49 protein-coding genes (1 of these 49 running past the window's edge) are annotated in these 56,721 nt (G+C 65.3%); 19 read left to right on the forward strand and 30 right to left on the reverse strand.

Going from position 1 to position 56,721, the window contains the following annotated elements:
* Positions 1-31: 31 nt before the first annotated feature.
* From ABIC09_RS26195 to ABIC09_RS26225, 7 genes are all read left to right on the forward strand, one after another.
* A complete protein-coding gene (locus tag ABIC09_RS26195) occupies positions 32-424 on the forward strand; it encodes a lipopolysaccharide assembly protein LapA domain-containing protein (protein WP_148749075.1) in 393 nt (130 codons plus the stop codon).
* Positions 425-489: 65 nt separating this feature from the next.
* The gene (locus ABIC09_RS26200; RefSeq protein ID WP_148749076.1) at positions 490-1,149 is read left to right on the forward strand and encodes a phosphoribosylanthranilate isomerase; all 660 of its coding nucleotides are present in this window, start codon (positions 490-492) and stop codon (positions 1,147-1,149) included.
* Positions 1,146-2,363 carry a tryptophan synthase subunit beta gene (gene trpB / locus ABIC09_RS26205; protein WP_354085081.1) on the forward strand — a complete coding sequence of 406 codons (1,218 nt, stop codon included), beginning with the start codon at positions 1,146-1,148 and terminating at the stop codon, positions 2,361-2,363. The genes ABIC09_RS26200 and trpB overlap by 4 nt, the downstream gene beginning before the upstream one ends.
* Entirely contained in the window at positions 2,360-3,196 is an 837-nt protein-coding gene (gene trpA, locus ABIC09_RS26210; RefSeq protein WP_148749078.1) for a tryptophan synthase subunit alpha, read from the forward strand. Before trpB ends, trpA begins: the two co-directional genes overlap by 4 nt.
* Before the next feature lie 110 nt (positions 3,197-3,306).
* The gene (gene accD, locus ABIC09_RS26215) at positions 3,307-4,248 is read left to right on the forward strand and encodes an acetyl-CoA carboxylase, carboxyltransferase subunit beta (RefSeq protein WP_148749079.1); all 942 of its coding nucleotides are present in this window, start codon (positions 3,307-3,309) and stop codon (positions 4,246-4,248) included.
* Positions 4,245-5,588: a bifunctional folylpolyglutamate synthase/dihydrofolate synthase gene (locus ABIC09_RS26220; protein ID WP_354111060.1), complete on the forward strand. Its 1,344-nt coding sequence runs from the start codon at positions 4,245-4,247 to the stop codon at positions 5,586-5,588. Before accD ends, ABIC09_RS26220 begins: the two co-directional genes overlap by 4 nt.
* 134 nt (positions 5,589-5,722) lie before the next feature.
* Positions 5,723-6,463 (forward strand): metallophosphoesterase family protein, encoded by a 741-nt coding sequence (locus ABIC09_RS26225; RefSeq protein WP_354111061.1) that lies wholly within the window; start codon positions 5,723-5,725, stop codon positions 6,461-6,463.
* 23 nt (positions 6,464-6,486) lie between these two features.
* Here the strand turns inward: ABIC09_RS26225 and ABIC09_RS26230 are convergent, their stop codons facing one another.
* Positions 6,487-7,500, reverse strand: a complete 1,014-nt coding sequence (locus tag ABIC09_RS26230) for an ATP-dependent DNA ligase (RefSeq protein ID WP_354111103.1) — start codon at positions 7,498-7,500, stop codon at positions 6,487-6,489.
* 177 nt (positions 7,501-7,677) lie between these two features.
* On the opposite strand from ABIC09_RS26230, the gene ABIC09_RS26235 reads away from it, so the two are divergent.
* Positions 7,678-8,106: an SRPBCC family protein gene (locus ABIC09_RS26235; RefSeq protein WP_354031298.1), complete on the forward strand. Its 429-nt coding sequence runs from the start codon at positions 7,678-7,680 to the stop codon at positions 8,104-8,106.
* 70 nt (positions 8,107-8,176) lie between these two features.
* Here ABIC09_RS26235 and trxA read toward each other — a convergent pair whose 3' ends face one another.
* The 11 genes from trxA to ubiE form a co-directional block, all read right to left on the reverse strand.
* Entirely contained in the window at positions 8,177-8,497 is a 321-nt protein-coding gene (trxA, locus tag ABIC09_RS26240) for a thioredoxin (RefSeq protein WP_148749083.1), read from the reverse strand.
* A gap of 69 nt (positions 8,498-8,566) precedes the next feature.
* Complete coding sequence (gene addA, locus ABIC09_RS26245; protein WP_354111062.1) at positions 8,567-12,076, reverse strand: double-strand break repair helicase AddA; 3,510 nt, start codon at positions 12,074-12,076, stop codon at positions 8,567-8,569.
* The gene (gene addB / locus ABIC09_RS26250) at positions 12,070-15,216 is read right to left on the reverse strand and encodes a double-strand break repair protein AddB (RefSeq protein ID WP_354111063.1); all 3,147 of its coding nucleotides are present in this window, start codon (positions 15,214-15,216) and stop codon (positions 12,070-12,072) included. Before addB ends, addA begins: the two co-directional genes overlap by 7 nt.
* A 224-nt stretch (positions 15,217-15,440) precedes the next feature.
* Complete coding sequence (locus tag ABIC09_RS26255; RefSeq protein WP_354111064.1) at positions 15,441-16,163, reverse strand: nucleotidyltransferase family protein; 723 nt, start codon at positions 16,161-16,163, stop codon at positions 15,441-15,443.
* A gap of 124 nt (positions 16,164-16,287) precedes the next feature.
* On the reverse strand, positions 16,288-16,605 hold the full coding sequence (locus ABIC09_RS26260) for a PilZ domain-containing protein (RefSeq protein WP_148750956.1): 318 nt from the start codon (positions 16,603-16,605) through the stop codon (positions 16,288-16,290).
* Between the two features lie 87 nt (positions 16,606-16,692).
* Positions 16,693-18,213: a tRNA (adenosine(37)-N6)-threonylcarbamoyltransferase complex ATPase subunit type 1 TsaE gene (gene tsaE, locus ABIC09_RS26265; RefSeq protein WP_354111065.1), complete on the reverse strand. Its 1,521-nt coding sequence runs from the start codon at positions 18,211-18,213 to the stop codon at positions 16,693-16,695.
* A complete protein-coding gene (locus ABIC09_RS26270) occupies positions 18,210-20,714 on the reverse strand; it encodes a sensor histidine kinase (protein ID WP_354085091.1) in 2,505 nt (834 codons plus the stop codon). Before ABIC09_RS26270 ends, tsaE begins: the two co-directional genes overlap by 4 nt.
* A gap of 191 nt (positions 20,715-20,905) precedes the next feature.
* Positions 20,906-21,364, reverse strand: a complete 459-nt coding sequence (gene dut / locus ABIC09_RS26275) for a dUTP diphosphatase (protein ID WP_148750953.1) — start codon at positions 21,362-21,364, stop codon at positions 20,906-20,908.
* The gene (gene coaBC / locus ABIC09_RS26280; protein WP_354111066.1) at positions 21,361-22,809 is read right to left on the reverse strand and encodes a bifunctional phosphopantothenoylcysteine decarboxylase/phosphopantothenate--cysteine ligase CoaBC; all 1,449 of its coding nucleotides are present in this window, start codon (positions 22,807-22,809) and stop codon (positions 21,361-21,363) included. The genes dut and coaBC overlap by 4 nt, the downstream gene beginning before the upstream one ends.
* 57 nt (positions 22,810-22,866) lie before the next feature.
* Complete coding sequence (ubiB, locus tag ABIC09_RS26285) at positions 22,867-24,441, reverse strand: 2-polyprenylphenol 6-hydroxylase (protein WP_354111067.1); 1,575 nt, start codon at positions 24,439-24,441, stop codon at positions 22,867-22,869.
* Positions 24,438-25,199: a bifunctional demethylmenaquinone methyltransferase/2-methoxy-6-polyprenyl-1,4-benzoquinol methylase UbiE gene (gene ubiE, locus ABIC09_RS26290; RefSeq protein WP_354111068.1), complete on the reverse strand. Its 762-nt coding sequence runs from the start codon at positions 25,197-25,199 to the stop codon at positions 24,438-24,440. The genes ubiB and ubiE overlap by 4 nt, the downstream gene beginning before the upstream one ends.
* Positions 25,200-25,280: 81 nt before the next feature.
* Between ubiE and mutM the strand changes: the two genes are divergently transcribed.
* The gene (gene mutM, locus ABIC09_RS26295) at positions 25,281-26,186 is read left to right on the forward strand and encodes a bifunctional DNA-formamidopyrimidine glycosylase/DNA-(apurinic or apyrimidinic site) lyase (RefSeq protein WP_148750949.1); all 906 of its coding nucleotides are present in this window, start codon (positions 25,281-25,283) and stop codon (positions 26,184-26,186) included.
* 275 nt (positions 26,187-26,461) lie between these two features.
* On the opposite strand, the gene ABIC09_RS26300 is transcribed toward mutM, so the two are convergent.
* Positions 26,462-27,202, reverse strand: a complete 741-nt coding sequence (locus ABIC09_RS26300) for a nucleotide-binding protein (RefSeq protein WP_148750948.1) — start codon at positions 27,200-27,202, stop codon at positions 26,462-26,464.
* Between the two features lie 242 nt (positions 27,203-27,444).
* On the opposite strand from ABIC09_RS26300, the gene ggt reads away from it, so the two are divergent.
* Positions 27,445-29,124 (forward strand): gamma-glutamyltransferase, encoded by a 1,680-nt coding sequence (gene ggt, locus ABIC09_RS26305; protein WP_354085097.1) that lies wholly within the window; start codon positions 27,445-27,447, stop codon positions 29,122-29,124.
* A 145-nt stretch (positions 29,125-29,269) separates the two neighbouring features.
* On the opposite strand, the gene ABIC09_RS26310 is transcribed toward ggt, so the two are convergent.
* Positions 29,270-30,631, reverse strand: coding sequence for a peptidoglycan-binding protein (locus ABIC09_RS26310; protein WP_354111069.1), 1,362 nt, complete (start codon positions 30,629-30,631; stop codon positions 29,270-29,272).
* Positions 30,632-30,722: 91 nt separating this feature from the next.
* On the opposite strand from ABIC09_RS26310, the gene ABIC09_RS26315 reads away from it, so the two are divergent.
* Entirely contained in the window at positions 30,723-31,526 is an 804-nt protein-coding gene (locus ABIC09_RS26315; protein WP_148750946.1) for a HesA/MoeB/ThiF family protein, read from the forward strand.
* Positions 31,527-31,534: 8 nt separating this feature from the next.
* Here the strand turns inward: ABIC09_RS26315 and ABIC09_RS26320 are convergent, their stop codons facing one another.
* Complete coding sequence (locus tag ABIC09_RS26320; protein WP_354111070.1) at positions 31,535-32,542, reverse strand: aldo/keto reductase; 1,008 nt, start codon at positions 32,540-32,542, stop codon at positions 31,535-31,537.
* A gap of 121 nt (positions 32,543-32,663) precedes the next feature.
* Between ABIC09_RS26320 and ABIC09_RS26325 the strand changes: the two genes are divergently transcribed.
* Entirely contained in the window at positions 32,664-33,575 is a 912-nt protein-coding gene (locus ABIC09_RS26325; RefSeq protein ID WP_354085100.1) for a LysR family transcriptional regulator, read from the forward strand.
* A gap of 3 nt (positions 33,576-33,578) precedes the next feature.
* Here the strand turns inward: ABIC09_RS26325 and ABIC09_RS26330 are convergent, their stop codons facing one another.
* Positions 33,579-34,580: a 2-hydroxyacid dehydrogenase gene (locus ABIC09_RS26330; protein WP_148750943.1), complete on the reverse strand. Its 1,002-nt coding sequence runs from the start codon at positions 34,578-34,580 to the stop codon at positions 33,579-33,581.
* Between the two features lie 324 nt (positions 34,581-34,904).
* On the opposite strand from ABIC09_RS26330, the gene ABIC09_RS26335 reads away from it, so the two are divergent.
* Complete coding sequence (locus ABIC09_RS26335) at positions 34,905-35,435, forward strand: SH3 domain-containing protein (RefSeq protein ID WP_354111071.1); 531 nt, start codon at positions 34,905-34,907, stop codon at positions 35,433-35,435.
* Between the two features lie 82 nt (positions 35,436-35,517).
* On the opposite strand, the gene irrA is transcribed toward ABIC09_RS26335, so the two are convergent.
* Positions 35,518-36,009: an iron response transcriptional regulator IrrA gene (gene irrA / locus ABIC09_RS26340; protein WP_045004900.1), complete on the reverse strand. Its 492-nt coding sequence runs from the start codon at positions 36,007-36,009 to the stop codon at positions 35,518-35,520.
* A gap of 353 nt (positions 36,010-36,362) precedes the next feature.
* On the opposite strand from irrA, the gene fabA reads away from it, so the two are divergent.
* The 3 genes from fabA (at position 36,363) to fabI (ending at position 39,087) form a co-directional block, all read left to right on the forward strand.
* Positions 36,363-36,884, forward strand: coding sequence for a bifunctional 3-hydroxydecanoyl-ACP dehydratase/trans-2-decenoyl-ACP isomerase (gene fabA, locus ABIC09_RS26345; protein ID WP_148750964.1), 522 nt, complete (start codon positions 36,363-36,365; stop codon positions 36,882-36,884).
* A 40-nt stretch (positions 36,885-36,924) separates the two neighbouring features.
* Entirely contained in the window at positions 36,925-38,148 is a 1,224-nt protein-coding gene (fabB, locus tag ABIC09_RS26350) for a beta-ketoacyl-ACP synthase I (protein WP_354111072.1), read from the forward strand.
* Positions 38,149-38,286: 138 nt separating this feature from the next.
* Positions 38,287-39,087, forward strand: a complete 801-nt coding sequence (gene fabI, locus ABIC09_RS26355; RefSeq protein WP_354111073.1) for an enoyl-ACP reductase FabI — start codon at positions 38,287-38,289, stop codon at positions 39,085-39,087.
* On the opposite strand, the gene ABIC09_RS26360 is transcribed toward fabI, so the two are convergent.
* From ABIC09_RS26360 to ABIC09_RS26370, 3 genes are read right to left on the reverse strand one after another with little or no spacing between them, the layout of a single operon-like run.
* The gene (locus ABIC09_RS26360; protein ID WP_354111074.1) at positions 39,084-39,680 is read right to left on the reverse strand and encodes a glutathione S-transferase family protein; all 597 of its coding nucleotides are present in this window, start codon (positions 39,678-39,680) and stop codon (positions 39,084-39,086) included. The two genes, fabI and ABIC09_RS26360, sit on opposite strands and share 4 nt — an antisense overlap.
* The gene (locus ABIC09_RS26365; RefSeq protein WP_354111075.1) at positions 39,677-40,141 is read right to left on the reverse strand and encodes a GNAT family N-acetyltransferase; all 465 of its coding nucleotides are present in this window, start codon (positions 40,139-40,141) and stop codon (positions 39,677-39,679) included. Before ABIC09_RS26365 ends, ABIC09_RS26360 begins: the two co-directional genes overlap by 4 nt.
* Position 40,142: 1 nt before the next feature.
* Positions 40,143-41,069, reverse strand: coding sequence for a hydrogen peroxide-inducible genes activator (locus ABIC09_RS26370; RefSeq protein WP_354031313.1), 927 nt, complete (start codon positions 41,067-41,069; stop codon positions 40,143-40,145).
* Between the two features lie 113 nt (positions 41,070-41,182).
* Here ABIC09_RS26370 and katG point away from each other — a divergent pair, with 113 nt between their 5' ends.
* A complete protein-coding gene (gene katG, locus ABIC09_RS26375) occupies positions 41,183-43,348 on the forward strand; it encodes a catalase/peroxidase HPI (protein ID WP_354111076.1) in 2,166 nt (721 codons plus the stop codon).
* A 113-nt stretch (positions 43,349-43,461) separates the two neighbouring features.
* Here katG and pnp read toward each other — a convergent pair whose 3' ends face one another.
* The 4 genes from pnp to rbfA all read right to left on the reverse strand — a co-directional run bounded on the left by pnp (position 43,462) and on the right by rbfA (position 47,753).
* Positions 43,462-45,618, reverse strand: coding sequence for a polyribonucleotide nucleotidyltransferase (gene pnp, locus ABIC09_RS26380; protein WP_148750935.1), 2,157 nt, complete (start codon positions 45,616-45,618; stop codon positions 43,462-43,464).
* 376 nt (positions 45,619-45,994) lie between these two features.
* Positions 45,995-46,264 carry a 30S ribosomal protein S15 gene (gene rpsO, locus ABIC09_RS26385; RefSeq protein ID WP_148750934.1) on the reverse strand — a complete coding sequence of 90 codons (270 nt, stop codon included), beginning with the start codon at positions 46,262-46,264 and terminating at the stop codon, positions 45,995-45,997.
* A gap of 2 nt (positions 46,265-46,266) precedes the next feature.
* The gene (truB, locus tag ABIC09_RS26390; protein ID WP_354085106.1) at positions 46,267-47,379 is read right to left on the reverse strand and encodes a tRNA pseudouridine(55) synthase TruB; all 1,113 of its coding nucleotides are present in this window, start codon (positions 47,377-47,379) and stop codon (positions 46,267-46,269) included.
* Positions 47,376-47,753, reverse strand: a complete 378-nt coding sequence (rbfA, locus tag ABIC09_RS26395; RefSeq protein ID WP_246229826.1) for a 30S ribosome-binding factor RbfA — start codon at positions 47,751-47,753, stop codon at positions 47,376-47,378. Before rbfA ends, truB begins: the two co-directional genes overlap by 4 nt.
* Here rbfA and ABIC09_RS26400 point away from each other — a divergent pair.
* Positions 47,670-47,954, forward strand: coding sequence for a hypothetical protein (locus ABIC09_RS26400; protein ID WP_354111105.1), 285 nt, complete (start codon positions 47,670-47,672; stop codon positions 47,952-47,954). The genes rbfA and ABIC09_RS26400 overlap by 84 nt on opposite strands.
* Positions 47,955-47,963: 9 nt before the next feature.
* Here the strand turns inward: ABIC09_RS26400 and infB are convergent, their stop codons facing one another.
* The 4 genes from infB to rimP form a co-directional block, all read right to left on the reverse strand.
* A complete protein-coding gene (gene infB, locus ABIC09_RS26405; RefSeq protein WP_148750931.1) occupies positions 47,964-50,642 on the reverse strand; it encodes a translation initiation factor IF-2 in 2,679 nt (892 codons plus the stop codon).
* Between the two features lie 70 nt (positions 50,643-50,712).
* Positions 50,713-51,396, reverse strand: coding sequence for an RNA-binding protein (locus ABIC09_RS26410; protein ID WP_354031317.1), 684 nt, complete (start codon positions 51,394-51,396; stop codon positions 50,713-50,715).
* 23 nt (positions 51,397-51,419) lie between these two features.
* Positions 51,420-53,030: a transcription termination factor NusA gene (nusA, locus tag ABIC09_RS26415; RefSeq protein WP_148750929.1), complete on the reverse strand. Its 1,611-nt coding sequence runs from the start codon at positions 53,028-53,030 to the stop codon at positions 51,420-51,422.
* A gap of 2 nt (positions 53,031-53,032) precedes the next feature.
* Positions 53,033-53,788, reverse strand: coding sequence for a ribosome maturation factor RimP (gene rimP, locus ABIC09_RS26420; RefSeq protein ID WP_148750928.1), 756 nt, complete (start codon positions 53,786-53,788; stop codon positions 53,033-53,035).
* Positions 53,789-54,156: 368 nt separating this feature from the next.
* On the opposite strand from rimP, the gene ABIC09_RS26425 reads away from it, so the two are divergent.
* Positions 54,157-55,239 (forward strand): DUF2336 domain-containing protein, encoded by a 1,083-nt coding sequence (locus ABIC09_RS26425; protein WP_148750927.1) that lies wholly within the window; start codon positions 54,157-54,159, stop codon positions 55,237-55,239.
* On the opposite strand, the gene trmB is transcribed toward ABIC09_RS26425, so the two are convergent.
* Both trmB and ABIC09_RS26435 read right to left on the reverse strand, forming a co-directional pair.
* Positions 55,236-55,946 (reverse strand): tRNA (guanosine(46)-N7)-methyltransferase TrmB, encoded by a 711-nt coding sequence (gene trmB, locus ABIC09_RS26430; protein WP_354111077.1) that lies wholly within the window; start codon positions 55,944-55,946, stop codon positions 55,236-55,238. The genes ABIC09_RS26425 and trmB overlap by 4 nt on opposite strands.
* Positions 55,943-56,721, reverse strand: partial view of a M20 family metallopeptidase gene (locus tag ABIC09_RS26435; RefSeq protein WP_354111104.1) — the 3' portion only. 379 nt of this gene lie beyond the right edge of the window; only the last 779 of its 1,158 coding nucleotides appear in the window; its start codon lies off the right edge, out of view; its stop codon occupies positions 55,943-55,945. Before ABIC09_RS26435 ends, trmB begins: the two co-directional genes overlap by 4 nt.

Here is a 56,721-nt window from a genome sequence, read left to right on the forward strand (position 1 = left end):
CAGCAAGCTTGATTCAAGACGAGCGCTCGCGATGCGAAAGTTCCTGACCGCGCTGATCGTGATTCCGCTGGCCCTCATCCTGTTGACCTTTGCGGTCGCCAACCGGCATTTCGTCACCGTCTCGTTCGATCCCTTTATGGCGGCCGATCCGGCCCTGTCGGTCACGCTGCCTCTGTTCCTGCTGCTGATCCTGGTCGCTGCTTTGGGCGTGATCGCCGGCGGCTGCGCGGTCTGGTTCGGCCAACGGCACTGGCGGCGCGCCGCACGCCGGCATGAGGCGGATGCACGGGCCGCCCGGGGCGAGCTGGCCGATCTGCGGGCCCAGACGGCCCCGGCCAAGCCCGAGTCCCGGCACCTCCCGGTGCCATCAGGGGTAGGCCTTTACGGGGCCATCGGGCGAGACAAGCAGCGCGCGACGTTGTAGAAGCGGCCCGGACTGAAAAACCCGTTTTCCGGCCGCCGCTTGCGGCCTCCACCCGCTTTGAGATCATGTCCCTGCTCGTCAAAATCTGCGGCCTGTCCACACGCGAGACGCTCGAAACGGCGCTCGACGCGGGCGCGGACATGGTGGGGTTCGTGTTCTTCCCGCCGTCGCCGCGGCATGTCTCGCTGGAGACGGGGCGCGACCTCGGCCGCCAGGTGAAGGGGCGTGCGCTCAAGGTCGCGCTCACCGTCGATGCCGACGACGCCACGTTCGACAACATCGTGGATGCGCTGTCGCCCGACATATTGCAGCTCCACGGCCAAGAGAGCGCCGCGCGGCTGCGCGACATCAAGCAGAAGTTCGGCCGCCCGGTGATGAAAGCGGTGCCGGTCGCAACATCAGCCGATCTCGCCGTGCTGCCCGGCTATGCCGCGGTCGCCGACCGCATCCTGTTCGACGCGCGCGCGCCAAAGGATGCGACGCGCCCCGGCGGCCTGGGCGCAGCCTTCGATTGGCACCTGCTGGAACATCTCGATCTCAAATTGCCTTACATGGTCTCGGGCGGGCTTGACGCCGACAACGTCGCCGAAGCCCTCCGCGTCACGGGCGCCGGTGGCGCCGACGTGTCCTCTGGTGTCGAGAGCGCGCCTGGCGTCAAGGACCCCGAGCTGATCAAGGCCTTCATTCGCGCCGCGCGCGCCACGCAAGAGTTGAGCGTCCGATGAACATCGCCAAGCCAAATTCCTACCGCAGCGGCCCCGACGAGCGCGGCCATTTCGGCATTTTCGGCGGACGCTTCGTCGCCGAAACCTTGATGCCGCTGATCCTCGATCTGGAGAAGGCCTACACCGCGGCCAAGGCCGATCCGGCCTTCCAGGCCGAGATGAACGGCTATCTCAAGAACTATGTCGGCCGGCCCTCGCCACTTTATTTCGCCGAGCGCCTCACCGAGCATCTCGGCGGCGCCAAGATTTACCTCAAGCGCGAAGAGCTCAACCACACCGGTTCGCACAAGGTGAACAACGTGCTCGGCCAGATCATGCTGGCGCGGCGCATGGGCAAGAAGCGCATCATCGCCGAGACCGGCGCCGGCCAGCACGGTGTCGCCACGGCGACGCTGTGCGCGCGCTTCGGCCTCGAATGCGTGGTCTATATGGGCGCCGTCGATGTCGAACGGCAGCAGCCCAACGTCATCCGCATGGAGATGCTGGGCGCAACGGTGCATCCGGTGCAGTCCGGCACGCGCACGCTGAAGGACGCCATGAACGAGGCGCTGCGCGACTGGGTCACCAACGTGCACAACACATTCTACTGCATCGGCACCGTCGCGGGCCCGCATCCCTATCCGACGCTGGTGCGCGACTTCCAGTCCATCATCGGCAACGAGACCAAGGTGCAGATGCAGGAGGTCGAAGGCCGGCTGCCGGACTCGCTGGTCGCCTGCATCGGCGGCGGCTCGAACGCGATGGGCCTGTTCCATCCGTTCCTCGACGATTCCACCGTCGAGATTTTTGGCGTCGAAGCCGCGGGCCATGGGCTGACGCAGCTGCACGCTGCATCCATCGCGGGCGGCCGTCCCGGCGTGCTGCACGGCAACCGCACTTATCTCCTGATGGACGCGGACGGCCAGATCCAGGACGCGCATTCGATCTCGGCCGGCCTCGACTATCCCGGCATCGGCCCGGAGCATTCCTGGCTGCACGAGATCGGCCGCGTCAATTATCTCTCCGCGACCGATGACGAGGCGCTTGCCGCGTTCCAGCTGCTCTCGAAGCTCGAAGGCATCATCCCGGCGCTCGAGCCCGCGCACGCCATCGCCAAGGTGATGGAGCTCGCGCCGAAACGGCCAAGAGATCACCTGATGGTCGTCAATCTCTCCGGCCGCGGCGACAAGGACGTCCCGCAGGTCGGCGACATCCTGAAGGGCAAGACCAAGTGACCACGCGTATCGACACCCGTTTCGCCGAGCTGAAAAAAGCCGGCCGCTCGGCCTTCGTCACTTTCGTGATGGCCGGCGATCCCGATCCGGCTACGTCGCTCGAGATCATCAAGGCGTTGCCGAAATCGGGCGCCGACGTGATCGAGCTCGGCATGCCCTTCACCGATCCGATGGCCGATGGCCCGTCGATCCAGGCCGCGGGCTTGCGCGCGCTCAAGGTCGGCATGACGCTGAGGAAGACGCTCGATCTGGTGCGTGACTTCCGCAGGGACGACAATGCGACGCCGATCGTGCTGATGGGCTATTACAATCCGATCTACATCTACGGCGTCGACAAGTTCCTGGTCGATGCGAAGGCCGCCGGCATCGATGGGCTGATCATCGTCGATTTGCCCCCGGAAGAGGATGACGAGCTCTGCCTGCCCGCGATGAAGGCCGGCCTCAACTTCATTCGCCTGGCGACGCCGACGACCGACGACAAGCGCCTGCCGGCCGTGCTCGCCAACACCTCGGGCTTTGTCTACTACGTCGCCATCACCGGCATCACCGGTGCGGCTGCGGCGGACGCGACCGCCGTGAGCGGAGCGGTTGCCCGCATCAAGCGCCACACCAAATTGCCGGTCTGCGTCGGCTTCGGCATCCGCACGCCGGAGAACGCCCAGGCTATTGCCTCGCATGCCAACGGGGCCGTGGTCGGCACCGCGCTGATCGATGCGCTCAAGAACAGCCTCGATGCCGGGGGCCGCGCAACCGCCAAAACCGTTAACGCCGTGGCTGAGCTGACCGCGGCGCTGGCCCAGGGCGTCAAGGGCGCGAAACAAGCGGCCGAATAGGCCATAATTCCGCTGCCAAAGCGGACGACACGGCGGCTTGCCGGGCAGAGGCCCGGCCGCCATATAGTCCTTCAGGCGATCCCCTGCGGGTTCGCACATCGGAGCAAACCATGAACTGGCTTACCAATGTGGTCCGGCCGAAGATTCGCAACATGCTGCGGCGGGAGACGCCGGAGAATCTGTGGATCAAGTGCCCGGATTCCGGACAGCTCGTGTTCTACAAGGACGTCGAGGCCAACCAGTTCGTCATTCCCGGCTCGAACTACCACATGCGCATGGGCGCGGTGGCGCGTCTGAAATCGATCTTCGACAACGAGACCTGGTTCGACGTGGCTCTGCCCGATGTCACGCCCGATCCGCTTAGGTTTCGCGACGAGAAGAAGTACGTCGATCGCATCAAGGACGCGCGCGCGCGCACCAATCTGAACGACGCGGTCAAGGTCGGCTACGGCAAGCTCGAAGGCGCCGGTGTCGTCATCGCCGTGCAGGATTTCGATTTCATGGGTGGATCGCTCGGCATGGCCGCAGGTGAAGCCCTCGTGCGCGGGCTCGAACTCGCGGTCGAGAAGAAGTCGCCCTTCATCGTGTTCGCAGCAAGTGGCGGCGCGCGCATGCAGGAAGGCATCTTGTCGCTGATGCAGATGCCGCGCACCACGGTCGGCGTGCAAATGCTGCGCGAAGCAAAGCAGCCCTATATCGTCGTGCTGACCAACCCGACCACCGGCGGCGTCACTGCGTCCTATGCGATGCTCGGCGACGTGCAGATCGCCGAACCCGGCGCGCTGATCGGCTTTGCCGGTGCGCGCGTGATCGAGCAGACCATCCGCGAGAAGCTGCCGGAAGGCTTCCAGCGCGCCGAATATCTGAAAGAGCACGGCATGGTCGACATGGTCGTGCATCGCCACGAGCTGCGTCCAACTTTGGCGCGGCTCTGCCGCCTGTTGACCAGGGCGCCGGCGCAGGAGAGCGCGTCGAAATCGGTGCAGCCTGTCGTCAGCCCGGCACAGATCGTCATGTCCCCGGAAGCGGCGCCGGCTGCGCCCCACGCGTGAACGCATCCTCTGACAGCGCAAAGCCGTCGCTCGATGCATTGATCGGGCGGCTGTCGGCCCTGCATCAGAAGCGCATCGATCTCGGGCTCGAGCGGATGCACCGTCTGCTTGAGCGGCTCGGCCATCCCGAACGCAAGCTGCCGCCCGTGATCCACGTTGCCGGCACCAACGGCAAGGGCTCGACGGTGGCCTATCTGCGCGCGACGCTGGAGGCGGCCGGCCTGCGGGTCCACGCCTACACATCGCCCTATCTGGTCCGCATCAACGAATGTTTCCGCCTCGGCCGCGGCGGTGGTGGTGTGCTGGTCTCTGACGACGAGTTGCGCGCCGCGCTGGAAGAGGTTGAGCGCGTCAATGCCGGTGAGCCCGCGACTGTGTTCGAGCTCAAGACCGCGGCCGCCTTCCTTTTGTTTGCACAGAATCCCGCCGACGCAGTCCTCCTCGAGGTCGGCCTCGGCGGCCGGCTCGATTCGACCAATGTGGTCGATGCGCCCGCGGCCTGCGTGATCACGCCGGTTAGCATGGATCACATGGAATTTCTCGGGGACACCCTGGCGTCGATCGCCGGCGAGAAGGCGGCGATCATCAAGCGTGGCGTGCCGGTGATTTGCGCCGAGCAGCCGCCCGAGGCGATGGCGGTGATCGAGGCGCAGGCCAAGCGCATGCGCGCGCCGCTGTTTGCTGCGAACGAAACCTGGCACGTCAATGTCGAGCATGGGCGTCTGGTTTATTCCGACGAGCGCGGCTTGATGGATCTGACGGCGCCGCGGCTGTTCGGCCGTCACCAGTTTGACAATGCGGGGCTCGCGATCGCGGCGCTACGCGCCATCAACGCCTTCAAGGTCAATCAGGCGGCGTACGAGGCCGGCATCGTCGGTGCCGAATGGCCGGCGCGGATGCAGCGTCTCAGCTCGGGCGAGTTGCTCTCCTGGGGTCCGCAGGGCTGTGAGATCTGGCTCGACGGCGGGCACAATGCCGAAGGCGGCCGCATCGCAGCCGCGGCGCTCGGCGATCTCGAGGAGCGGGTGTCGCGGCCGCTGGTTGTTATCGCCGGCATGATGGCCAACAAGGATGCGGGAGCGTTTCTCGCCAATTTCGCCGGCCTCACCCGTCACATCATCGCGGTGCCGATTCCGGACACCGAGAACGCGATGCCGGTCGACCGCCTCGCGGATGCCGTGCGCAGCCTCAGCATGCGCGTCGAGATCGCGCCCAGCATCGAGGCCGCGTTGCGCGCTTTGTCGCGGCTCGCCTACGAAGTGCCGCCGCGAATCCTGATCACGGGCTCGCTCTATCTCGCCGGCCACGTGCTGGGGCTCAACGGCACGCCTCCTGCATAAGCGCTCGTGTCCCGGACAAGCGCAGCGAAGCGGAGCGCCGATCCGGGACCCAGAATGCCGCAACATGGGCCCCGGCTCTGCAGCGCACCGCTGAAGAAGCGCTGCGCTGCGTCCGGGGCAAGAGAGAGAAGCCAATGCGTTTTGCCGCCATTGCCGACGTCCACGGAAACTATCTCGCGCTGGAGGCGGTGCTTGCCGACATCCGCGCGCAAGGTGTCACTGACATCGTCAATCTCGGCGACATGCTGAGCGGCCCGCTCGATGCGCGTCGTACCATCGAGATCGTGATGAAGCTCGATGCCGTGCACGTGCTCGGCAACCACGACCGCTATCTGCTCGATCGGCCCCCGGAGAAGATGGGCTCGTGGGACCGTCCCGCCCGCGCAGCGCTCGATGCCGCACAACTCGACTGGCTGCGCGCGCAACCGATGACGCGGGTGTTTCGCGACCAGGTTTTTCTCTGTCACGCGACGCCCGAGGATGACGAAGTCTACTGGCTCGACACTGTGCATCCCGACGGTACGGTGGCGCTATCGCCGCTCGATCGGATCGAGCAATTCGCGCAAGGCATCACGCAGTCGCTGATCCTCTGCGCTCACACCCATCTTGCCCGTGCCGCGCGGCTTCGCGACGGCCGGCTGATCGTCAATCCCGGCAGCGTCGGAAGCCCCGGCTACCGCGACGTGCATCCGTTCCCGCATCTCGTCGAAGCCGGCACGCCGCACGCGCGCTATGCGATCCTGGAATGCGTTGACGCTGCCTGGCAGGTCACGTTCCGCAATGTCGGTTACGACCATGAAGCGATGGCCGCGCTCGCCCGCCGCAACAATCAGCCGGAGCTCGCAAACGCGCTGGCGACGGGGTGGATCAAGTAGCTATTGCTCTGTCCGGGCCACAGCTACTTCTGTTTCAGCAGCTTCATCGGATCGGCTACCTTCTGCTTCAATTGCTCGAAGCTGCATTGCCGCGGCGCCTTGTCGGGCCGCCAGCGCAGGATCGAGGTGCCGTGGCGAAAGCGCTCACCGCTGAAATGGTCGTAGCAGACCTCGATCACGAGCTCAGGCTTGAGCGGACACCACTTCGCCGAGCGATCGGTGGACCAGCGGCTGGGTCCGCCCGGCGCGCTGCCGCTGAAGCCGGGCTCGCCGATCAATGCCTCCAGCCTGTCTGTCAGAGCCGGCTTCTCCTCTGCCTTGATCGCTGAGGTGAAGCCGACATGGTGCAGCAGTCCCGCGTCATCGTAGAGCCCGAGCAGCAGCGAGCCGACGACTTTCCGCCCCGAGAGCTTGTTGGTCGCGTAGCGGAAGCCGCCGACCACACAATCGGCGCTGCGAAACTCCTTGATCTTCTGCATGCCGTCGCGGTTTCCCGCCTGATAGGACAGGTCGACGCGCTTGGCGATGACGCCGTCCGAGCCGCCGCCCGCCTGCGCCAACCACTTCTTCGCGGTGACGTAGCTCATCGTCGCCGGTGAGAGACGGAACGTGCTCCCTCTCAGATTGGCCTTTGCAAAGGCCTCCAGCGCCAGCCGTCTCTTGCCAAGCGGCTCGTTGGCGAGATGCTTCTCCCTGGCTGTTGCGAGCAGATCGAAGACAAGATAGAGCGCCGGCGTCGCCTCCGAGAGCTTCTTGACGCGGCTTGCGGCGGGATGGATCCGTTGCAGCAATGCGTCGAAGGAAAAAGCTTTGCCCAGCGGTACGACGATCTCGCCGTCGAGCGTGAATCCATCCGCCCTCAGCTTCTGCGCGGCGGCGACGATTTCAGGGAAGTACCGGGCGAGGCCCTCGCCTGATTTCGAGCGCAGATCAATGCTGCTGCCGGCGCGCGACAGCAGGCAGCGAAAACCATCCCATTTCGGCTCGTACTGCCACTCCTTGCCGCGCGGTATGGCATCGACCGACCGCGCCTCCATGGCCGTCAGCATGGCAGGCTTCCGACGGGTTTGTCGGCGGGAAGAGGGCACTGCGAACGCTCTTTGACTCAGAACATCCCCTTCCAACGCGAAGCGCGAGAGTTCGCTCCTCCCGGAAGCCGTGACAATTTACTGTGCGCACGTATTATAAGTCACATAGCAAAGGTTAGGCACGTCATGAGCGACGAAAACACCTGGCAGTGCGAATACGCCATCGAGACGTCTGCACCCGCAGAGACGATCTGGAGCATCTTTCGCGATGTTCGCAGCTGGAAAGCCTGGAATGCAGGCATCGAGCGGATCGACATCGACGGGCCCTTTGTGGCCGGCACCTGGTTCACGATGACGCCACCCGGCGAGGATGCGCTACGCTCGCAACTGATCGAGGTCCGCGAGAACGCATGCTTCATCGACGAAACGCGAGTCGGCGATCTCGTGATCAAGGTAGCCCATCGCATCGAACCTCTTGGATCGGCGCGCACGCGCGTCGTCTATGCCGTCGACGCAAGAGGGCCGCAGGCGTCCGAGATCGGTCCGGCTGTCGCGTCGGATTTTCCCGATGTTCTCGCCAGCCTCGCCAAGCTCGCTGAAACGAGATCGGCATGATTGCGGCCAGCAAAAAATAACGGCCGGCGAAGCGCCGGCCGTTCTCGAAATCATCGTGTCGCGAGGTGGATCAGACCGCGGAGGTGATCCACTGCTGGAGCTTCGCCTTCGGCGCCGCGCCGACCTGACGGGAGGCCATCTCGCCGCCCTTGAAGATCATCAGGGTCGGGATCGACATCACGCCGTACTTCGACGCGGTCTTCGGGCTCTCGTCGACGTTGAGCTTCACGATCTTGACCTTGTCGCCCATCGTGCCGGCGATCTCGTCAAGCGCGGGGGCGATCATGCGGCAGGGGCCGCACCATTCGGCCCAGAAATCGACGACCACAGGACCGTTCGCCTTGAGCACTTCGGCTTCGAAATCGGTATCGGAAACCTTGCCAACGGCCATGGGAGTACCTCACTCGGTTGAAAGAGAATCGGCGCGACGTAGAATCGCGCCCGGGATCATGGCCTCAACCTATGAACGGCCCCTTGCCGGGTCAAGGACGCTCACGCCGACATGAAGGGATGCCAGCGCCGCGTCCAGCGCGGGGGCTGAAATCTCCATATATTCAAGGGCCTCGGTCCAGAGCAGGACGGCGCGGATCGGCTTTTGGGGATAAAGCCGGGACAGCACCGCCCGGTACAGCGCAAGCTGCCGGACATAGGCGGAGGGGGTTTCCGCGGCGCTTTTGGGGGCGGTCTGGTTGGTCTTGAAATCGACGATCAGGACCTCGTTCGGGCGAACGACCAGCCGGTCGATTTGCCCCGACACCAGCGCCGGCGGGCGGCCCGGCCGGTCGAGTTTCCCGACGATGGCGACCTCCGCCCGGCTGCCCTCGGCAAATACCGGTGCAAAGCGCGGTTCGGCGATCAAGCCGAGCACCTTGTCGGCCAGCGTGACGCGATCGGCATCGAGCCAGTCGCCGGCATTGCGCGCCATGAAGCCGAGCGCGGCCTCGCGCCGGCGCTCGGTGGCGACGTCGGGCAGAGATTGCAGCAACCGGTGCACCAGCGTGCCGCGCTGCAGCGCCAGTGCACGCGACTGGACTGATTCGCCCGATCGCACGCTGCGGCCTTCCTCGGCCGACTGGCCGGAGGGACGCACCGGATCGTCTTCGATGCTCTCACGCGGCGCCGGCGTCCGCAGCCAGTCCGGCAGGATGATCGTCTGATCCACACTTGTCGCCGGCGTGCCTAGCGCCGCGACGTCCTCGGGACGGGCGAATCGGGTCACCTTGCCGAGCGGCGTCTCGATCGTCTGCTTGTCCAGGCCGGAGCCGGTGAGCCCGGTGTCGACGAGGTCGTACCAGCTCAGCCTGCGGACACTTCTCATGTTGCCGGGCAGGCAGCCGCCGACGACCAGCCGATCGGCCGCGCGCGTCATCGCGACATAGAGCAGGCGGCGATATTCGTCCTCGGTCTCCTCCAGCATCGCCTTGCGCGCGTCGGCGACCGGCTTGGGATCGTCGGCCTTGCGCCCGGCCCAGACCACGACCTCGCCGCCATTGCCGCGCGGCACGTGAATCAGCCGCACCCGCTGCGAGTCCGCGGGCGACGACGTCGTGTCGACCATGAACACGACCGAAGCCTCTAGACCCTTGGCGCCATGCACTGTCATCACCCGCACCTCGTCGCGGGTGATTTCCATGTCGCGCTTCACCTCGGTGTCCGCCGAACGCAGCCAGGCCATGAAACCCTGCAGCGAGGCCGGTGCCTTGCGCTCGCAGTTCAGCGCCAGCTCCAGAAATTCGTCGAGCGCGTCATTGGCCTCATGGCCGAGCCGGCGCAGGATGCGCGCACGGCCGCCGTCACCGCCGAGCAGCCAGGCATAGAAGGCGAACGGCGTCTCCTCGCGCGCACGGATCTCGCAGGCTTCGAGGCGCCGCAGCACGGTTGCGAACTTCTCGCTTCCAGCGGCATGCTCGCCGAGCGCGCGGCGCAGCGATCCCTTGCGGTCATGGGCAAGCTGAAACAGGTCGTCGTCGTCGAGACCGAACAGCGGGCTCTTCAGCGCCACCGCAAGCGCGAGATCGTCCTGCGGCAGCAGCAGCGCGTCCGCAAGGTTCATCAGATCGATGATCGCGATGTGCTCGGTCAGCTTCAGCCGGTCGGCGCCGGCGACGGGAACGTTGGCGTGCTTCAGCGCCTGGATCACCGCGTCGAACGCGTTGCCGCGCCGGCGCACCAGGATCAGCATGTCGCCATAGCGCAGCGGCCGTCGTTCGCCCTCATGTCCCGTCAGCGTGCCGCTCTCGACCAGCCGCTTGATCTCGGTCTGGATGCGGCGGGCAAGCTTGACCTCGGGGCTGGTGACGGCAACGCCGTCGAACGGCGCGCGCCAGCCCTCGATGTCCTGCCTGTCATCGGCCTCGGCAAGATCCCACAGCTCGATCACGCTCGGGCCGGCATCGGCGAGTGCATTGTGCAGGGGATGGCCGATCTCGACCGAATGAATGCTCTTGTAGATCTGGGGATCGCGGAAGACGTGGTCGACCGAGTGCAGGATCGCCGCGCCTGAGCGGAATGAATAGGTGAAGGCGACCGGATCGAATTTCAGCCCGGCCGCGGTGAACTTGCGATGCAGCTCGCGCCGGCGCGCGTCGAATTCGCGCGGCGCCGCGCCCTGGAACGAGAAGATCGACTGCTTCTCGTCGCCGACGGCGAAGACCGTGCGGTTCAGCCCCTCGCGCGCGCCTTCGCCGGTGGTGAATTCCGAAATGATGTGCGCGACGATGTCCCATTGCCGCGGGCTGGTGTCCTGGGCCTCGTCGATCAGCACATGATCGACGCCGCGGTCGAGCTTGTAATGCACCCAACCGGAGGAGATGCGGTTCAGCATCGCCAGCGTCTTGTCGATGAGGTCGTCGTAGTCGAGCAGCCCGCGTTCCTGCTTCTCGCGCCGGTAGTTTGCAGCGGCGGCGGTTGCGATGTGCAGCAGCGCCGCGGTGCGGTCGCGCATGGTCACCGCACGGCGCCTCTCGATCAATCCACCGAGGCGGGACGCTTCGTTCTCGAACAGGCGCGCGACGGACGGATTTTGCTCGCAAAACTTCTTGGTCAGCACGGCCTTGCGCGGCAGTTTCTCATCGGTGAGAAAGACGCCGAGATAGGCGTCGACCTGTGCCGCGCCGGAGAACACTTTTGCCTCGCGAAGACGGCTCGCCTGGTCGTTGTCGGATTTGCTGCCTTCCTCCAGCGCGACCGCGATGTCGTCCCAGCGAGATCGCGGCAGGAACGGGCCATCGAGGATCTCAGTCTCGACGTCCTCGATGCGGTCGGCGGCGCCAACGCCCAGCACCGCCGCCATCTGCGCGGCAGCGGCCTCGGCGCTACCGGCTTCATCGGTCCATGCCATGAAATGATCGCGGCTGAGACAAGCCTCGCGCACGACTTCCTTGAAGGTCACATCGGCGGCACTCGCCATCGCGGTCAGCAGCGCGCGGCCGGTGACAGTCTCCGGATCGCGCGCGGCTTCCAGCAGCACCTTCAGATTGGCGCGCTCCATCATGTCGGTCTGGTCGCGCTCGTCGATCACGGCGAAGCGCGCCGGAACATTGGCCTCGAACGGGAACTGCTGCAGCAGGCGGGTGCACAGCGCGTGGATGGTCTGCACTTTCAGCCCGCCCGGCGTCTCCAGCGCGCAGGCGAACAGTTTTCGCGCCTCGCGGCGCAGCCTTGCAATGGGATGCGGGATTCCGACCGCGCGAATCGCCGCATCGAGCCCGGTGTCGTCAAGCGTCACCCAATGACCAAGGGTGGTGAACACGCGCTCAGCCATGTTGGCGGCCGCGGCCTTGGTGAAGGTGATGCAGAGGATCTTTTCCGGCGGCACGCCCGACAGCAACAGGCGGATCACGCGCTGCACCAGCACATGCGTCTTGCCCGAGCCGGCATTGGCCGACACGAAGGCGGACGCGGTCGGATCGGAGGCACGCGCCTGCCGCGCGCGCACTTCATCCGGGATGGGGCGGGGGGCCTTCACCATTCCTCGATCCCCAGGCCGCCGGCCGCGGACCATTCCTTGATCCGGGCGAGATCGTCATAGGCGCCGTAGCGGTCGGCCCACATCGGCAGGTTCAGCGAGGTATAGGGCTGGTTCTCGTCGTCGAAGGCGCGGATCAGGACCTCCAGCTTCGCTCGCGCCTCCGCCGCCGCGGTGTCCGGCGGCTGCGGCTCGTCGCCCTGCTTGTACTTGAGCTCGAGGATGCGCTCCTCGCCCGGCGGATTGTTGCCGCTCAGGCGGACATAGACGAGCTGGCTCACGGACGCGCCGGCGTCGATGTCGGGAAAACCGCCCTCGCGCAGGATCGCAGCCTCCAATGTGAGCTGCGGCGACAGGCCCATGCGGACCTGCTTGCCGGTCGGCGGCTGGCCGGTCTTGTAGTCGAGAATGGCGTAGCCGCCGCCCTGGCGCCGCTCGATGCGGTCGGCGCGCGCGGAGAGACGGAAGCTGCGTTCATTGTCGAGCTTGATCGAGATCTCGCCGCGGGTCTCCGCGGTGATGGCTTCGATCGAATCGCGGCGCGCCGTCTCCCATTCGCCAAACCAGCGCGCGATGCGCTGGAAGCGCGGCCACCACAGCGCCCGCGCCTCGGGTCGCTCCATCAGCGGGGCAAAATACTTTTCGCCGATCGCGCGCAGCACACGGGCGGGATCGTCGGGCAGCTGCGCGGCAAAGGTTTCGGTGAACTCGCCGAGCGCATCGTGGATCGCCGAGCCGCGGTCGGCGGCTGAGAGCGGCATGTCGACGGGATCGAGCGCGTCGAGCCGCAAGATGTGCTTTGCGTAGATCGTGTAGGGATCGCGCAGCCAGTCCTCGATCGCGGTCACCGACATCTTCAGCGGCCGCGTCGCGCGCGGCGGCCGTGGCTCCGGCTGCTTGATCGGCTTGACCTCGGCAGGCTGGTCCAGCGCGCCTGCGAACTGCACGTATTTCTCGCCGGCGCGAACCGCGGCGTTCCAGAGATCGTCGCCCGCGACAGCTTCAAGCCGGTGCAGGAAGCGCGAGGCCACCGCCGGCGCGCCGCCGGCCTTGGCGGAATGGGTGAGGATCACCTCGCCGCCGCCGAGCAGTTGCGCAAAATCATGCGCCGAGAGGCCGATACGTCGCTCCGGCAGATCGAGACCGAGCTCATGTCGCATCGGCCGGCTGAGCCAGGGATCGATCCGCGGTGCCGGCGGCCAGACGCCTTCGATCAGGCCGCCAATGATGATGCGGTCGGCCTGCATCAGGCGCGATTCCAGCGGGCCGTAAATCTGCAGCCGCGCGCCCGGCTTGTCCCGCCGCCGCACCGCGCGGTCGCTGAACGCGGTCTGGAAGACGTCGGCATAGTCGGACAGCGGCGCCATCAATCCGCTGGTCGTGCCGCCGCGTAAGAGATCGTCGAAGGCACCGGCGAGCGCGAGGCCTTCACGCTCCTCGAAAGCGAGCGGAATGCCCTGCTCGTCGCGCGACAGCTCGATCATGATCTCGCGATGCCGATGCGCAAGCTCGGCGAAGTCAAACGGCTTCGATGACGCCAGGCTCTCGATCGGCGCCAGGGCTTTTTGCAAGGCATCGATCAGCGCCTGGATGCGGTCGAGGTCATCAGGCTTGAGGCGTGCGCGAGTTTCGGCGTGGTGCAGCGCGGACACCTCGCTGCGCCACAGCTTGGATAGCTCGTCGCGAAAGCGATTGAACTCGCGCAACAGGCCGGCCGTGCCCGCGGGCGGACGCGTGCCGCGCAGCACCGCAAGCTCCAAGCCCTCGATCGCCGTCTTCCATGCGCCAGGCAGCCGGCCGAGCCGGCACAGCGGATGTTTCAGCATCGCGAGCAGCGTCGGCGGCTCCAATCCCTTCGTTGCCGCCTCCGCCGCAAGGCGCGCAAACACGCCGGCGGAGGTCTCCATCAGCACGTCGCCGCCGGAATCGTCGAAAGCGAGATCCCATCGGGTCAGCGCGGCCATCACCCGCCGCGCCAGCGCGCGATCGGGCGTCACCAGCGCCGCCGATTTGTCGAGATGCCGCGCCTCGCGCATCGCGATGGCGATGGCGAGCGCCTCCATCTCCGGATTGGGGGCTGCGACCACCGCGAGATCTTTCATGCCGCCGGCAATCTTCGCGGCCACATCCGGCTGCTTCAGCCGGTCGTGCCATACCTCCGTCTTGGCGGACGGCCGCATCGATTCGGATGCGAGCAGATCGCGGCCGCCTTCGGCCGGCGGTTGAAGGATCTCGACATCGCTGCGCCTGATGCCAAAACGATCCAGCAGCGCGTGCATGGCATATTGCGGATGGTTCGAGGCCGGATGCTCCGCGAATTTGCCGAGCGCATCGCGTACGCCGCCGATGCTGCGCCAGGCGTCGTCGTCGAGATCGGTGTCGAGGCCCGGCAGCACCACGGCGCCATGCGGCAGCGAGGCGACCGCGTGCAGGAATTTTGCGGTGGCCGGCATCGAGCCGGTCGAGCCCGCCGCGATCACGGGCCCATGGGGATGCGCGGTCAGCCGTTTAGCTTCGGCCGCGATCAGGAGATCGCGCCGCGCCGCCGGCTCGATCCGGTTGATCTCGGCGAGATGGCCGGGCCAGGCGATGCGGGCGATGCGCAGGAATTCGAGCGAGTGCTGCCAATAGCGATCGAGGTTATCAGGCACCAGCCCGTCGAGCGCGCTCCAGTCGACGCCACGCGTGACCATGTCGTCGATCAAGCGCGCGAGATCGGAGGCGAGAGCCAGCGTTGAGGCCGGGCCGCCGACCACCAGCGGCGCCAGCACGGGACCCTTGGCCCAGGCGGCAACGAGTTGCGCCAGCGTCAGTCGGCGTTCGAGCTCGCCGAGCCGCGGTGGAATCTCGAGCGGCGTTGCACCGGAAAACTGCTCGCCTTCGTCGGCGAAAGCCAACTCGTCCTCGTCGATGTCGCCGAGCGCGACGATGCGCGGCAGCACCACGGCGTCCGCCTTCATCTCGTCGAGGAAGATCTCGCGGACGACGCGCATCGCGCGCCGCGTCGGCAGATAGAGCGTGGCGTCCGCCAGCCGCGCCGGTTCCTTGCGCGCCTCGAAGCCGTCGACCAGCCGGCCGTCGACCAGGCTCGATACGATCGTGCGTAGGAACGGAACTGAGACTGGAACGCTGAAAACGCGCATGGGCCGCCTGATTCGGGAATCAAGCGCCAATATAGGGAGGCGGACTCAAATGGATATGGGCAGGGCGAAATCGTCCCCGCTGTTCGCCGTACCAGCACAGGTGTTGTAGGGTGGGTAAAGGCGCACTTGCACCGTGCCCACCGTATTCGTCATCCGGGGTTAGCTTGATTTGGTGGGCACGCTTCGCTTTGCCCACCCTACGGCACCGTGTGCGAGAGCAGCCCCTACGCCACGCTCTCCAAAAACGCCTCTTCCGCGGCGTGGACCGCATCCGGCGTGCCGACATGCATCCAGACGCCGTCGAGGCGGAGGCCGAACAGGCGCTCCTGCTCATTGGCGCGGTCGAACATCTTTGTCAGCGAGAACTCGCCCCGCGGTGCGTCCGCGAAGATCGTCGGCGACAGAATGGCCGCGCCCGCATAGACGAACGGGACGATCTCCTTTTCCTTGCGCTTGCGCAGCGCCCCGTCGGGCAGCATGCCGTAGTCGCCGCGGCCGCTATAGCCGATGCTGGTCGCCGTGGGCGCCATCAGCAGCAGGATGTCCATGCGCTCGGGGTCGAAGTTTTCCGCAAGCCGCGCCAGATTGGAGCGCACGCCGTCGATCCACAGCGTGTCGGAATTGACGTGGAAGAACGGCGCATCGCCGAGCAGCGGCAGCGCCTTGACCACGCCGCCGCCGGTGCCGAGCACCTCGTCGCGCTCGTCCGAAATGGTCACCTGCGGATGCTGGCGCGTCGCGGTGTGATTGATGATCTGGTCGGGCAGATAGTGCACGTTGACCACCGCCTCGGTCACGCCGGCCAGCGCGAGCTTGTCGAGCACGTGGTCGAGCAGCGGCTGGCCGGCCACCGGCACCATCGGCTTTGGCATCGTATCCGTCAGCGGACGCATGCGCAGGCCGAACCCTGCGGCGAGCACCATGGCTTTGGTCGGCTTGACGGACATGCTTCGCTTTCTCGAACCTCAGAAATTCGCGCTTGCAGCAAACCTAGCACGGACCGGAGTCGGCCGCACCGCATCTCAACGGCCTTAACCACCCGCCGTGACGTTTGTACGACGTGTGTTGCCGTCACGCCCCGACGGCCGTGGAGCGCGCCTTTTTCTTCTTCTCGCCTTGCTTGAGGAAATTGACGCCGATCTGGTCGCCATTGACCCAGGCCAGTTCACAACGCCGGTACGCTAACCCGGTGGACGACAATACGAGAAAAAATTCCTTCAGGTGCAGGCCTTCGACCGAACCGTCGATGGTCAGCTTGGCGCCGCTCTCGGAGACGTCCTCCATGGTGCATTCGCGCCGCCATGTGCCGTCGATCCCCATCATCTGGGCCGGCACCCCACGTTCGAAAACAACCCTGCTGTTCCCGCGCTGGTCCGTCTTGACCGCCATGTGCCCTTGCTCCAGCCCCGATTTGTCCGGCTGCCCGCGGGCGATGATACCGGTGCGATGGCTAACAGCCGGTAAACCAGTTCGGGCTCAGGATTGGGGCGGCGGAACGTTAGCGAGATACCAGTCGCGCAAATGCTCAAGCGCCGGATGCGCCAGCGAGCGCTGCAGATAGGTCCAGATCCGCGGCTGGTGGCGCAGATAATGCGGCTTGCCGTCGCGGCGGTTGAGCCGGGCGAAGGTGCCGAGCAGGCGCGTGTTGCGCTGCGCCGACATGATGGCATAGAGCTCGGCAAAGTCGGCCGGATCGAAGCTTGCATCGTCAACGCGGCGCGCCTTGATGTAGCGCGACAGCAGCGTCAGCTCGAGGGCTTCGGGCACGTCGATGCGGGCGTCCTGCAGCAGCGACACCACGTCATAGGAGTGCGGTCCGAGCACGGTGTCCTGGAAGTCGATCACGCCAACGCGCGCCATGCCGGTTCGTTCCGCGAGCCAGATCAGATTGGGCGAATGGTAGTCGCGGATGGTCCAGGTCTTTGGCGCGGCGAGCGGCTTCTTCAGCAACTCGCGCCACATCGCACTAAATTCCGCATGCTTCTCGTCGCTCAGCGGCGCGTTGCGATCGGGCAGATACCATTCCGGCATCAAGCCGATTTCAATCAGCAATGCGCCAGCATCCCAGGCGGGGATCGCATAAGTTTGCCCGTCCACCGGCAGCGTCTCCGGCAGCGTCTTGCCGTGCAGCACGGCCAGCACGTCGGTCGCGGCTTCATAGCGCTCGGTGATCGGGCGCGGCGGATCGCCTTCGATCACGCCTTCGCCGCCGAAATCCTCCGAGATCAGGAAACCGTGGTTGAGATCGACATGGTGGATTGCGGGCGCCGAAATTCCTGCCGCGCGCAAGCCTTCGTCGATGGCGACGAACGGCTTGATGTTCTCCGCAAGGTGCACCGCGGCGCTGTAGGATTTGCCGTTGTAGATCGCGGCGCCATCGGGGCGCTGCGGCGAGTTCATGAGGATGACGACGCCGTCGTCGCGGATCAGCCGCGCATAGGAGCGCGTCGAGGCATCGCCGGCCATGCGCTTGCGGCCTGCGTCGATATAGCCGGACGCATCGAGGAATTCGCGCAGCGCCTTCAGCCGCGCAACGGTCGTCGCCCCCTTGCCACAGCCGGCGATGTCGGCGGCCCGTGCGTTCGAGCCCAGCGCCGGGCGATGCGTCAGCGCGATGTCGATGCGGTCCGCGGGCATCGCCGACGGCGCACGCTCCGACCATTCGATCAGCACGAGCGTGGCCTCCGGCAGCGGCGACAGCCCGATCTCCTCGAGCTCGCTCTCGTCCTCGACGCGATAGAGGTCGGCATGCATCACGGCAAACGCCGGCAGCTCGTAACCCTGTACCAGCGTGAAGGTCGGGCTCGGCACTTCCAGCTCTTCGTCGCCGGCAAGGTAACGGATCATGGCGCGGGCCGCGGCAGTCTTGCCGGCACCGAGATCGCCGGTGAGCGTGATGACATCGCCCGGGCCGACCAGCAGCGCGAGATCGGCCATCAATTGCGCGGTCGCCGTCTCGTTGTGAAGCGCGACGGAGAATGTGGCCGGCGCAATCATTCGGCGGCGTCGCGATGCGCCGCCCGGTCGGTCGGGAAGTCGCAGATCACGACCGTGCCTTTGCCGGCGGCCGAATCCACTTGCACCTTGCCGCCGTGCAGCTCGACGAAGGAGCGCACCAGCGACAGCCCGAGCCCGGCGCCGCGATGACGCGAGCCCTGCGAGCGGCTCTCGAACCAGTTGAACACCTTGTCCTTCATGTCGGCGGGTATTCCAGGACCGGAATCTGTCACAATGAAGACCACGCTGCGCTCGGTGCGGCGCGCGCTGATCCCGACCGTGGAATCCTGCGGCGAGAAGCCGACGGCATTGGCGAGCAGATTATAGAGCACCTGCACTACGCGCTTCTCGTCCCCGACGAAGCTGCCGACATCGGGGGCGATCTCGACCTTGAGGCGGATGCGGTCGGTGGCGAGCCGGTCCTGGATGCCCTCGGCGGCGAGCTCGATGGTCTTGCTGACGTCGACCGGGCCGAGCTCCAGCTTCATGGCGCCGGCGTCGATCGTGGCGAGATCGAGAATGTTGTTGGTCAGCGCCAATAGCGCATTGGTCGATTTGGTGACGTAGTCGAGATATTCGGCCTGCTTCGGCGTCAGCGGGCCGGTCGAGGGGTCGCTGAGGAAATGCGCGAAGCCGATGATGGTGGTGAGCGGCGAGCGCAGCTCGTAAGAGACGTGGTGGACGAAATCCACCTTCATCTGGTCGGCGGCCTCCAGCGCCTCGTTGCGCTCGCGCAACGCGCGCTCGACATTCTCGGTGTCGGTGATGTCGAGGAAGGTCAGCATGGTCGCGCCGTCCGGCAGCGGCCGGATCATGCCGTCGAGCACGCTGCCGTCCTTGCGCTCCAGCTTGATCGGCACGTCGGCGCGGTTCTCGATCGAGGTGATGGCCTCGCGGATCTGGCGCCAGACGATTGGATCGTCGAACAGCTGATGGCACCAGCCCTCGACGGTCTGGATATGCGGCTCCTCGCGCATGGCGTCGTTCGACAGCTTCCACATCCGGAGGAACGCCGGATTGAACAGCTGTGCCCTGCCGTTGCTGCCGAACACGGCGACGCCCTCGGCGAGGCTGTCCAGGGTCTCGCGCTGGACCCGGATCATGCCGTCGAAGCGGCGGGCCAGCTCGAGGCTCTCGGTGACGTCGTCGAACAGATAGGTGACGCCGCCTTCGGGATTCGGCGTCGTGACGACCGACAGCGCGCGGCCGTCGGGCAGGTACCAGGTGTCCTTGGCGGCCTCGACCGCGCGATAGGCCTCGTGCAGCTTGGCCTTCCAGGCGCGGAAGTCCGGCTGCTCCGGCAGTTTGCGCGCGGCGCGGAGCTGGTCGAGCACGCTGGAATCGTCGGGATCGGCGTCGAGGAAAGTGCGGTCGAGGTCCCACAGCCGCCGGTAGGAATCGTTGTAGAAGGCGAGCCGGCGCTGGCCGTCGAACACGGCCACGCCGGAGGAGAGCTGGTCGAGCGTGCGGCGATGCGCCTCCGCCATTCGCACGAGGGCTGCGCTCAGCGCATCCGCTTCGCTGGCGTCGATCGCGACGCCGACATTGCCGTTGCCGACATTGACGGCGCGCACGTCGTACATGCGCCGCTCGCCGCCGGTCACGATCGGCAGCCGCGAGGTGAAGCTTGTGGCCTCCTTCAGGCTGCGCTCCATGGCCGTGCGGTCGGCGCTGTCAAGCAGCTCGAGCTTGCGCTCCTGGGCGTCAATGATGCTGGTCGCTTCCGTGGCGCGCACATAGGCCGGATTGGCAAAGGTCAGCGCGCCGTTCTCGCCCTTGGCCCAGATCGGCCATGGCGCGGCAGCGGCGAAGCCGCGCAGCATCTCGGTTTCATCGGAGAGCGCCTTGTAGCGCAGGTGGGTCTCGGCCAGATCGCGGCGCAGGCCTGAGAGCTCGCGGATCCGGACAATGGCCTGGCCGCCGATGGCGCGGCCGATCGCTTCCAGCGTGTGGCCGTTGGCGGTCGTCAGCGTGATCTGGAAGCCGTCACCGTGCTCGCGCAGCGCATCGACGGCGTGATCCATCTGCAGCGCCGGTTCCGGCGGCAGCCAGGTTCCGAAGGCGAGCACGCGTTGCGGCGACGAATCGCGCGGCAGCACCAGCGCGATGTCGCCGGAGATCTGCGCGCGATCGTCGCCGGCCGGCCAGGAAATCAGGACCTGCGGTTCGGCGAACAGCAGCGCGCCGAAGCGGTCGGACTGCAGCTGGAGTTCCCTGATCCGCGCGCGCAAGGCTGCCTCAGTCTTGGCCTTGCCGACGCGTGTGCGCATCAACAGGATCGCGGCCACCACCGAGAAGCCGAGCAAAGCCAGCGCGGTGGCCAGCACCGCGAGTTCCTGCCGGTTGAAATCCAGCAATATCGAGAGAGTGTCGACGAGGTCGGCGGCCTCAGCCGGCGCAGCCGGCAGCAGCGCTGCGAGAGCGCCTCCCAATAAGCCGTTGCGCGCCAACGAAGTGCACGACAACAGCGTCCGACGCATCGACACGATCACGCCTGACATAGTTGCCCCAAGACCGCACGAATTTACGCGCGGCGACCCCCGCCGCACGCGAATCAAGCGACAATACCCTCACCGCGACTCCACCGGTAAGAGTCCAGACCGTGAACGCAAACGTGGTCTTACAAAAATGCGGGTGGCAAGGTTCCAGCCCACGTAGTTCTGCGGGATGATTTGGTTGAGATTGCCGCGCGTTAGCGGCCGGTCGAGCCGAAGCCGCCGGCGCCGCGGTCGGTCGAGGACAGCGTCACTACCGGAACCAGCGCGGCCTGGACCATTGGCGCGATCACCATCTGCGCGATGCGCTCGCCCCGCTTGATGACGAACGGCGCGGCGCCATGGTTGATCAGGATCACCTTGATCTCGCCGCGATAGTCGGCGTCGATCGTGCCGGGCGAGTTCAGCACGGTGACGCCGTGCTTGGCGGCAAGCCCCGAACGCGGCCGCACCTGGGCCTCGTGCCCAGGCGGCAGGGCAATCGCAAGCCCGGTCGGCACCAGCGCATATTGGCCGGGCGCAAGCGTCATCGGCTCGCTGTCCGCCACCGCCGCCATCAGGTCGAGGCCGGCGGCCTCCGTGGTCTGATAGGCCGGCAGCGGCAGGCCTTCCGCGTGGGGCAGGCGCTGCAGTTCGACCGTGATTGTCGTGCTCAAGATGCCGGCTCCAGGGGTTTGTCGGTCACGCTTTTCACGATATGAGCGACCAGCTCGATGGCGACCTGTTCCTTGGTCATTACCGGCCAGGAATCAACTGTGATCTCGCCGTTGTTCTCGGCATTCTTGCTGATGAGGTGCACGGTGTTGCGGTCGCCGCCCATCACGCCGGTGGCGGGCGAGACATCGTTGGCGACGATCCAGTCGCAGCCCTTGCGGGCGAGCTTTGTCTTGGCGTTGTCGATGAGATGCTCGGTCTCGGCGGCAAAGCCGATCACCAGCGGCGGGCGCTTCTCGGCCAGCTTGGAGATCGTGGCGAGGATGTCGGGATTCTCAACCAGCTGAAGCGGCGGCATGCCGGCCGAGGACTTCTTCAGCTTCTGCTCGCCTTCATTGGCGACGCGCCAGTCGGCAACGGCGGCGGCGAAGATCGCGATGTCGGCGGGAAGCGCAGCCTGCACCTGCTCCAGCATCTGCCGGGCCGATTCCACATGCTTCACCGTCACGCCCTGGGGATCGCTGAGGTCCACGGGGCCGCTCACCAGGATCACGTCGGCGCCGGCGGCCTGCGCGGCGGCGGCGATGGCAAAGCCCTGCTTGCCGGAGGAGCGGTTGGCTATATAGCGCACCGGATCGATCGGCTCGTGGGTCGGACCTGCGGTGATCAGCACGCGCTTGCCGGCGAGCGGGCGCGGCACCGGCGGCCGCAGCAGCCGCTCGGCGGCGGCCGCGATCTCGATCGCCTCGGACATGCGGCCGACGCCGGCTTCGCCCGCTTCGGCCATCTCGCCGGAGTTGGGGCCGATCAGCAGGACACCGTCACGCTGAAGCTGCGCGACGTTGCGGCGGGTCGCCGGATTGTTCCACATCAGCGGATTCATCGCCGGCGCGATCAGTATATTGCGGTTGGTCGCGAGCAGGATGGCGCTGGCGAGATCGTCGGCATGGCCGTTGGCCATCTTGGCCATCAGATCGGCGGTGGCCGGCGCCACCACGATCAGGTCGCAGTCGCGCGCGAGACGGATGTGGCCGGCGTCGAACTCGCTCTGGGGATCGAACAGATCGGTGTAGACGCGCTCATGGGAGAGGGCGCTGACCGAGAGCGGCGTGACGAACTGCTCCGCCGCCCTGGTCAGCACGCAGCGAACCTCGATGCGCCGCTCCTTCAGCCTGCGGATCAGGTCGAGCGACTTGAAGGCCGCGATCCCGCCGCCGATGATCAGGGTGATGCTGGCCTCGGGGACGGCGCTGGCGCGAGGGGACGCGGCCGCAGGGGATGCCTCGGGCGGCACCGCAAACGGCGTCAGCGGCTCCTCGCGGCCCTCGATCAGCTCCCGGAGGATGACCCGGACCTCTTCCTCGACCGATCTGCGGTTCTTGGCCGAACGCAGTCGCAGATAGGTTTTGACGTGTTCGTCGAGCTTGCGGATGGTCAGGCTCGCCATGACGCCTCTCCAGCACGGAATGATATCGATGCTATCACTCACATGATTGCAGTGCAATCATAGATTCCGGACGGCGATCAGGATGCCGATGAAGGTCACTGCGATGATCCAGAGCGCCACGGTGCGCCAGCGGTTCTTGCGGCCCTCGCTGCGCCCCATCGCGGCGATGCTCTCCGGCGACAGCCGGACGCCCTCGCGCGTCATGGTCTCGAGCTGCTCGATCACCGCGACCGAGCGCGCAGCAAGATCCGGGAGGCGCATCAGGATGCGGGCGAGGTCGCCGCCCCCCGCGAGGGCTCCCTGCACCCGGCCCATCGGTCCGAGATTGCGCTCGATCCATTCGCGCACCACGGGATCGGCGACCTTCCAGATGTCGAGCCTGGGATCGAAGCCGCGCGCCACGCCCTCGACCACGACCATGGTCTTCTGCAGCAGGATCAGCTCGGGCCGCGTCGTCATGTCGAACAGGCCGGTGACCTCGAGCAGCAGCGTCAGCAGACGCGCCATCGAGATTTCCTCGGCGGTGCGGTTGTGGATGGGCTCGCCGATGGCGCGGATGGCCTGCGCGAAATTCTCGACCGAATGATGCGCGGGCACATAGCCCGCCTCGAAATGCACTTCAGCGACGCGGCGATAGTCGCGGGTAATGAAGCCGAGCAGGATTTCGGCGAGGAAGCGCCGCTCCTTCATGCCGAGCCGGCCCATAATGCCGAAATCGACCGCGACAAGGCGCCCCGTATCATCCAGGAACAGGTTGCCCGGGTGCATGTCGGCGTGGAAGAAGCCGTCGCGCAGCGCATGGCGCAAAAAGCTCTGGATCACCTTGCGGCCGAGATCGGGCAGGTCGACCTGGGCTTGTGCCAGCCGCTTGTGATCGTTCAGAGCGATGCCGTCGATCCACTCCATCGTCAGCACGTTGTGCGTGGTGCGGTCCCAGTCGACGGCCGGCACGCGGAAATCAGGATCGTCGCCCGTGTTCTCCGCCATCTCCGACAGCGCAGCCGCCTCGAGCCGCAAATCCATCTCCATCGCGACCGAGCGCGACATGGTGTTGATGACTTCGATCAGGCGCAGCCGCCGCGCCTCACTCGAGTAAGCTTCGGCCTTGTGCGCGACGAAGAAGAAATCGGAGAGATCGCGGCGGAAGCGCGCGGCCACGTGCGGCCTGAGCACCTTGACCGCGACCGCCTTGCTGACGCCGTCACGCAGCACCTCGCCGCGATGCACCTGCGCGATCGAGGCGGCCGCGACCGCCGGGCCGAAGCTCACGAAGACGTCCTTGAGCGGCCGTTCCAGCGACGTCGCGATCGCAGCTTCCGCTTCGGCTTGTGGGAACGGCGGCAGGCGGTCCTGAAGGCTTTCAAGGTCGCGCGCCATCACGACGCCGACAACGTCGGGCCGCGTTGCCAGGAATTGTCCGAGCTTGAGATAGGCCGGGCCCATCCGGGTCAGCGCGCGCGACATCCGCGGGCCATCCTTCGGGCCGCGTCGCTCGATGACGCGCGCAAGCTTCAGCGCAAGCTGTCCGGGCGGCGGCACCAGGCTCGGATCGACGGAGCCGAACACGCCCTCGCGCGCGAACACGAATGCGGCGCGGATCAGGCGCGAAATGTGAGTGATGGCAGAAATCACAAACGCCAGCCCGAATGCAGTGCGACGATGCCGCCGGTCAGGGTCTGAAAGCCGACGCGGGAGAAACCGGCGTCGCGGATCATGTCGGCGAAGGTGTTGGGCTTCGGAAACTTGCGGATCGATTCGACGAGATATCGGTAGGATTCGGCGTCACCGGTCACCATGCGCCCGAGCGGCGGGATCACCTTGAACGAGAACAGGTCATAGATCTTGTCGAGGCCGGGCATCTCGACGGTGGAGAATTCCAGGCAGAGGAAACGGCCGCCGGGCTTGAGCACGCGATAGGCCTCGCGTAGCGCCTTGTCGATCTCAGGCACGTTGCGAATGCCGAAAGCGATCGTATATGCGTCAAAGCTGCGGTCGGCGAAGGCGAGCGCTTCGGCATTGCCTTCGACGAAGTCGACCTGGGTTTCGAGATGCCGTTTTGCGGCACGCTCGCGGCCCACCGCCAACATGTCGGAATTGATGTCGCAGACGGTGGCATGGAAGCCCGGACCTGCCGCCTTGGCGGCCCGGAACGAGATATCGCCGGTGCCGCCGGCGACGTCGAGCAGCGCAAACGGCCGGTCGCCGCGCGGCGGATTCAGCGCGTTGATCATGATGTCCTTCCAGACCCGGTGCAGGCCGCCGGACATCAAATCGTTCATCAAATCATAGCGCGACGCCACGCTGTGAAACACATCGTTCACCAGCGTCTGCTTGTCCCCCAGGGGGACGTCCTTGAAGCCAAAATGCGTGGTTTCGCCCGGCCGATCCATTACTCTACTCCACGACGCCGACCATAGCGCGGCCGCCGCAATGGCGCTATCACACCGCCCTCATAAGGTGAATGCCTGACCATGCCTGAATTGCCCGAAGTCGAGACTGTCCGCCGCGGCCTTCAGCCCGTCATGGAGGGTGCGAAAATCGTTGTCGCGGAAGCCCGCAGGCCGGATTTGCGGTTTCCGTTCCAGCCGGATTTCGTGGCCCGGCTCCAGGGACAGATCGTCACGGGCCTCGGCCGCCGTGCAAAATATCTCATGGCGGATCTCGCCTCCGGCGACGTGCTGTTGATGCATCTGGGCATGTCGGGCTCGTTCCGCGTCATCAAGCCGGACAACGAGGCCGCGCCCGGCGAGTTTCATTATCCAAGGGGCAAGGACTCCGCGCACGATCATGTACTGTTTCGGATGTCCTCCGGCGCCGACATCGTCTTCAACGATCCACGCCGCTTCGGTTACATGAAAGTGATCGCGCGGAGCGCGCTCGACCAAGAGCCGTTGCTGCGCGATCTTGGCCCAGAGCCGCTCGGCAACGAATTCGATTCCGCGATGCTGGCGCGCGCCTGCGCCGGCAAGACCACGACCCTCAAAGCCGCGCTGCTCGATCAGCGCGTGGTCGCAGGCCTCGGCAACATCTATGTCTGCGAAGCCCTGCACCGCTCGCATCTGTCGCCGCGCCGGATCGCCGCGACGCTGTCGACAAAGGCCGGACAACGCAAGGGCAATGGCGGGGGCGAGCCGACGGATCATGCCCAGAGATTGGTCGGTGCCATCCACACCGTGTTGAACGATGCGATCAAGGCCGGCGGCTCGTCATTGCGCGACCATCGCCAGACCTCGGGCGAGCTCGGCTATTTCCAGCACTCATTCAAGGTCTACGACCGCGAGAGCGAGAAATGTACGACGCCGCGCTGCGGCGGCACGATCAAGCGCTTCACCCAGAACGGCCGCTCGACCTTCTGGTGTCCGAAATGTCAGAAGTGAGAATCAAGCGAGTGGCCAAGGGGGCGGTGAGTGTCTGCTAGCCGACATACCAACCGCAATCGTCATTGCGAGGAGCGCTTGCGACGAAGCAATCCAGAGTCTTTCCGCGGAAAGATTCTGGATTGCTTTGCTGCGCTCGCAATGACGGAGGATGGAGCGTCCGTACAACGCGAAGCGAAGCAATCCGGCCGGGCTGGTGGCCGGATTGCTTCGTCGCTTGGGCTCATTCACCGGACAGCGAGGAGTCCGTCTGCGGCCCTGGCCGATCGCCCCGCTCAGGACGCCAGAGTCGTGATCTCGTCCGCCGAAATTTCGGCAGCGGCATGCAGCATTCCGTCTGCCGCCGACATGACCTGATCGATCAGCATATTGCCGGCGGAGAGCTCGAGACGGGTCTCGATCCAGCGCCAGAGGCTGCGGATCTCCTCGGTCGACTTGCCGTTCGGCGCGAATTCGCTGACCGCAAGGCCTGAGGCGAGCGAGTCCTGGTGATCGTTGCGCATCACGATCAGCGGGCGCGCGAGCACGTCGGCGAGATCGAGCGCGGCTTCCTCGGCGAGCGCGTTGGCGGCGTTGTCGATGCGCTGGCCACGGATCGGCGTCTGGTTCAGCACGAAGCCAAAGGGCCGCTTCCAGGCGCGCGCCACGCTGAGGGTCGAGACGGTCGCCTCGATGTCGGCGACGCTCGGGCGGGCCGGGATCAGGCAGAGGTCGGAATGGCGGATCGCGGCGGTGGTGGCGGCGCTGAGGCCGGCCGCGGTGTCGACGATCGCGAGCTGGAGCCCGCTCTCGGCCAGCATCTTCAGGCGCGGCTGGATGTCGGCAGCGTGATAGATCGGCTCGACGACGATATCGTCATTGTTGCGGCGGCGCTGCCAGTTGGAGAGGGTGCCCTGCGGGTCGGTCTCGATCAGGCGGACGGTGAAGCCGGCCTGCCTGGCCGCCAGCGCGAGGCCGATGGCGAGGGTGCTCTTGCCACTGCCGCCTTTTTGGGTGGCGAGTACGATCGTATGCATTGGAAGATGATTCCTTTGGAGTGCCTGGGTCTAGGATAACGCCACGCGAACGTGCATCGCTTCTCGATGCTGAGCTCTTCTCGCTCAGGACGTGCCTTGCCCGATCCAAAGGGGACCGCGGATGTCCGAATCAACGGAAACAATGATGGCAGAATCGGGAATGCCAGCTAATCCGTACCATTACTGGACCCGTAATCCTGCGTGTGGTGTGCTCGCCGCCGTGAACAAGAGGGGCAGGCAGCATGAGCGGCAACTGGCGCGATCGGACGGCAACCACCTTTGACTGCCAGAAGATGCCGGCGGTCTCGAGCCGCGGCATGGTGGTGAGCAACCATCCCCTGGCCTCCAGCGCCGGAGCCGAGATGCTGGCCGCTGGCGGCAACGCCATCGATGCCGCAATCGCGACCCTGTTCACGCTGACCGTGGTCGAGCCGATGATGGTCGGCATCATCGGCGGCGGCATGGCGCATATCCGCCTCGCCGACGGCAGCCACCGCTTCATCGACGGCCAGAGCACGGTGCCCGCTGCGGTCCGCGACACCACCTACACCTCCAGGCCGGGCTCCGCCCATGACGTGTTCGATACCGTCGGCAACGAGAACCTCAACGGTCCGAAAGCCGTCGCCACGCCGGGGTCGCTGAAAGCCTGGTGCGAGACGCTGCGCCGATTCGGTACCATGTCGCTTGCCGACGTCATGCAGCCCGCGATCAAGCACGCCAGGCGCGGATATGCGGCGACGCCGTACTTGCACGAATGTATCAGCGAGAGCGCCGCCGAGATGCGCAAGGACAAGCCGATTGCGGCGATCTATCTGCCTGATGGCGAGCCGCTCAAGGTCGGCGAGCGCGTGGTGCAGGCCGAATATGCCGAGACGCTTCGTGCTATCGCCGACCACGGCGAGAAAGCGCTCTACGAGGGGCCGCTCGGCGACATCCTTGTTGACTATATGGAAAAGGCCGGCGGCTTCATCCGGCGTGGCGATCTCACGGCTTACAAGACCGTCGAGCGGCAGCCGATCCGCGCCGACTATCGTGGCTGGACCATTTTGGGGCCGCCACCGCCCGCGGCCTCCGGCGTGCATATCGCGCAGATGCTGAACATTCTTGAAGGCTACGACATCGGTGGCCTCGGCTTCGGCACATCAGAGACCATCCATTACCTCGCCGAGGTCCTGAAGATCGCCTTCGCCGATCGCGCCGCCGCCAGCGGCGACCCGGATTATGTTGGCGTGCCCGTGGAGAAGCTGACGTCAAAAGCCTATGCCGAGGAGCGCCGCCGCGCCATCGATCCGGCGCGGGCGCAGGCTTTTGGTGCCGGCGTGACGCAGCTCGAAAGCGCGCACACCACGCACATGACGGCGGCAGATGCCTTCGGCAACGTGGTCGCAACCACGCAGACCATCAACAATCTCTTTGGCGCCAAGATCATGATCCCGGGTCTAGGGGCCATCGCCAACAATTACATGAACCTGTTCGATCCGCGGCCGGGCCATGCGCTGTCGCTCGCGCCCGGCAAGCGCGTGACGACCTCGATGTCGCCGATGATGGCGCTCCGTGACGGCAAGCTGCGCTATGCGCTGGGCCTCCCCGGCGGAAAGCGCATCTTCCCAAGCGCGATGCAGGCGCTGATCAATCTGATCGACCACGGCATGAGCCTGCAGGAAGCGGTCGAAGCGCCGCGTGTGTGGACCGAGGGCAACGCGCTCGAGGTCGAGCAGAAGGTGCCGGAGAGCGTTCGCGCGAAGCTTGCGGCCCTCGGCCACAAGGTCCAGCCCGTGGCGACGGTTGCCGGCGGCATGAATGCGATTGCGTTCCACGACGACGGGAGCATGTCGGGCGCCGCCTGCTGGCGCGCGGACGGCACGCCGGTTGGGATCTCGGGCGGCCTTGCGAAAAGCGGTGTCAGGTTCAGGTTGAGCTAGCGCTCGTGCCCCGGACGCGGCGCAGCGCGAAGCGGTGCGCTGCAGAGCCGGGGCCCAGAAACTTCTCGCACTGAATTTGAGGCGGCGTGGTTCCCGGCTCTGCGCAGCAACGCTGGCGCGTTGCAGCGCGTCCGGGACACGAGAGTCATTTCCGCACGCAGATCACGCGGACGACCGCCGCCTTCGCATCTGTTGACGTGCCGTTCGCGGCAACGCCGCTCGCCTTCAGGAAATCGCGTACCGTATCTGCTGCGACCATCACGGCCTGTGACGCCGGCACTGCATTTGCGGGTCCCGCAACCATCGCCGGCTTCAACAGCGTAACGCCCGAGAACTTGCCGTCGCCGTCGATTGCCGGGCCGCCGGAAAATCCAACCGCCGGCGGCGGCGACAGCGCGGCATCGCCGCCACCGACAGATGCCAGCGCAGCCTTGATGCTCGATACACCGGCCGCGCCGCCCTGGCTCTGCGGATCGGCGATGCCGACGACATCGACACTTGTCTTCGCTGGGCCGCCGGCGAGGCTGAGCGGCTTCAGGCCGCGTGCGCCATAGATGTGCAGCAGCGCGAGGTCGTGCTCTTTGTCCTCGGCGAGACGATCGGCATTGCCGTAGCCGCCGATGGTGATGGCGAGACAGGAATCCGTGACGAGACGGTCGGCCAGGATCGCGCCGTCGTCGCTGACGACGATGCCGGTGCCATATTCGACGGTCTTGCGCGGCGGCGGTCCGACTAGCGGCCCCGACGGGAATGCATTGAACGCGCTCGACATCGCGATCACGACAGGCTCGACCGTGCCCTCGGTCGCCTGGTCGTACAAGATCGTCATGATGCGGACCTCGTCGCCCTTGAAAGTGCCGCGCACGTAAAATTTCTTCAGGCCCTGCAATCCCGACAGCACGAAGAAGTCGGGCTTCACCACGGTGTAGTCGACCTTGCGTCCGGCCGGCTCCTTCTTCTCGGCATCCGCGAGTTTTGCGGTCGTCGGGTTCGCCTCCTTGCGGCGGCTCAGCAGCACCTGCACCGTTCCGGTCGGCGAAGTCCATTTCGAGCCGTTGGCGTCGGTGGCCTGCTGCGGCACCAGCTTTGAGGGAATGCCGAGCCGCGCGCCGCTGGTCATCTCCGTCACGATTTTCCAGCCGACACTGTCCCGCTTGCGCCGCGCGGTCTCGGCGAGCGCGGCGCGCTCCTGCGGATTGAGCACGCCGGTTGGCTTGCCGCCCTTGTTCTTCTGGTACTCCTTGATGGCGTCGACTATGCGCGAGCTGACGTCGCCGGTGATGGCGCCGTTATATCCGCCGACCCAGGCGAGGTCGGACTGAAGCGACAGCCGCTCGGCCTGCGCCATCCCATCCGCGGTTTCCGACGGCGTTTGCAGGGCAGGCGGCTTGATCGGAACGGTCTGGACCACCTTCGGCTTGGTGCCCGGGACCTGTGGCGTCGTCGTCTGGGCGCTGGCGCCTGTGGCAGACGCCAACATCAGTGTTGCCGCAAGCATCGATCTCATGACAAATCCAGCCAGCCCATTGAACGCGCCGCCATTGAAGCACATCTCGTTGGTCGCGAACAATGTTGGGGCGGTTCAGGAGTAAGAGAAGGTGCTCAGCCCGGATGAACTCGAACGCTATGCCCGCCATATCGTGCTGCGCGATGTCGGCGGCCCGGGCCAGGCTGCGCTGAAGCGAGCCTCCGCGCTGGTGATCGGCGCCGGCGGGCTCGGCGCGCCGGCCCTGATGTATCTGGCGGCGGCTGGCATTGGCACGCTCGGCGTGGTCGATGACGACGTCGTGTCGCTGTCCAACCTTCAGCGCCAGGTCATCCATACGACGCCTGACATCGGCCGGCACAAGGTCGAGAGCGCGGCCGAGCGGATTGCGGCGCTCAATCCGCATGTCCGCTTCGTCGGCCACGCCACCTGGCTCAATGCCGACAATGCGCTGGGCCTGATCGGCGATTACGACCTGGTGCTCGATGGCTCCGACAATTTCTCGACACGCTATCTGGTCTCGGATGCCTGTTTTTTTGCGAAGCGGCCGCTGATCACCGCGGCGCTCGGCACCTTCGACGGCTCGCTCACCACCATCCGCGCATATGAGACAAATGAGCAGGGCGAATTTAACCCGACCTATCGCTGTCTGTTTCCGGAGGCGCCCCCGCCGGGCACCGTGCCGGCCTGCGCGGAGGCCGGCGTCATGGGCGCGCTTGCGGGCGTGATGGGCTCGATGATGGCGCTGGAGGCGATCCGCGAGATCGTCGGTTTTGGCGATGGCCTGGTCGGCCGCCTCCTGATGATCGATGCGCGCGCGATGCGCTTCGAGACGCTGCGCTACGGGCGCGATCCGGCCAATCCGCTTAATGGCGATGGGCCGGTCATGACTGACCTTAGCGCCCATCGCACCTGATCGCGCTGTTACGCCGTGGCCGGCTTCTCGCTGTCGAGATGCGCCATCTGCTCGGCCGCATAACGCGTGCCGGAAGCGATGTTGGGCGGAAACGCCTTTGCCAGCGCCGCAAGATGAGCCGGCGTCAGCGCCACATTGGTCGCGCCGAGTGCTTCGGTGAAGCGCTTGCGGGTGCGGGCACCGATCAGCGGCACGATCTCCTGGCCTTGCGCCGCCACCCAGGCGATTGCGACCTGCGCTGGTGTTGCGCCGATCTCTGTGGCAATGGCGCGAAGCTGCTCCGCCAGCGCCAGATTGGCATCGAGGTTCGCGCCCTGGAAGCGCGGGCTCATCAGACGGTAGTCGCGGCCGGTCTTGCCGGAGTCCTTCGACCAATGGCCGCTGATCAGGCCGCGCGCCAGCACGCCGTAAGCGGTGATGGCGATGCCGAGCTCACGGCAGGTCTTCAGAATATCGCGCTCGATGCCGCGCTCGATCAGCGAATATTCGATCTGGAGATCGGCGATCGGATGCACCGCGTGCGCGCGGCGGATGGTGTCGGAGCCGACCTCGGACAGGCCGATATGCTTGACGTAGCCGGCCTTCACGAGATCAGCGAGACCGCCGATCGTCTCCTCGATGGGAATGCTGGGATCGAGCCGCGCCGGGCGGTAGACGTCGATGTAGTCGGTGCCAAGTCGTTGCAGCGAATAGGCGAGGAAGTTTCTCGTCGCAGCCGGCCGCGAATCGAACCCAACGAATTCGCCGGCGGGACCGCGCAGCGCGCCGAACTTCACACTGAGCTGTACCTTGTCGCGGGGGACGTTCGTCAGCGCCTCGCGGATCAGCATTTCATTGTGGCCCATCGCGTAGAAATCGCCGGTGTCGAGCAGCGTGATGCCCGCGTCGAGTGCCTCATGGACGGTGGCGATGCTCTCGCCGCGATCGGCCGGGCCATAGGCATCCGACATCGCCATGCAGCCGAGGCCGAGGCTCGAGACGTTGGGGCCGGTCGAACCGAGTTTGCGCTGTTCCATGATGACTCTCCTTGAAAAAGGCGGTGCCCGATGGACGCCGCGTGACGAGGCCAGATATGCGCCCGGCCCATTGCCGCGATAAGCTGGACAATGCGGAATAGCTTGTTCATCATATCGAACAATGGTTGGTCCTGACCTGCGCGATCTCGATGCCTTCGTGGCGATCGCCCGCACCCGCAATTTCCGGCGCGCGGCGGTCGAAATTCGCGTGTCGGTGTCGAGCCTTAGCCAGCGGCTGCGTGACCTGGAGGAGCGCCTCGGCGTCCGGCTGATGAACCGCACGACCCGCAGTGTCGCGCTGACCGAGGCGGGGGAGCTGTTGCTGTCGCGGGTGGCCCCGGCCTTGCGCGACGTCGGCGATGCCCTGGATCAGGTCCGGGGCCTGCGCGAGGTCGCCTCGGGCCGTCTGCGCATCAATGCGCCACCACCGGCAGTCGATTTGGTGCTGGCGCCGATGGTCGTTCCGTTCCTGCAGGCCCATCCGCAGGTCGATCTCGATATCGTTTCCGAGAGCGGCTTCGTCGATATCGTCAGCGCAGGCTACGACGCCGGCGTGCGTTACGGCGAGCATCTCGCGCAAGACATGGTCGCGATCCCGCTGAGCGGTCCGCAGCACTATGTCGTCGTCGCCTCGCCCGATTATGTCGCGCGCCGCGGCAGGCCCAAGCACCCGAAGGATTTGCTCGACCACGACTGCATCCGCGCGCGCTATTCGAGCGGCGTCATGCATGACTGGGAGTTCGAGAAGGCCGGCCAGATCGTGAAGGTCGATCCGCCTGCAAAACTGATTTCCACCAATATGGGTCTTGCCATGCGCGCCGCGCTCGGCGGCGCTGGCGTCTGGGCAAGCCTCGATGGCTATGTCGGCGACGCCCTGAAATCCGGTGCGCTGGTCAGCTTGATGGAAGACTGGTGCGAGCCGTTCCCGGGCCCGTTTCTGTACTACCCGAGCCGGCGCCAGGTGCCGCCCGCGCTGCGCGCCTTCATCGATTTCGTCGCCGATTGGCGCAAGCGCGAGACGCGCGGCAAATAGGCCTCAGAGCATGCTCGGCAACACGCGATCCGGCGGCTTGTGCGCGTCGAGGAAGGTGCGGATATTGATGATCACCTTCTCGCCCATCTCGACGCGGCCTTCGATCGTGGCCGAGCCCATATGCGGCATCAGCGTCACCTTGCCGGCTTTCGCAAGCCGCACCAGCTTTGGGTTGACTGCCGGCTCGTGCTCATAGACGTCGAGACCGGCGCCGCCGATCTCGCCGGCTTCGATCAGCTTGATCAGCGTGTCTTCGTCGGTGACTCCACCGCGCGCGGTGTTTACGATATAGGCGTCCTTGCGGATCAGCTTCAGCCGGCGCGCCGAGAGCAGGTGATAGGTCGCTGGCGTGTGCGGACAGTTCACCGAGATGATGTCCATCCGCGCCAGCATCTGGTCGAGGCTTTCCCAATAGGTCGCGCCAAGCTCTTCGGCGATCTTCGGCGCGACGGGGCGGCGGTTGTGATAATGGATCTGCAAGCCGAACGCGCGGGCGCGGCGTGCGACCGCCTGGCCGATGCGGCCCATGCCGATGATGCCGAGGCGTTTGCCCCCGATGCGGTGGCCGAGCATCCAGGTCGGCGACCAGCCCGCCCAGGGTTTTCCCTCCGTCAGCACGGAAGCGCCCTCGATCATCCGGCGCGGCACCGCCAGGATCAGCGCCATCGTCATGTCGGCGGTGTCTTCGGTCAGAACCTTTGGCGTGTTGGTGACGGTGATGCCGCGGGCATGCGCAGCCTCGACGTCGATATTGTCGACGCCGTTGCCAAAATTGGCGATCAGGCGGAGCTTGCAGTCGGGCTGATTGACGATGTCGGCGCTGATGTGGTCGGTGACCGTGGGAACCAGGATGTCGGCAGTGCGCGCGGCTTCGGCGATCTGCTCGGTCGACATCGGTGTGTCGTCGAGATTGATGCGTGCGTCGAACAGTTCGCGCATCCGGGTCTCGATCGAGTCCGGCAGCTTGCGCGTCACCACGACGAGGGGCTTTTTCTTCACCGACATGTGCTGCCCTCATGAGGCGTTGCAGGCCGCCTCTGTCGCCAAAGGCCGGCTGTTGAGGCCTCATTAACCCGGTTGTTCGACACTGCCTTAGCCGTGTCGTCCCCGGCGTTTCCTTCAAGCTTTCCCCCAACTTTCCGGCCGGAAAATCGGGGCAAACCGGTTGTTCAGATGTCCGTCCTCTCTAGCAGAAGGCCGGGCCAAGACAAGAACCACGGGTTTGGCTTTGGGAACACCCGCGTGGGGCGGGAGAGGGGTTTGCACGGCAGGTTTTGGAATTTGGGGTGAGGACCTGGTCTGGCCAGGTCTTCGACAGGAGACGGGTTAATGGCGTTGGGGCGTTTTTGTTCGGTGCTGGCGCTCATTTGCACCTGGTTGAGCGCCTCGGTCAGCCCCGGGCACTCGGCCAAGGACAACACCCCCCAGACGGCCAGCGGCCTTCCGGTGCCGCGCTATGTCAGCCTCAAATCGGATCACGTCAACGTTCGCGCCGGGCCAACCAAGGACAATGACGTGGCCTGGGTCTACACCCGGTCCGGCCTGCCGGTGGAAATCACCGCCGAGTTCGAGAACTGGCGCCGGGTGCGCGATTCCGAGGGCGCCGAGGGCTGGGTCTATCATTCGCTGCTGTCGGGCCGCCGCACCGCGGTGGTGACCATGAAGCACAGGGACGATCTCGCGCCGATCTATGACCGCGCCGATGCCGACAGTGCCGTGGCCGCGAAACTCCAGGCCGGCGTCGTCACGCAGGTGAAGAAGTGCACGACCAACTGGTGCCACGTCGCCGGCGACGGCTTTGACGGCTGGATCCAGCAGGAACGGCTCTGGGGCGTCTACGCCGACGAGCAGGTCAACTGACGGCCTGAAACGACAATGGCCGGGACGAAGCCGGGCCATGACGAACTCGCCATGACGAACTCAATGCGATTTCGGGACGATTTCAGCGCTTCTTGCGCAGGCGCACGACCATGTCGATGCGCGCGATCTCGTAGCCTTCCGGCACCTCCGGCATCTTGGACAGGGCCAGATGCGGATCCTCGATGTCGACCAGCTCGTGGCTGTTCTCGAGGTAATAGTGATGGTGCGTGGTGACGTTGGTGTCGAAATAGGTCTTGGTGCCGTCGACACTGACCTGACGCAGCAGGCCGGCATCGGTCAGCTGGTTCAACGTGTTGTAGACGGTCGCGAGCGAGACCGGGACCTTGGCCAGCGTCGCTTCCTCGTAGAGCATTTCAGCCGTGAGGTGGCGTGCACCCTTGCCGAACAGCAGCCAGCCGAGCGCCATGCGCTGGCGCGTCGGGCGCAGGCCGGCAGACTGGAGCATTTCATTGACGTCGTGCCAGGGGCAGCCGGTCAGGGCCGGCTGGCGGCCGGACAGAAGAGCCGCCGCATGGGCGTCTTCGTCGTGGTGGGTGGCGTTGTTTTCGTTCATTTCCAGAATTCGGGCACGCGTGAACACTATCTATCTGCAATATATGGACAGATAGATGCAGATGCAAGTTTCTCGCAACTAGAGCGGTTCTAATCAGCAGAGGAACCGGGCCGGGTCCCGGTCATTTTTACCTTCATGGGCCCGCTTTGCTACCCGAAAAGGCCTGTGTTAGAGAGCGCGCGGTTCCGCTTAACCGATTTTGGCGCAGCCAGGCATTGAGGCCCGGCCCGAAGTCCATCCGGCTCTCGGTATTTGCGCCTGGCGACGGCAATTGGCGTTGCTTTCCGAACGAGAACGGGGCCCATTTTTTGCCAGAAACGCCGCTCAATCGGGGTTCAAACAGAGGCTTCCGCATGCTGAACAGGCGCAACGGCTACGAATACGAAGATTTGCTGGCATGTGCCCGCGGCGAGATGTTCGGCCCGGGCAATGCCCAGCTGCCGCTGCCGCCGATGCTCATGTTCGACCGCATCACGGACATTTCGGAGACCGGCGGCGAGTTCGGCAAGGGAATCGTGCGTGCCGAGCTGGACGTGAAGGCGGACCTCTGGTTCTTCGGCTGCCACTTCAAGAACGATCCGGTGATGCCCGGCTGCCTCGGCCTCGACGCGCTGTGGCAAATGGTCGGCTTCTATCTCGGCTGGAGCGGCGGCGAAGGTCGCGGCCGCGCGCTTGGTCTGAACGAGCTCAAGTTCAGCGGCCAGGTGCTGCCCGAGGCCCGCAAGGTTGTGTACAACATCGATATCAAGCGCGTGATGCGTTCAAAGCTTGTGCTCGGCATCGCCGACGGATGGCTTTCGGTCGATGACCAGATTATTTATCGCGCGAAGGAGCTGAAGGTCGGCTTGTTCAAGCAAGGCGTGAGCCTGGGCTGAGCGCATCACCAAGAAAGACAACGATTTAGGCGAGGCTGTCATGAGGCGGGTTGTGGTCACCGGGATGGGAATCGTCTCGTCGATCGGAAACAACACCCAGGAAGTGCTTGCGAGCCTTCACGAGGCGAAGTCGGGCATTTCGCGGGCCGAGAAATATGCCGAGCTCGGCTTCCGTTCGCAGGTGCAAGGTGCGCCGACGCTCGATCCTTCGACAGTGGTTGACCGCCGCGCCATGCGTTTCCTCGGTCAGGGTGCGGCGTGGAATCATGTCGCGATGGAGCAGGCGATCCAGGACTCCGGTCTGTCGCCTGACGAAGTCTCCAACGTCCGCACCGGCATCATCATGGGCTCCGGCGGCCCCTCGGCGCGCACTATCGTCGAAGCCGCCGATATCACCCGCACCAAGGGACCGAAGCGCGTCGGTCCCTTTGCAGTGCCGAAGGCGATGTCGTCCACGGCGTCGGCGACGCTCGCGACCTGGTTCAAGATCAAGGGCGTGAACTATTCGATCTCCTCGGCCTGCGCGACGTCGAACCACTGCGTCGGCAACGCCTATGAGACGATCCAGATAGGCAAGCAGGATATCATCTTCGCCGGCGGCTGCGAGGAACTGGACTGGTCGCTCTCGGTGCTGTTCGACGCCATGGGCGCTATGTCCTCGAAGTACAACGATACCCCCGCCACCGCCTCGCGTCCCTATGATGTCAACCGCGACGGTTTTGTCATCGCCGGCGGCGCCGGAGTCCTCGTCCTGGAAGAGCTTGAGCACGCCAAGGCGCGCGGCGCGCGCATCTACGGCGAGATCGTCGGCTATGGCGCGACCTCGGATGGCTACGACATGGTCGCGCCGTCAGGTGAAGGCGCCGAGCGCTGCATGCGCATGGCGATGTCGACGGTGAAGACCAAGGTCGACTACATCAATCCGCACGCCACCTCGACGCCAGCCGGCGATCCGCCGGAAATCGACGCGCTCCGCCGCGTGTTCGGCGCCGGCGAGAAGTGCCCGCCGATCTCGGCGACCAAGGCGCTGACCGGCCACTCGCTGGGCGCGACCGGTGTGCAGGAGGCGATCTATTCGATGCTGATGATGAACAACGGTTTCATCTGCGAAAGCGCGCACATCCAGGAGCTCGATCCCGTGTTCGCCGACATGCCGATCGTGCGCAGGCGCATCGACAACGTCAAGATCGGCACCGTGCTGTCGAACTCCTTCGGCTTCGGCGGCACCAACGCCACCCTGGTGTTCAGCCGGCTGGACGTGTGACGTCACTGCGGACGATCGATAGCTATTTCGTCATGGCCGGGCTTGTCCCGGCCATCCACGTCTTTGCTACCGACTTCGGAAGAACGTGGATGCCCGGGACAAGCCCGGGCATGACGGAGAGCGGAGGGTAATCGCGAGATGGACGGTTTGATGAAGGGCAAGCGCGGTCTGATCATGGGCATTGCCAATGATCATTCGATCGCCTGGGGCATGGCGAGGACGCTGCATGCCCATGGCGCCGAGCTCGCCTTCACCTTCCAGGGCGAGGCTCTCGGCAAGCGCGTCAAGCCGCTGGCGGAATCGCTTGGGGTTGATCTGGTGCTGCCGTGCGATGTCGAAGACATTGCCAGCGTCGACGCCACGTTCGACGTCTTGCGCGAAAAGTGGGGCAAGCTCGATTTCGTGATCCACGCGATCGGCTTTGCCGACAAGAACGAGCTGAAGGGCCGCTACGCCGACACCAGCCGCGAGAATTTTTCGCGCACCATGGTGATCTCCTGCTTCTCGTTCACGGAGGTCGCAAAACGCGCCGCCGAGCTGATGACCGAGGGTGGCAGCATGATCACGCTGACCTTCGGCGCCTCAGAGCGCGCGATGCCGAATTACAACGTGATGGGCGTGGCCAAGGCGGCGCTGGAAGCCTCGGTGCGCTATCTCGCGTCCGATTTCGGACCGCGCGGCATCCGCGTCAACGCGATCTCGGCCGGCCCCATCCGTACGCTCGCGGGCTCCGGCATCGGCGAGGCGCGCGCAATGTTTGCGTTCATGCAGAAGCATTCGCCGCTCCGCCGCGGCGTCACGCTCGATGAGCTCGGCGGCTCGGCGCTGTATCTGCTGTCGGATCTCTCCGGCGGCGTGACCGGCGAAATCCACTATGTCGATTCCGGCTACAACACCGTCCTGATGCCGAGGCCGGATGATCTGAAGGCGGAAGGCTAACCCGCCGCGATCTTCTCCGCGCGCTGGAATGCCGGCCGCGCCATGCAGCGCGCGATATAGGCATCGAACACGGTGCGCGACGGCACCATCTTGAACAGGCGCACTGCGAAGTTCAGGCCAGAGCCGATCGTGATGTCGGCCGCGGAAAATTCCTCGCCGAGAATCCAAGGCCCGTTTTCGAGCGCCGCTTCCAGCACGTCGAAGACCTGCGTCGCGCTGCCCCAGGCCGCAGTCGAGCTCGGCACCTCGATCTTGGTGAAGATCTGGATGATCGCCGGTTCGATGCAGCTCGGCGAGAAGAACAGCCATTGCAGGTAGCGCGCACGACGTGGATCGGTCACATCAGGCGCGAGCTTCGTCTCCGGATAACGGTCGGCGATGTAAGCGCAGATTGCAGCGGCCTCGCCGAGCGCGGCATCGCCGTCGGCGAGCGCCGGCACCTTGCCCATCGGATTGACCTTCAGATAATCCGGCGCCTTCTGCGCGCCGGTCGAAATGTCGGTCAGCACGCGCTCATACCGAAGCCCGCTCTCTTCCATCAGCCAAAGCGCCGAGAACGAACGCGAGCGGGGCGACCAATAGAGTTTGATCATGGGAGCGGACCCTTGTTCTTCCACCTATAGTACTTCATCACAAACCCGTTCGACGGCTCGACCTCTTCCTTCTCGAACACAAAACCTTCGCGCTCGTACCAGCGCCAGGCCTTTTCGTTCTCGCGGACGCAGCGCAGGAACATTTCATCCGGCATGTGCGTGCGCGTGAAGGCGAGCAACTTCCGCCCGAGCGATTGTCCCTGATAGGCGGGTCCGACGAACAGCATATCGAGATAGAGTTTTGGCAGATGCAGCGCGAGCATCGCAGCGATGGTGCCGTTGTCGTCGGCGACGAACAGGCTCCAGCCGTTCTCCATCTCGCGCCGGATGCGCGCACGCAGGTTTGCCAGCAGGAACTCGCTGGCTTCGGCAAGCCCGGTCGAGACCCAGCTCTCCATCCAGACACGGCCGATCTCGTCATATTCGTCGGCGCGGGCGGGACGGATGATCGGATGCGGCATCTCAGGCTCGCTGGTTGCGCGCGGCCTGCCGCGGGCGCGCCTTGCCGGCCGACAGGCACACCACCTCGGAGATCTGCAGCAGCTGCCGCGCCAGCGGGCTGGTCTTGCGCCAGACCATGCCGATGGTGCGCGAAGGCTCGGGGTCGCGGAAGCGCGACAGTGAGACCGAGGCCGATCGCGTCTCCACCGACACCGCCATCTCCGGAATCAGGGTGACGCCGATGCCGGCGCTGACCATCTGGACCAATGTCGACAGCGAATTGGCGTCCAGCATCTCGCGCGGCGGCGCCGACTGCATGTTGCAGAACGACAGCGCCTGATCGCGGAAACAATGGCCCTCTTCGAGCAGCAACAGCCGCATCTCCCGCATCATCTCGCGCGACGGCACCGGCGTGCCCGCATCCGTGCCCGGTCGCACCAGCAGGAATTTCTCCTCGAACAAAGCGACCTCGGTGAGCGAGGGTTCGGAGACCGGCAGCGCGACGATGGCGGTGTCGAGCCGGCCTTCGACCAGTTCCTGGATCAGCCGCGGCGTCATCGTCTCGCGCACGCGGATGTCGAGCTCGGGATGCAGGCGGGTGAGATTCTTCGTAATCTTGGGCAGCAGATAGGGGGCAATCGTCGGGATCATGCCGATGCGCAGGCGGCCCGCAAAACGGTCCTGCGAGGCGCGGGCGAAATCGCCGAGCTCATCGACCGAGCGCAGGATGTCGCGGACGCGCTGGGCGAGCTCCTCGCCGAACCGGGTCAGCGCGACCTGGCGCGCGCTGCGCTCCAGCAGCAGCCCGCCGAGCGCTTCCTCCAGTTCCTTGATCTGCATCGACAGTGCCGGCTGCGAGATGGAGCAGGCCTCGGCGGCGCGGCCGAAATGACCATGCCGTGCCAGCGCGTCGAAATACCGCAACTGTCGCATCGTCACGTTGATCATCAGAAAATCCTATCGCAGCGATCATTAAAGTCAACTTCCCCTGATCGAACGTGGCGCTTAGAGTGGTTCTACCTGGTCAAAGGCGCCGTCGGACGCCACCAGAGGAGGTAATCATGGACGACACTTCGAAGTGCCCGTTTTCGGGCGGAAAACGCGCGCCATCCAACCGCGACTGGTGGCCAACTCAGCTCAGCATCGAGATGCTGCACAAGAATTCCGGCCTCTCCGATCCCATGGGCAAGGAATTCGACTACGCCAAGGAATTCAAGACGCTCGACCTGAACGCGGTCATCAAGGACCTGACCGCTCTGATGACGGACTCGCAGGAATGGTGGCCGGCCGACTTCGGTCATTACGGCGGCCTCATGATCCGTATGGCCTGGCACAGCGCCGGCACCTACCGCATCACCGACGGCCGCGGCGGCGCCGGTGCCGGTCAGCAGCGTTTCGCCCCGCTCAACAGCTGGCCTGACAACGCCAACCTCGACAAGGCGCGCCGGCTGCTCTGGCCGATCAAGCAGAAATACGGCCGCAAGATTTCCTGGGCCGATTTGATGGTGCTCGCGGGCAACGTCGCGCTGGAGTCGATGGGCTTCAAGACGTTCGGCTTTGCCGGTGGTCGCGCCGACGTGTGGGAGCCGGAGGAGCTCTATTGGGGTCCCGAAGGCACGTGGCTGGGCGATGAGCGCTACAGCGGCGAACGCCAGCTCGCCGAGCCGCTCGGCGCGGTGCAGATGGGTCTCATCTACGTCAATCCGGAAGGCCCGAACGGCAAGCCGGATCCGGTCGCCGCGGCCAAGGACATCCGTGAGACCTTCTTCCGCATGGCGATGAACGACGAGGAAACCGTCGCGCTGATCGCGGGCGGCCACTCTTTCGGCAAGACCCATGGCGCCGGCGATCCGTCGCTGGTCGGACCGGAGCCGGAAGCCGGCGCGCTGGAAGATCAGGGCCTCGGCTGGAAGAGCAAGCACGCGTCGGGTCTCGCGGGTGATTCCATCACCAGCGGTCTCGAGGTGACCTGGACCAAGACGCCGACGAAGTGGAGCAACAACTTCTTCGAGAACCTGTTCAAGTTCGAATGGGAGCTGACGAAGAGCCCGGGTGGTGCGAACCAGTGGACGGCCAAGGGTGCCGACGCGATCATTCCGGACGCGTACGACACGTCGAAGAAGCATCGGCCGACCATGCTGACCACCGACCTCTCGCTGCGCATGGATCCGGCCTACGAGAAGATCTCGCGCCGCTTCCTCGAAAATCCCGATCAGTTCGCCGACGCGTTCGCCCGCGCCTGGTTCAAGCTCACCCACCGCGACATGGGTCCGATCCAGCGCTACCTCGGCCCGCTGGTGCCGAAGGAGACGCTGATCTGGCAGGATCCGATCCCGAAGGTCGACCACGAGCTGGTCAGCGATCAGGATATCGCCTCGCTGAAAACCAGGATCCTGGCGTCGGGCCTCCCGGTGCCGGAGCTGGTCTCGACCGCCTGGGCGTCGGCTTCGACGTTCCGCGGCTCCGACAAGCGCGGCGGCGCCAACGGCGCGCGCATTCGCCTCGCGCCGCAGAAGGACTGGGAGGTGAACCAGCCGGCCCAGCTCTCCAAGGTGCTCGGCAAGCTCGAAGCGATCCAGAAAGACTTCAACGCGTCATCAGGCGCCAAGAAGGTCTCGATCGCCGACCTGATCGTGCTTGGTGGCACCGCCGCGGTCGAGAAGGCCGCCAAGGATGCTGGCGTCGACGTCAAGGTCGCGTTCACGCCGGGCCGCATGGATGCTTCGCAGGAGCAGACCGATGCCGCTTCGTTTGCTCCGCTGGAGCCGCGAGCCGATGGCTTCCGCAACTACGTCGGCAAGCGGCAACAGTTCCTGCAGCAGGAAGAAGCCCTGGTCGATCGCGCGCAGCTTCTGAAGCTGACCGGACCCGAGATGACGGCGCTCGTCGGCGGCCTGCGCGTGCTCGGTGCCAATGCGGGCGGTTCGAAGAACGGCGTCTTGACCTCGAAGGTGGGCACGCTGACCAACGACTTCTTCGTCAACCTGCTCGATATGGGCACGCAGTGGACGCCGGCTGCTGACGGTACCTACGAAGCCCGCGACCGCAAGACCAATGCGGTGAAGTGGACCGGCACGCGTGTCGATCTCATCTTCGGCGCGCACTCGCAGCTTCGTGCCTACGCCGAGGTCTATGCCACGTCCGACTCCAAGGAGCAGTTCGTGAAGGACTTCGCCAAGGCCTGGACCAAGGTGATGAACCTCGACCGGTTCGACCTCGCGGCCTGAGTTGCTGCACCTCTCTCGCAAGCGGGAGAGGGAGCGCAGCTCTCCCGGAGCGAACACAAACAAAAAGGGCGGCCTCTCGGCCGCCCTTCGTGTTTCCGATGGTGGAGCGAGACTTACTCGCCGGCCGCTTCGCGCGGGGCCTTCTCGCCGTCGCCGCCCTTGCCTTCGAGGTCTTCGCCGGTGGTCTGATCGACGACCTTCATCGAGAGGCGGGTCTTGCCGCGATCGTCGAAGCCGAGCAGCTTGACCTTGACCTTGTCGCCTTCCTTGACGACGTCGGAGGTCTTCTGCACGCGCGCCGAGGCGAGCTGGCTGATGTGGACGAGGCCGTCCTTGGAGCCGAAGAAGTTCACGAAGGCGCCGAACTCCATCACCTTGACGACAGTGCCGTCATAGATCTGGCCGACCTCCGGATCGGATGCGATCGACTTGATCCACTTGATCGCGGCCTTCATCGCCTCGCCATCGGAGGAGGCGACCTTCACGGTGCCGTCGTCCTCGATGTTGACCTTGGCGCCGGTCTTCTCGACGATCTCGCGGATCACCTTGCCGCCGGTGCCGATCACTTCGCGGATCTTGTCGGTGGCGATCTTGAAGGTCTCGATGCGCGGCGCGTATTCGCCGAGCTCTGCGCGGGCGTTGGTGAGCGCCTTGGCCATCTCGCCGAGGATGTGGATACGCCCATCCTTGGCCTGGCCGAGCGCGACCTTCATGATCTCCTCGGTGATGCCCTCGATCTTGATGTCCATCTGGAGCGAGGTGATGCCCACTTCCGTGCCGGCGACCTTGAAGTCCATGTCGCCGAGATGGTCCTCGTCACCGAGAATGTCCGAGAGAACCGCGAAGCGCTTGTCTTCGAGGATCAGGCCCATCGCGATGCCCGCGGTCGGCCGCTTCAACGGCACGCCAGCGTCCATCAGCGCGAGCGAGGCGCCGCACACCGAAGCCATCGACGAGGAGCCGTTGGACTCGGTGATCTCGGAGACCACGCGGATCGTGTACGGGAACTCGTGATGCGGCGGCAGCACCGGGTGGATCGCGCGCCAGGCAAGCTTGCCGTGGCCGATCTCGCGGCGCTTGGTGCCGCCGAGGCGGCCGGTCTCACCCACCGAGTAGGGAGGGAAGTTGTAGTGCAGCAGGAACGTCTCCTTGTACGTTCCCGACAGCGCGTCGATATACTGCTCGTCCTCGCCGGTGCCGAGCGTGGTCACGACCAGGCCCTGGGTCTCGCCGCGGGTGAACAGGGCCGAGCCATGGGCGCGGGGCAGCACGCCGACCTCGGCAATGATGTTGCGAACGGTCTTTGAGTCACGGCCGTCGATGCGCTTGCCGGTGTCGAGGATGTTCCAGCGAACGATCTTCGCCTCGAGCTCCTTGAACACGGCGCCGATGCGCAGCTTGTCGTATTTCGGCTCCTGCCCTTCAGGGAAGTAGTGGGCGATCACCTTTTCCTTGACCTTGCCGACCGCGGCGTAGCGATCCTGCTTGACCGGAATGGCGTAGGCGGCGCGCAGCTCCTGCTCGACGAGGCCGAGCATTTCCTTCTCGAGCGCGGCATTGTCGATGACGGTGACTTCGCGCGGCTCCTTGGCGGCCTTCTCGGCGAGCTCGATGATCGCGTTGATGACCGGCTGGAAGTGGCGGTGACCGAACATCACGGCGCCGAGCATGATGTCTTCGTTCAGCTCCTTGGCTTCCGATTCCACCATCAGCACGGCGTCGGCGGTGCCGGCGACGACGAGGTCGAGCTGGGTGTCGACCATCTCGTCGAGCGTCGGGTTGAGGATGAACTCGTCATTGGCGAAGCCGACGCGGGCAGCGCCGATCGGGCCCTTGAAGGGGGCGCCGGACAGGGTCAGCGCGGCCGAGGACGCCACCAGCGCGACGATGTCGGGATCGTTCTCCATATCGTGCGACAGCACGGTGACGATCACCTGGGTCTCGTTGCGCCAGCCGTCGACGAACAGCGGACGGATCGGACGGTCGATCAGGCGGGAGACCAGCGTCTCCTTCTCGGTCGGACGGCCCTCGCGCTTGAAATAGCCGCCGGGAATGCGGCCAGCTGCGTAGGTCTTTTCCTGGTAGTCGACGGTCAGCGGCAGGAAGTCGACGCCTTCACGCGGCGACTTCGCCGCGACGACGGTGGCGAGCACCACGGTCTCGCCATAGGTGGCGACGACGGCGCCGTCGGCCTGGCGTGCGATCTTGCCGGTTTCGAGCTTGAGAGGGCGTCCGCCCCAGTCGATCTCGACGGAATGCTTATTGAACATAGAGGTCTTCTTTCATGGGTTCTCGAAAGAAGGGACGGCTCGAAAAACAAAAACCATGTCAAGATTGCAGGACGCTGATCGGAGCGGGCGATCAGCGTCCTGCGATCCTGCCATGGTTTTCGGATGTCGGATGGCGTCCATCCTTTCGGGTCATACGGGCACCTTGCCCGTTGCGCCCAGCCGCCGGATTGCTGCTGGACTGTCAGTCGGCACGCTCGCGAACACCGGACCGCGGTCTTCGTTCATCATGCCCCGATGCGAAGCAGCATTGGCCCGCACCGGACGTACGCGTGAGCCTCGATCAAAAACCTTGAAATAAGCGCTTTCGCTCGAAATCACGCGCAAAAACGCGCGCCGGTGGCGCGCGCAAGAACTCTTAACGACGAATGTTGTGCTTCTCGAGCAGCGCCTTGTAACGCGCCTCGTCCCGCTTCTTGAGATAGTCGAGGAGCGAACGGCGAGTCGAGACCAGCTTCAAGAGACCGCGACGCGAATGGTTGTCCTTCACGTGGGTCTTGAAATGGTTGGTCAGGTTGGTGATGCGTTCCGACAGGATCGCGACCTGAACCTCTGGCGAGCCGGTGTCGCCGGCCTTGTTGGCATTCGTCTTGATGACTTCCGCTTTGCGTTCTGCGGCAATCGACATCGTCAATTTCTCTCGTTGCGACCGGTTGAGGCAGTCAAGCCGGTCAGGTTGAACACACGCTTGGGGATGATTTCGCCATTGCCAACTTCAGCAAGCGCCAAAAGACGGCCTGCTACCGTGACATAGACTGTGCCGCTACTAGTGGGCGCATCCCGTCCGCGCAACAAAACGGCCTGGCCCCGATGGAGCCTTGCCGCATCAGCCCGAGTGACGGCCAGTGCCGGGATGTCGTCCAGCGCGGTCTCAACGGGCATCAGCGCGTCGGCGAGGCTTCCCTCGCCGGACGCGGCTCTATCGCATAAAGCCTCAAGCTGATCCAGCGGAATCATGTCGTTTTCGCCAAACGGGCCGACCAGGGTCCGCCGCAGCGCGCAGATATGGCCGAAAGTGCCGAGAATCCGGCCCATATCGCGGGCGAGCGCGCGGACATAGGTGCCCTTGCCACACTCGGCCTCGAACACGGCCCGATCGCTATCTGGCTGATCCACAAGGGTTAAATGGTGAATCTCGACCGGGCGGGGCGCTAGTTCCACGACCTCGCCGTCGCGTGCCAGATCGTAGGCCCGCTCGCCCTGGACCTTGATCGCCGAATAGCGCGGCGGGACCTGCTCGATCACACCGGTGAAGCGGGGCAGCAGGGCTTCGATGGCCTCGCGGGTCGGGCGCTGGTCCGAGGTCGCGGTGACCTTGCCTTCGATATCGTCCGTGTCGCGCTCCTCGCCCCAGCACACGGTGAAGCGGTAGCGCTTGCGACCGTCCATGACGAAGGGAACCGTCTTGGTGGCTTCGCCGAGCGCGATCGGCAGGCCGCCGGAGGCGAGCGGGTCGAGCGTGCCGGCGTGGCCTGCGCGCTTGGCGTTGAACAGACGCTTGAGCACGGCAACGGCCTGCGTCGAGGTCATCCCGATCGGCTTGTCGAGCACGACCCAGCCGTGCACGTCGCGCCGGTCGCGGCGGGGCTGGTTGCCCTTCTGCTTGCCCGCGCGCGGATCGTTGTTGACGCGACGCGCTTCCTGATGCGGCTGAGCATCGGCAACTGCAAAATTATTTTTCTGCAGGTCGCGCGTGTCGACCTCTTCGCTGCCGATCGTGCCGTGAGCCGGGTCCATCATCATTGTTTTTCTTCCCGATCCGAGTCCGGATCCTGTTCCAGGTCCTTCTGCACCGCAGGTGTTCGCAAAAGCTTCTCGATCCGTTCCGCTTCGTCGAATCGCTCGTCGACGCGGAAGCGAAGGTCAGGTGCAAATTTCAGGTTAACGCGCCGCGCGACTTCGCCGCGCAGGAATTTCTTGTTGCGATCGAGCGCAGCGATGACGAGCTCGGTGTCGCGGCCACCAAGCGGCATCACGTAGATTGTCGCGAGCTTCAGGTCGGGCGACATCCGCACCTCCGGCACGGTGATGATGTGACCTTCGAGGTCCGCATCATGCACACCGCCTTGCGCCAGAATCTCGGCTATCGCGTGGCGAACCTGCTCGCCGACGCGCAGCTGACGCTGCGAGCCGCCGGGCGCGGAACTTTTCTTCTGATGATGGCGCGGCATCGTCGAAAATCACCTCGTCCTGCCCGCGTTTGGGACACGAGCACTGTCATTTGTCCTGTTGGAACGAATGAGGCGTGGATGGCCGGAAAAAATCCGGCCATCTCACTCCCGCAATTTCAGCTCAAAAAGATCCAGCCGCTTCGGTAAGATTTGGACTTACAGGGAGCGCTGGATCGTCTCCACGCGATAACACTCGATCACGTCACCGGCACGCATGTCGTGATAGTTTTCGAAGGCCATGCCGCATTCCTGACCGGACTGGACTTCCTTCACTTCGTCCTTGAAGCGCTTCAGCGTCGACAGCTTGCCTTCGTGCACGACGACGTTGTCGCGGATCAGGCGCACATTGGCGCCGCGTTCCACGGTGCCGTCGGTGACGCGGCAGCCGGCAACCTTGCCGACCTTGGAGATGTTGAAGATCTCCAGGATCGAAGCATTGCCCAGCATGGTCTCGCGCAAGGTCGGCGCGAGCAGGCCGCTCATCGCCTTCTTCACGTCGTCCACGAGGTCGTAGATGATGTTGTAGTAGCGGATCTCGATGCCGTTGCGCTTGGCGGCCGCAGCCGCCTCCTTGTTCGCACGAACCGAGAAGCCGATGATCGCGGCGTTGAAGCCTTCGGCGAGCGTCACGTCGGATTCCGAGATGCCGCCGACGCCTGCATGCAGGATGCGGGCGGCGACTTCGTCGGTGCCGAGCTTTTCCAGCGAGCCGAGGATCGCTTCCAGCGAGCCCTGCACGTCGGCCTTGATGATCAGCGGGAATTCCTTGCGGCCCGCCGTCTTCAACTGCGACATCATCTGCTCGAGCGAGCCGCGCATGCCGGAGATCGATGCCGCCGCGTTCTCGCGCTTCTGGTGCGCGCGGTAGCTGGTGACCTGACGGGCGCGGGCTTCGTTCTCGACCACCGCGAGACGATCACCGGCTTCCGGCGGACCGTTGAAGCCGAGCACCTCGACCGGCACCGACGGACCGGCTTCCTGCACCGTCTCGCCCTGGTCCGAGATCAGCGCGCGGACGCGACCCATCTCGGCGCCGGCGACGATGATGTCGCCGACCCGGAGCGTGCCGCGCTGGACCAGCACGGTCGCGACCGGACCACGGCCGCGGTCGAGCTTGGCCTCGATCACGGTGCCTTCGGCCGGACGCTCCGAATTGGTCTTCAGGTCGAGGATGTCGGCCTGGAGCGCGATCATCTCGAGCAGCTTGTCGAGATTGGTCTTGTTCTTGGCGGACACTTCGACGTCGACGACGTCGCCGCCGAACGATTCCACCTGCACTTCGTGCTGGAGCAGCTCGGTGCGCACGCGCTCGGGCCTGGCATCGGGCTTGTCGATCTTGTTGATGGCAACGATGATCGGCACCCGCGCCGCCTTGGCGTGGTTGATGGCTTCGACGGTCTGCGGCATGACGCCGTCATCGGCCGCGACCACCAGCACGACGATGTCGGTGACCTTGGCGCCGCGGGCGCGCATCGCGGTGAACGCGGCGTGGCCGGGCGTGTCGATGAAGGTGATCTTCTTGCCGCTCTCGGGCGACAGCACCTGATAGGCGCCGATGTGCTGGGTGATGCCGCCGGCTTCGCCGGACACCACGTTGGCATGGCGGAGCGCGTCGAGCAGCGAGGTCTTGCCGTGGTCGACGTGGCCCATCACGGTCACCACAGGCGACCGCGTCTCGGTGTCGGAGGAATCGTCGACCTGGTCGAACAGGCCTTCTTCGACGTCGGACGCGGCGACGCGCTTGACGGTATGGCCGAGCTCTTCGGCGATCAGCTGCGCGGTGTCGGCGTCGATCACGTCGGTGATCTTGTGCATCGCGCCCTGCTTCATCAGCATGCGGATGACATCGACCGCGCGCTCGGCCATGCGGTTGGCGAGTTCCTGGATGGTGATCGCTTCGGGAATGATCACCTCGCGGATCAGCTTCTCCTTCGGCTCATTCGAGACGTGGCCCTTCAGGCGCTGGGTGCGGCGGCGGAACGAGGCGATCGAGCGCTCGCGCACCTCGTCGGCGTTGAGCGCCGTGACGACGGTCAGGCGGCCGCGCTCCTTCTGCGGGCCAGGTTTATGGGTCGGCTTGGGCGCCACCACAGGACGCGCGGCGCCGCCGGGACCGCGACGGATCTGGCGCGGACCGTCATCTTCGTCCGGTCCGGCCGCAACACCGGGCGCACGAGCTGCCGGGATGCCCGGTCGCGTCGTGGTCGTTGCCGGGCGAGTGGTCGCCGTCGCTCCCGGTCGCGTCGTGGTCGGCGCGGAGCGCGGAGCGCTGGTCGCCGGGGTGGCCGCTGCGGGACGCGCGGCAGCCGGCTGCTCGCCTTCGCCAAAGCGCTTCTTGGCTTCGGTCTCGGCCTTGCGCTTGGCCTCGTCCTCGTGACGGTGGCGCTCTTCCTCGGCCTTGCGGCGGGATTCGGCGGCGTCGCGCTCGGCGCGCTCGGCGGCCTCGCGAACCGTGCGGCGCTGGGCCTCTTCCTCGGCCTGCCGGCGCTCTTCGACTTCGCGAACCTTGGCGTCAGCGAGCGCGCTGGCACGGGCGGAGCGTTCGTCCTCGGTCAGCGTACGCAGCACCACGCCGGAGCCGGCGTTGCGCGGCGGCGCCGGGCGTGAAGGGGCGGGCGCAGGCGCGGCGGGCGCCGGCTTCGCGACAACCGTCGGGGCCTGCGGCTCAGGGCTGCCGTCGATGCGGCGCTTGCCGCGCTTCTCGACCACGACCTGCTTGCTGCGGCCATGGCTGAAGCTCTGGCGGACAGTGCCCGTTTCGACGCGCGGCTTGAGCGATAGCGTCTTGCTCGGAACGCTCAGCTTCTTGTCGTCTGGGGTCTTGGTATCAACCATTCAGCAGTCCTAATCCTGATTTATCAGTGTTGTGCGTTGCCGCACCGTCTTATCGGGTTCGTCGTTATCTTCAGAAATCCTGGCCGGGCTTTTCGGCAATCTTGTCAGCGTCCGCCATCCGGTATCGGACCAGCATCTGGCTACGTGACAGGAATGACTTGCTCGCCGGGCCCGCGAGCAGGGCAGCATGTATCACATTTGACCGGGTAAGTGCCAAATCCAATTCTACCGATTTCAGGGCCGTGACGACCGGAATCTGAGGCTTGGCACCGCGGTTTCCGGCATTTTGACGTGCCAGCATGTCCAATTTGCGGATTCCGTCCGCGGCCCCGTCGCTGGCGTGGATCAGGACCTCGACAGTGCCTTCCCGCAGGGCGCTTTCGACCTTGCCGAAACCTGCAACAATCTGGCCCGCCTTGGCGGCAATCCCAAGGGCTTCGGTCACGCTTCGAACCAGGAGCGCATCGATGTCGTCGGGAAGCGTCTGGGGAATGCGCAGGTCGCGCTTGAAGGCTCTGGTAAATTGGTGACGACGGACGGCTTCCGCAACCACCTGTCGCGATGCCGTGACCCACATGCCCCGTCCGGGCAATTTGCGCTTGAGATCGGGAACTATGTCGCCTTGCGGCGATATGACGAAGCGGATCAGCTCGTCGATCGGCCGGACCTCGCGGCTGACAGCGCACATGCGCATGGTCGCGGACCTTTCGGTCCGCGGTCCATGGTCGAGTTCGTTGTCAGTGCTGGCAAGCATCCGGGCGACATCCTCCTTCGCCTTTAAGCCGGCTGGTCTTCGGTCGCCTCAGCCTCTTCGGCCGGCTTGGCGAGGTCAGCCTCGGTGATCCAGCCGGCCTGAACGCGGGCCTGCATGATCATAGCTTCCGCATCGTCGCGGGAGACGCCGAGGCCGTCGAGCGCGCCGGCGAACTTGGTCTGCTCGCCGCCTTCCTTGCGCTCGGTCCAGCCGACCAGATCGTCAGTGGCGCAGCCGGCGAGGTCATCGACCGACTTGATGTCGTTCTCGCCGAACTTCACCAGCATCTTCGAGGTGACGCCGGGCACGTCCTTCACGGCGTCCTCGACGCCGAGTTCCTTGCGGCGGGCCTCGATCTCGGCTTCCTGCTGATCGAGATATTCGCGGGCGCGGTTCTGGAGCTCCTGCGCGGTCTCTTCGTCGAAACCCTCGATCCCGGCAAGTTCCTTGAGGTCCACCATCGCGAGCTCCTCGACCGAGGTGAAGCCTTCGGACGCGAGCAGCTGGCCGACCACCTCGTCGACATTGAGCGATTCCATGAAGACGCGGGTGGAGTTCTCGAAGTCGGCCTGGCGGCGCTCCGATTCCTCCTGCTCGGTCAGGATGTCGATGTCCCAGCCGGTGAGCTGCGAGGCAAGGCGGACGTTCTGGCCGCGGCGGCCGATGGCGAGCGAAAGCTGGTTGTTGGTGTCGGGCACCACGACCTCGATGCGCTCGCGGTCCTCGTCGATGACGACCTTGGAGACTTCAGCCGGCGCCAGCGCGTTGACCACGAAGGTCGCGATGTCGGGCGACCATGGAATGATGTCGATCTTCTCGCCCTGCAATTCGTTCACGACGGCCTGCACGCGCGAGCCGCGCATACCGACGCAGGCGCCGACCGGATCGACCGAGGAATCGCGGGAAATCACGCCGATTTTCGCGCGCGAGCCCGGATCGCGGGCGACCGCCTTGATCTCGACGATGCCGTCATAGATCTCAGGCACTTCCTGCGCGAACAGTTTTGCCATGAACTGCGGATGGGTGCGGGACAGGAAGATCTGCGGACCGCGGGTCTCGCGGCGGACGTCGAAGATATAGGCGCGGACGCGGTCGCCGTTGCGGAACACTTCGCGCGGCAGCATCTCGTCGCGGCGGATGATGGCTTCGCCGCGGCCGAGATCGACGATCACGCTGCCATATTCGACGCGCTTGACGACGCCGTTGACGATGTCGCCGATGCGGTCCTTGAATTCCTGGTATTGCCGGTCGCGCTCGGCCTCGCGCACCTTCTGCACGATCACCTGCTTGGCCGACTGCGCGGCGATGCGGCCGTATTCGAGCGGCGGCAGGGTGTCGGCGATGGTGTCGCCGACCTGGGCGCCGGGGTTGGCGCGCTGCGCGTCGACCAGCGAGATCTGGTTGGAGTGGTTTTCGACCGTGTCGACCACCAGCATATGGCGCGACAGCCGCAGCTCGCCCTTCTTCGGGTCGATCTCGGCGTGAACGTCAGTCTCGCTGCCGTAACGGGCTCGCGCCGCCTTTGCGATGGCATCCTCCATCGCCGCGATGACGATGCCGCGATCGATCGATTTCTCGCGGGCGACGGCGTCGGCGATCTGGAGCAATTCAAGTCGATTGGCGCTGACTGCCATGGCTAGTCTCCTTCGTCAGGCTCGATCTCGCCGCGCCGCGCGCGTTCGGCGGCAAGGCGATGTTTCTTCGTATTGGTCGGGGCCGGCTTCTTTTTCGGCTTGGTGTTCTTGGTGGTCTTCGCACTGATCTCTGCGTGCGGTGCCTGCGGCGGCGCGATGCCGAGATCGCGGCGCATCTTGCGCTCCTCGGCCTTGCCGCGGCGCATGGATTCCGCGATCAGCTCATCGGTCAGCACCAGCCGCGCCTCGCCGATATCCTCCATGGTCAGGAGCACGTCGACATCGTCGTTCGGCTTGGCGTCGTCGCGACGCAGGTGCACGCGGTCGCCTTCGACGGCACCGAGCGTGCCACGGAACCGCTTGCGTCCCTCATGGGCGACCGCCATCTCGATCTTCACCAGATAGCCGGAATAGCGCTCGAAATCGGAGCGGCGCACCAGCGGACGGTCGATCCCTGGTGAGGAGATTTCCAGCCGATAGGCGCGATCGATGGGGTCGGCGACGTCAAGCACGGGCGACAATGCCCGCGAGATCGCTTCGCAATCCTCGAGCTGCATCGAGCCGTCCGGCCGCTCGGCCATGATCTGCACGGTGCAGCCGGCTTCGCCGGAAATGCGGATCCGTACCAGGCGGTAACCCATGCCTTCGAGCACCGGCGCTGCGACCGCAGACACCCGCGCCGCCGCGCCCGGCTCGACCACGAGCCTCGGCTCGGCCAGCAACTCGGCCTCGTTGGAACCAGTGTTCGGTTCGGTCATATCAGGGGTCAAGGCGCTCGATAGTCTCGATGGTTAAGGCTTGGTTAAAACGTCAAAGCCCGCTTCGGAACTTTCCCGACACTCCGTCGGGCCGGCATCTTCCGCCAAGCCGCGTTCAGGTAATAAAAAAGAGCGGGTCCTTTCGGGCCCACTCTCACTACGCGGATCGTATGAGAAGATGAATTGGCGCTGATATAGCCCTTTCCGCCTGCCCGGACAAGGCCCATCGCAGCGGGATGCGGGCTTTTTGCGCCCCGGCAGGCCCCCGCGGGCAACGCTTCCTTCATGAAGCGGGCCTAAATTTCCCGGTTGTGGGGCGGCTTGAGCCTATGGCGCGCCCACGGCGTGCCAGATTCGAGTTGCGTTCCATGACCGTTGCCACGTCGCTCATTCCCGGACTGGACGATATCGTCAAACGCGGTGATCCCCGGCGTCGTGGCGAGATCGCGAGCGCCATCGCCGCACTGTTCTTTCAGGACGCGTCAAAACTCCGTCCCGAGCTCGTCGATCTCTTCGACAATCTCCTGATCGATCTCGTCCCGCACGCCGAGCTTGCCTCGCGCGTCGATCTCGCCGAGCGCTTCTCGCTGCTTGATAATGCGCCGCCTCATCTGGTCGGCCAGCTCGCGCGTGAAAACGAAATCCTGGTGGCGGGCCCGGTACTGCGCCGTTCGCCTGTGCTCGATGAAGCCGCGCTCGTCGAGATCGCGCGACTGAAGGGCCAGGGCCATCTGCTGGCGATGACGGAACGGCCGACCCTGTCGCCTGAGATCACCGACGTGCTGGTCGAGCGCGGTGATCGCGACGTCGTGCGTCGTGCCGCCGGTAACGCCGGTGCGATCTTTTCGTCGGGTGGCTATTCGGAGCTGATCAAGCGCGCGCGCCAGGATGGCGTGCTGACGCTGAAGATCGGCCAGCGCGAAGATCTCTCCGGCGAGCACCTCAAAGAGCTCCTGGACGGCACGCTCGATGTCATTCGCCGTCGCCTCTCCAGCGTGGTCAATCCGACGCGCCAGGTCGAGATCAAGCGCGCCATGGCTTCGATCGAGGAAGCCGCGCTGCCGCCCGGCCCGCGGCGCGATTTCTCCGCTGCGCAACGCACGGTGCTTGGCCTGCATCGCGGCGGCCATCTCGGCGAAAGCGCGCTGCTTGGCTTTGCCAAGGCGAACAAATACGAGGAATCGGTCGCCACACTCTCGGCGATGGCCGGCGTCAGGCTTTCGATGCTCGATCGCCTGATTGCGGGCGATCGCTACGATCCGATCCTGATCCTCGGCCGTGTCCTGAATCTCGGCTGGCCCACGGTGCGCGCGCTGGTCCTGATGTGGTACGGGCCGCATCGCATGCCGGCCGATGCCGATCTGGAGCAGGCGCGGATAAATTTCACGCGTCTGATGCCGGCGACCGCCGAGCGCGTCGTGAATTTCTGGCGCAACCGGCGAACGATCTAGCTTCTGCGAAATCGCAAATACGCCGCCTTGCGCCCTTCGCGCGCGGCTTTTCGTCCATAGCGCGTCATGGTGTAGCCGGCCCAGGGCTGACGAAAATCATCGGCGCGTTCCGCAAGCCACTGAAAATCCGGCGCGCGCGCAAGATGCGACAGCGTCCAGGCGCAGTAGTCGTCGATATCGCAGACGAAACGGAATTCACCGCCTACCTTCAGCACGCGCGCCATCGCGACGATCGTCCGGTCCTGAACGAAGCGCCGCTTCCAGTGTCGCCGCTTCGGCCAGGGATCGGGGTGGATCAGATCGATCCGCGACAGCGACGCGTCCGGCAGCCAGGCCAGCAGTTCGGCGGCATCGCCGGCAAACAGGCGGATGTTGGCGATGTTGGCGGTCTCGATCTGCGCGAGGATCTTTGCCATGCCGTTGACATAGGGCTCGCAGCCGATGAAGCCCGTCGTCGTGAAGTTCTGCGCTTCCGCGGCGAGATGCTCGCCGCCGCCGAAGCCGATCTCGAGCCGTACGTCTTTGGTTGCGGGACCGAATATCTCGGCGGCGTTCGCCGGCCTCTGCGTCGTGATGTCGAGCGAAAGATGCGGCAGCAGATGATCGACCAGCTCGGCCTGGTGCTGCCTGAGCTTGTGGCCCTTGCGCCGCCCGAAGAAGGCGCGCTCGCCGTCCGCACGATCGGGATCTGATTTGCGCTCGCTCATCGCAGTGTCTGGTACAGGCGATGGAGCAGCCGCGCGCGCGGTTCGAGCGAGGAGACGTAGAGCTGCTCATAATGGGTGTGTGCGCCCTTGCCGTCGACGCCGAGCCCGTCAAGCGTGCCGGTATGCGGCGCAGTGAAATTGCCGTCGGAGCCGCCGCCGGTGTGGGTGTCGATCAGCTCGAAGCCGATCTCTGCGGCCAGCGTCTTGGCGTGCTCGTATAGCGACGCGCCCGCGTTGCCCTTCTCGTAAGGAGGACGGTTGAGCTCGCCGGTGACGGTGACGGTCACGCCGTCGGTCCTCGATGTCAGTCCGAGGATCCTGCCGACGAATTCCTCCGCATCGTTGATACCAGGCACGCGCAAATCGACTTCGGCATAGGCCTCTTCCGGCGTGACGTTCGGCCGCGTGCCGCCGCGCACCACGCCGACGTTGACGGTGACACCGCGCTTCAGATCGTTCATCCCTTCCAGCGTCTGGATGACGTTGGCGAGCTCGCGCACCGCGCTGCGGCCGTCTTCGGGCCGCGAGCCGGCATGTGCGGGCACGCCCTTGATGTAAATCTTGAAGCGCCCGACGCCCTTGCGTCCGGTGACGATCTTGCCGCCGTCGCGCGCCGGCTCCGTCACCAGCACGTATCTGGCCTTGCGCCCTTCCGCCTCGATGAGCCCGCGCGAGGTCGGGCTGCCGATCTCCTCGTCGGAGGTGAACAGGTGGGTGATGCCGAGCGGCGGACGATCGGGCGCAACGCAAAGCTCGCGAAAGGCATGATAGGCGA

It is taken from the genome of Bradyrhizobium sp. S3.12.5, assembly GCF_040548225.1.
In the GTDB taxonomy this organism is placed as follows: domain Bacteria; phylum Pseudomonadota; class Alphaproteobacteria; order Rhizobiales; family Xanthobacteraceae; genus Bradyrhizobium; species Bradyrhizobium cytisi.

Excerpts from the sequence above, each read along its gene's own strand:
- irrA (WP_045004900.1), bottom strand. The coding sequence starts at position 36,009 with ATGAACGAAAACAACGCCACCCACCACGACGAAGACGCCCATGCGGCG.
- ABIC09_RS26360 (WP_354111074.1), bottom strand. The coding sequence starts at position 39,680 with ATGATCAAACTCTATTGGTCGCCCCGCTCGCGTTCGTTCTCGGCGCTT.
- ggt (WP_354085097.1), top strand. The coding sequence starts at position 27,445 with ATGAGCGGCAACTGGCGCGATCGGACGGCAACCACCTTTGACTGCCAG.
- ABIC09_RS26195 (WP_148749075.1), top strand. The coding sequence starts at position 32 with ATGCGAAAGTTCCTGACCGCGCTGATCGTGATTCCGCTGGCCCTCATC.
- ABIC09_RS26320 (WP_354111070.1), bottom strand. The coding sequence starts at position 32,542 with ATGGAACAGCGCAAACTCGGTTCGACCGGCCCCAACGTCTCGAGCCTC.
- fabI (WP_354111073.1), top strand. The coding sequence starts at position 38,287 with ATGGACGGTTTGATGAAGGGCAAGCGCGGTCTGATCATGGGCATTGCC.
- ABIC09_RS26230 (WP_354111103.1), bottom strand. The coding sequence starts at position 7,500 with ATGGAGGCGCGGTCGGTCGATGCCATACCGCGCGGCAAGGAGTGGCAG.
- fabB (WP_354111072.1), top strand. The coding sequence starts at position 36,925 with ATGAGGCGGGTTGTGGTCACCGGGATGGGAATCGTCTCGTCGATCGGA.
- ABIC09_RS26255 (WP_354111064.1), bottom strand. The coding sequence starts at position 16,163 with ATGTCCGTCAAGCCGACCAAAGCCATGGTGCTCGCCGCAGGGTTCGGC.
- tsaE (WP_354111065.1), bottom strand. The coding sequence starts at position 18,213 with ATGATTGCGCCGGCCACATTCTCCGTCGCGCTTCACAACGAGACGGCG.
- ABIC09_RS26310 (WP_354111069.1), bottom strand. The coding sequence starts at position 30,631 with ATGAGATCGATGCTTGCGGCAACACTGATGTTGGCGTCTGCCACAGGC.
- ABIC09_RS26235 (WP_354031298.1), top strand. The coding sequence starts at position 7,678 with ATGAGCGACGAAAACACCTGGCAGTGCGAATACGCCATCGAGACGTCT.
- ABIC09_RS26370 (WP_354031313.1), bottom strand. The coding sequence starts at position 41,069 with ATGATCAACGTGACGATGCGACAGTTGCGGTATTTCGACGCGCTGGCA.
- ABIC09_RS26225 (WP_354111061.1), top strand. The coding sequence starts at position 5,723 with ATGCGTTTTGCCGCCATTGCCGACGTCCACGGAAACTATCTCGCGCTG.
- rimP (WP_148750928.1), bottom strand. The coding sequence starts at position 53,788 with ATGACCGAACCGAACACTGGTTCCAACGAGGCCGAGTTGCTGGCCGAG.
- pnp (WP_148750935.1), bottom strand. The coding sequence starts at position 45,618 with ATGTTCAATAAGCATTCCGTCGAGATCGACTGGGGCGGACGCCCTCTC.
- accD (WP_148749079.1), top strand. The coding sequence starts at position 3,307 with ATGAACTGGCTTACCAATGTGGTCCGGCCGAAGATTCGCAACATGCTG.
- trxA (WP_148749083.1), bottom strand. The coding sequence starts at position 8,497 with ATGGCCGTTGGCAAGGTTTCCGATACCGATTTCGAAGCCGAAGTGCTC.
- ABIC09_RS26300 (WP_148750948.1), bottom strand. The coding sequence starts at position 27,202 with ATGCATACGATCGTACTCGCCACCCAAAAAGGCGGCAGTGGCAAGAGC.
- infB (WP_148750931.1), bottom strand. The coding sequence starts at position 50,642 with ATGGTTGATACCAAGACCCCAGACGACAAGAAGCTGAGCGTTCCGAGC.
- nusA (WP_148750929.1), bottom strand. The coding sequence starts at position 53,030 with ATGGCAGTCAGCGCCAATCGACTTGAATTGCTCCAGATCGCCGACGCC.
- trpB (WP_354085081.1), top strand. The coding sequence starts at position 1,146 with ATGAACATCGCCAAGCCAAATTCCTACCGCAGCGGCCCCGACGAGCGC.
- addB (WP_354111063.1), bottom strand. The coding sequence starts at position 15,216 with ATGCGCGTTTTCAGCGTTCCAGTCTCAGTTCCGTTCCTACGCACGATC.
- ABIC09_RS26410 (WP_354031317.1), bottom strand. The coding sequence starts at position 51,396 with ATGCTTGCCAGCACTGACAACGAACTCGACCATGGACCGCGGACCGAA.
- katG (WP_354111076.1), top strand. The coding sequence starts at position 41,183 with ATGGACGACACTTCGAAGTGCCCGTTTTCGGGCGGAAAACGCGCGCCA.
- ABIC09_RS26330 (WP_148750943.1), bottom strand. The coding sequence starts at position 34,580 with ATGTCGGTGAAGAAAAAGCCCCTCGTCGTGGTGACGCGCAAGCTGCCG.
- fabA (WP_148750964.1), top strand. The coding sequence starts at position 36,363 with ATGCTGAACAGGCGCAACGGCTACGAATACGAAGATTTGCTGGCATGT.
- ABIC09_RS26425 (WP_148750927.1), top strand. The coding sequence starts at position 54,157 with ATGACCGTTGCCACGTCGCTCATTCCCGGACTGGACGATATCGTCAAA.
- ABIC09_RS26260 (WP_148750956.1), bottom strand. The coding sequence starts at position 16,605 with ATGGCGGTCAAGACGGACCAGCGCGGGAACAGCAGGGTTGTTTTCGAA.
- trmB (WP_354111077.1), bottom strand. The coding sequence starts at position 55,946 with ATGAGCGAGCGCAAATCAGATCCCGATCGTGCGGACGGCGAGCGCGCC.
- ABIC09_RS26270 (WP_354085091.1), bottom strand. The coding sequence starts at position 20,714 with ATGTCAGGCGTGATCGTGTCGATGCGTCGGACGCTGTTGTCGTGCACT.
- ABIC09_RS26335 (WP_354111071.1), top strand. The coding sequence starts at position 34,905 with ATGGCGTTGGGGCGTTTTTGTTCGGTGCTGGCGCTCATTTGCACCTGG.
- mutM (WP_148750949.1), top strand. The coding sequence starts at position 25,281 with ATGCCTGAATTGCCCGAAGTCGAGACTGTCCGCCGCGGCCTTCAGCCC.
- ABIC09_RS26200 (WP_148749076.1), top strand. The coding sequence starts at position 490 with ATGTCCCTGCTCGTCAAAATCTGCGGCCTGTCCACACGCGAGACGCTC.
- addA (WP_354111062.1), bottom strand. The coding sequence starts at position 12,076 with ATGGTGAAGGCCCCCCGCCCCATCCCGGATGAAGTGCGCGCGCGGCAG.
- ubiE (WP_354111068.1), bottom strand. The coding sequence starts at position 25,199 with ATGGATCGGCCGGGCGAAACCACGCATTTTGGCTTCAAGGACGTCCCC.
- ABIC09_RS26365 (WP_354111075.1), bottom strand. The coding sequence starts at position 40,141 with ATGCCGCATCCGATCATCCGTCCCGCCCGCGCCGACGAATATGACGAG.
- truB (WP_354085106.1), bottom strand. The coding sequence starts at position 47,379 with ATGATGATGGACCCGGCTCACGGCACGATCGGCAGCGAAGAGGTCGAC.
- ABIC09_RS26325 (WP_354085100.1), top strand. The coding sequence starts at position 32,664 with ATGGTTGGTCCTGACCTGCGCGATCTCGATGCCTTCGTGGCGATCGCC.
- coaBC (WP_354111066.1), bottom strand. The coding sequence starts at position 22,809 with ATGGCGAGCCTGACCATCCGCAAGCTCGACGAACACGTCAAAACCTAT.
- rpsO (WP_148750934.1), bottom strand. The coding sequence starts at position 46,264 with ATGTCGATTGCCGCAGAACGCAAAGCGGAAGTCATCAAGACGAATGCC.